Consider the following 57671-nt stretch of genomic DNA (forward strand, 5'->3'; position numbering starts at 1 on the left):
CATCCAGCGGAAGATGCGCGGCCTCCAGGCGCGGCGGATGACCTGGCCAAAGGTGACCTGGTGCTTCTCCTTTCCCTGAACGTGGGCCAGTTCCCCGGGGGCGCACAGGACCGGGGTTCCGAATGACTCCGAAAAGAAGGCGGCGGAGCCCGTGTGGTCCACGTGTCCATGCGTGATCAGCAGTGCAAGGGCGTCGCCCGGTTCCAGGCCCAGGTGGCGGATCGACGCAAGGACGTTGCTGCGGTCACCGGGGTAGCCGCTGTCAATGAGGATGAACCCGGAAGGGTCCTGCACCACGATCCAGTTGGAGGCCGGCCCTTCGGCGAAGTAGACGCCGGGCGCCTGCTCGGAAACACTGGTTGCGGGGTTCCACCCGGTTGCCTGCCGCTGCACGGATACAGCGTAGCCCCGCCGGCTTCAGTGCAGCCCGGTAGACACCGGCCGGCATCGACCCCGCACGGCGGCAAGCAGGGTACCTAATGCCCTAAAGGTTCCTGTGCAGTCGCTGTGCATCCTGTTGATCCTGGTCACCTTGGCCCTAAAGTATTCCCACAATTGCCTACGATGGGACACGGACAAGTAGATAAACGGCCGGCGGTCAGTTCCCCGGCCACCCGGAAATTCCAGGCGGGAGGAGGTGCCATGCAGGACAGTGCGCTGCTGCACGGGCATCCCGGCCGGCTGGTGACTGCCGGTGTCGCTGCCCTCCTCCTGGCCGTGACGTCGGGAAGTGCAGCCCGGACCCAGCCCCCGGCCACGGCGGCGCCCCCGGTCCGCGTTGTGGTGGTGGGGGACTCTCTGAGCACCGGTCACGGCACGTCGCCGCAGCAGGCGTGGCCGGCGTTGATGCGCACGGACCCGGAGGTGGCGGGCCTTGAGGTGGTCAACGCAGCCGAGGACGGAAGCGGTTACCTCAGCCTGGGCGACTACAACGGAACCTTCGGCACCCAGGTGGATGATTACGTCACCCCGGACACCGGGATCGTGGTCTTTTTCGGTTCGGAGAACGACCTCGGCTACGCCTCTGCCGACGTCGGCGACGCGGCCCTGGCCGCCATGGACAGGGCAGAAGCCCTTGCCCCGGACGCCAGGATCATCGTGGTGGGGCCGCCGTCGTACACAACGGACCCTGACCCCGGGCTCCTGGATATCAGCGACCAACTCAAGACTGCCACTGCGCGGGCGGGCGGTGAGTACGTGGACCCGATCGCCGAGGGCTGGATCAGCGATGACTTTGATGACCTGATTGGCCCGGACGGCGACCACCCCACAGTGCTGGGGCAGCATTACCTGCTGGACCACATCGGGGCGCACCTTGAGCAGGCTGCACCGGCGGCCGCAGCCGCACTGGAAGCGCGCCAGGACGCGCACAGGCCCGCCGCCTGAACCTGGGACCCCTGAACTCCCGCCATCCACGCCTGGGACGCCCACATCTGGGACGCCTGGACTTCGCTGCCTAGACCAGCGGCCAGGGGTAGCGCCTGCCGGTGTGGTCAACGGGCAGCACCATCTCCTGCAGCATTCGCTGGACCCGGCGTTGAAGGGCAACCACCTCGCCGGGATGGAGCAGCGCTGCCACGTCAGCCGGAACAGTGTCCGCCAGAGGACTGATGTCCGCCAGCAGGTTGTCCGGAATCGGGTCGCCGGCGAAGTCCCAGATCACCGTGCGCAATTTGAAGGCAGCGGAAAAGCACAGGCCGTGGTCAATGCCCCAGATGCGGCCGTCCGCTCCGCGCAGGACATGCCCGCTTTTGCGGTCCGTGTTGTTAGCCACGTAGTCGAACAGGGCCATCCGGGCCAGCTCGTCGTGCGTTTCCGGGGAGTCCGCATACAGGGTGAAGTAGTGCTCCTCGTGGTCGCCCTCAATGAACCATTGCAGCGACCCCACGCCAAGCGGGGCATCCGTGCGGACCACCGTGGCCGGCACCATTCCCCAGCCCAGCGCTTCGCTCAGCAGGTACGCGGCGCGCTCCCGGCGGTACAGGCCGGCGTCGAAATCCGCCAGCGGCCGCTCTCCTGCCTCCGGCTTGTAGACGGCCCAGGCGGAATCGTCACCGCAGGAAAGCTCCGCGAGGAACGTGGCATTGCTGCCGCTCATGATGCGGCCCAGCAACTCCACGCGGCCCTCGGTGAGGAGGGTCAGCTCCCGCCCGGACACCGCATGCCCCGTGCCGCCGCGTCCCGCGGCGAGTCGTTCCCTGCCGGTCCGGATGGCATCACGGCGACCTCAGCCCGCTCAGGGGCTCCGACATCGAATTCACCGTGAGCACCGCCGGCGCCTGGCCGTCGGCATAGGAGATCACCGAGACCGACGCCGGGCTGATCATGATCCGCTGGAACAGGTCCAGGTGGGTGCCCAGCGCGTGGGCCACGGCCGCCTTAATGGGATCGGCATGGGAGAAACAGACCACGACGCCACCACGGTGGGCCGCCCGAAGATCCTCCAGCGTCCCAACCATCCGCGCCTGCATTCCGGAAAAGCCCTCGCCATTGGGGAAGCGGAACGCCGACGGGTTGTGCTGGACAGTCTGCCACTCCGGCAGGCCCGCAAGCCCGGCGAGCGCGGCACCGGTCCAGTCACCGAAATCGCATTCCAAAAGCCCGGCTTCTTCCTTGACCGTCCGGCCGGTGCGGGCGGCCGTAGGCTCCGCTGTCTCCCGTGCCCGCTCCAGGGGTGACGAATACAGCCCGTCGACGGGCAGGCCCGCAAGGCGTTCGGCAACAGCTTCAGCCTGCGTGCGGCCGCGCTCGGAAAGATGCAGGCCAGGGGCCCGCCCCGGCAGGACGGTGCCAGTGGTGGGCGTCTCGCCGTGCCGCACCAGGAGGATCAATGTGTTCTGTGTCATTGGGTCTAAGCGTAGCCGCGCGGGGAGCGGCAAGCGGTACCCGCGGGCGCAGGAATCTGGAGGAATCTATCGATTAGCCGCAGGGCGGGGATTACCGTAGAGGAGTGACTGATCGCCCCGATATCTACACCGTTGGTGAACTGCGCGCGGCAGGATACGTCCACAAGGACCTGCGGCACGAAATCCGCGACAACCTCCTCGCCGCCCTGGCTGCGGGACGTGACCCCTGGCCGGGCCTGTACGGCTTCAGCCGGACGGTGATTCCGCAGCTCGAGCGCGCCCTGCTCGCCGGCCATGACGTTGTCCTGCTGGGTGAGCGCGGGCAGGGCAAGACCCGCCTGCTCCGCACCCTGGCCGGACTGCTGGACGAGTGGTCGCCGGTGATCGAGGATTCGGAGCTGAACGAGCATCCCTTTGAACCGATCACCGAACAGTCCCGTGCCCGGGCACTGACGGAGGGGGACCGGCTGCGGGTGGCCTGGCGGCACCGTTCGGAGCGCTACGTGGAGAAGCTCGCCACACCGGACACGTCGGTCGCTGACCTGATCGGTGACGTGGATCCGATGCGGGTGGCCGAGGGCCGCCGCCTGGGGGACCCGGAAACCATCCACTACGGGCTGATCCCACGCTCCAACCGCGGCATCATCGCCATCAACGAGCTCCCGGACCTGGCTGAACGCATCCAGGTGGCCATGCTCAACGTCATGGAGGAACGGGACATCCAGATCCGCGGCTACGTCCTGCGGCTCCCGCTCGACGTGCTGGTGGTGGCATCAGCAAACCCGGAGGACTACACCAACCGCGGGCGCATCATCACACCCCTGAAGGACCGCTTCGGTGCGGAGATCCGGACCCACTACCCCATCGAACTGGAAGACGAAGTAGCGGTGATCCGGCAGGAGGGCCGGCTCGTTGCGGACGTCCCGCCGTTCATCCTGGAGATCCTGGCCCGGTATACCCGGGCGCTCCGCGAGTCGCCTGCCATCAACCAGACTTCCGGCGTTTCGGCCCGCTTCGCCATTGCCGGGGCGGAGACGGTGGCCGCGGCGGCACTGCGGCGGGCCAGCCTGCGGGGGGAGGAGCAGGCGGTGGCACGCATCATCGACCTGGAGCCCGCCGTGGAGGTGCTGACGGGCAAGATCGAGTTCGAATCCGGCGAGGAAGGGCGGGAACAGGGTGTCCTGGACCACCTCCTGCGCACCGCCACTGCGGAAGCTGTCCGGGCGCACTTCCAGGGTTTGGACATGGGGCCGCTCGTGGCCGCCCTGGATGGGCACCGGACCGTCACCACGGGTGAACAGGTCACGGCGCAGGAGTTCCTGGGCAACCTTCCGTCGCTGAACGGCTCGGGCCTCTACGACGAAATCGGGCGGCGCCTGGGTGCGGCCAATGACGGACAACTCGCCGCCGCCGTCGAACTGGCCCTTGAAGGGCTGTACCTGGGCCGCCGGATCTCCAAGGAATCCGATGACGAGGAAACCATCTACGGTTAGGCACAGGAGGCACCATGGCCATCCACAAGCGGTCCGCCAAGTACGGCCGGTATACCGGCGGCCCGGACCCGCTCGCCCCACCCGTCGACCTGGCCGAGGCGCTTGACGCCGTCGCCGAAGACGTGATGGCCGGCTACTCGCCCCGCCACGCCCTGCAGGAATTCCTGCGGCGCGGGGGCCGGAACCGGGACGGGCTGGATGACCTTGCCCGGCGCGTCCAGCAGCGGCGCCGCGACCTGCTCAGCCGGCACCGGCTGGACGGCACCCTGGACGAAGTAAAGAAACTCCTTGACACCGCCGTGCTGGAGGAGCGTAAGCAACTGGCCCGGGACGCCATGATGGACAATACCGACCGCGCCTTCCGGGAAATGCAGCTGCAGAACCTCCCGCCCTCCACAGCTGCGGCGGTCAATGAGCTGGCATCCTACGACTGGCAGTCAGGCCCCGCCAGGGAAGCCTACGACCGGATCAAGGACCTCCTGGGCCGCGAAGTCCTCGAGCAGCGCTTCGCCGGCATGAAGCAGGCGCTGGAGAGCGCCACCGATGAGGACCGGCAGGCAGTGAATGACATGCTCCGGGACCTGAACGAGCTACTGGGCAACCACCGGCGCGGGGAGGATACCGACGCCGACTTCCAGGACTTCATGGCCAAACACGGCCAGTTCTTTCCGGAGAACCCGGAGTCGGTGGAAGAGCTGGTGGACGCCCTCGCCCAGCGCGCCGCCGCCGCCCAGCGGCTCCTGCAGTCGATGTCCCCGGAGCAGCGCGATGAGCTGATGCGGCTCTCCGCCCAGGCCTTCGGCTCGCCCGAACTGATGGCCCAGCTCAGCGAACTCGATGCGACCCTCCAGGCCCTCCGCCCGGGGGAGGACTGGACAGGCTCGGAACGGTTCGAAGGGCAGGAAGGCCTGGGACTGGGCGATGGCACCGGGGTGCTTCAGGACCTCGCCGAACTCGACGAACTGTCCGAACAGCTCTCCCAGTCCTACAACGGCTCCCGGCTCGATGACCTGGACCTGGACGCGCTTACCCGGCAGCTTGGCGAAAATGCCGCCGTTAGTGCCCGGACCCTCGCGGAGATCGAGCGCGCCATGCAGGACGGCGGCTTGTTGCGGCGCGGCACCGACGGTGACCTCAGGCTGTCCCCGCAGGCCATGCGGCGGCTCGGGAAGTCCCTGCTCCGTGATGCTGCCAGGCAGCTGTCCGGCAGGCAGGGAAGCAGGGACACCAGGATGGCCGGGGCCGCAGGAGAACAGACGGGTTCGAGCCGGCAGTGGGAGTTCGGGGACGCCGAGCCGTGGGATGTCACCCGTACCATGACCAATGCCATCCGGCGCACCATGGCCGACGGCGGTGACCCGGCCCGTGGACTGCGCCTCGCTGTCGGCGACATCGAGGTATCGGAGACGGAGGCCCGCACGCAGGCCGCGGTTGCCCTGCTGGTGGACGTGTCCTTCTCCATGGCTGCAGAAGGGCGGTGGGTTCCCATGAAGCGGACCGCGCTCGCACTGCACCACCTGGTGTCAACCCGCTTCCGCGGTGACCGGCTGGAGCTGATCACCTTTGGCCGTTACGCACAGTCCATGGACATCGGAGAACTTACGGCGCTGCCCGCCCTCCGCGAACAGGGAACCAACCTGCACCACGGCCTTCTGCTGGCCGGCCGGTTCTTCCGCCGGCACCCCTCCATGCAGCCCGTCCTGCTGGTGGTCACCGACGGCGAGCCCACGGCGCACCTCCTGCCGGACGGGGACTCCTGGTTCAACTGGCCGCCGGACGTAGAGACCATCCGCGCCACGGTTGCCGAACTGGACCGCCTTGGCCGCGCCGGCGTCCAGGCCACTTTCTTCCGCCTGGGCAACGACCCCGGCCTGGAGCGGTTCATCCAGCGGATGGCGCGGCGGATCGACGGCCGCGTTGTGGCGCCCGAAGTGGGCGGCCTTGGAGCTGCCGTGGTGGGGGAGTACCTGCGCGCCCACGTCCGCAGCGCCTACGCCGACGGCGACTGGGAGGTTTAGCCTTTGGCGTCCAGTCCGGCCTGCGAGATGAGCTCGGTCAGCCAGGGCCGGTGTTCGCGGTGGAACGTCAAGCCCTCCGGCAAGCCCTGCACCGCAGGTTCGCCGTCTCTGATGTCGATGGTGATGCGGCCGCCGGCCAGGGGAGCGTTGGTGATGTGCAGGTTCCCGTATGACTGGGGCAGCGCCGGATCCATCCAGAAGCCACCGCGGGAGACGTGGGCGTCGTACCGCATCAGGCAGGTGATCAGCATGATCGGCGCGGTGGCCGCCCAGGCCTGCGGGGAGCAGGCCGTGGGGTATGGCACCGGCTCGGCCACCTGCTCCCGGCTGAAGCCACAGAACAACTCCGGCAGCCGGCCGCCGGAAAAATCCGCGGCTTCGAGCAGGGCGGTGGCGATGCGCTGCGCCTCCTCGACGAATCCGTACCGCATCAGTCCGGCCGCAATAATGGCATTGTCATGCGGCCATACTGAACCGTTGTGGTAACTGGCAGGGTTGTAGGCCCCCATATCTGAGGCGAGGGTCCGGACACCCCAGCCACTGAACATCTCCGGCGACATTAGGCGTTCAGCCACCAGCGGCACCTTGTCATCGTCAACGATGCCGTGCCACAGGCACTGCCCCATATTCGAGGCGCAGGCATCAACCGGGCGTTTGCGGCCGTCCAGGGCTACGGCGAAGTAGCCACGTTCCGGCAACCAGAATTCCTCGTTGAACCTTTTCTTCAACTGCGCCGCCTCGGCGGTGAGCCGGGCAGCCAACGGCGCCTCCCCGCCGTCGTACGCCATCCATGCCCGGGACAGCAACGCTGAGTAGACCAGGGCCTGCACCTCGCAAAGCGCGATGGGCGGCTCGGCAATGGTTCCGTCCGCGAAATTGATCCCGTCCCAGGAGTCCTTCCACCCCTGGTTGATAAGGCCCTGGTCGTTGAGGCGCTGGTACTCAACGAACCCGTCGCCGTCCTTGTCGCCGTAGGTCCTGACCCAGTCCAGGGCCCGGTCGGCGTTGGGCAGGAGGGCGGCTATGGCGTCCTTTCCGAACCCCCAGCGGCTGACCGATGCCAAGGTCATCACAAACTGCGGGGTGGCGTCCACGCTGCCGTAGTAGACGGATTTGCCGCCGAGCGCCAGCCCGGAGGACACGCCCAACCGGACTTCGTGCAGGATCTTCCCGGGTTCCTCCTCGCTCATCGGGTCCACCACCTTGCCTTGCCGGTCCGCCAGCGTCTGCAGGGTGCCCAGGCCCAGGGACGGGTCCACGGGCAGCGCCATCTCCGAAGCCCACAGCGAATCACGCCCGAACAGGGTCATGAACCATGGTGCGCCGGCGGCCACCACTATCCGTTCCGGATGCTCGGGGTCCTCGATCCGGAGCGCTCCGAGGTCGTCATAGCTCCGCCGCAGCGTGCGTTCAATGGACCGGTTCGCCATCTGCAGCCTGGGGATTTTGGCGACCCATTCCTGGTGCCGCCGGTCACTCGGTGACACCCCGTGCCCGGCGGGGCGCGAAACGTTGTGCTGCCCTGCCGGTGCCACGCTCAACCGCGTGCTCCACTGGCCGTATCCGGGAACCACGGCGCGGTATGTGAGTGCCCCGGGGGAGGCGACGGCGCCGCGTCCCCTGACCAGGACAGCTTTCCGCAGGTCCTGCCAGGCCGCGCTGATAATCAGGGAATCGCCGTCGGCTCCGCGGGTGACGTCCCACCGCCGCTGGACCCTCGCCTCCTTCACCTCGAACAGATCGGCGAAGTCCGAGTCGACGGCCACGGAGATGCTGCATTCAACGGGGTTGCCGGAATAGTTGCGGATCGTAATCTCCTCAACCACTCCGGCCGCCACTTCCCGCAGCCGCTCCACGATCAAGGGGCTGTCCGCGTACCCGTCGGCCCGGGGAACGCGGCCAATGAACAGTGCCCGGTAGGGTTCCTTCGTCTCCGCCGCCAACGGCTCAAGTGGCTGGCCGTTCACCGTCATGCTCCACCCCGACAGGATGCGGGTGTCCTCATGGAAGACGCCGTGGGGCAGTTCCGGGTGGATATCACCATTGGCTGCGGAGATACAAAAACATGAGCCCTCGACCAGGGTCACGGTCCCTGCCCCCACAGGCCCTGCCGCTGTGTCTGCATTCCATCCAGCCATGTCCGCTCCTTAGACGGCTACGACGGTTCCGGCGCAATAGACGCTACGCCTGCGGCAGGGCTGATGAAAGGGCCCGACCCTTGTACCGCCGCCCTGGCGGGCATAGCATTGCCGCCAGATCAACGCCGATCAGTCCAAGGAGCCGGCCATGGGAGCCACACCTGCCGAACCGTCCCAGGCACCCCTGATGGTGGACCTGATCATTTCGCTGGACGGTTACGCCTCCGCAGAGGGCTGGCCGGGGTGGTGGGGACTGGAGGGTCCCGAATACCTTGCCTGGCTGGACCAGGAATCGGCGAAGAACTACACCTTCCTCCTGGGCTCGAATACGTACCGGTTGATGTACGGCATGTCCGCGCAGGCCGCGGCGGACCGGTCCGGTTTTTCCGAGGAGGAGGGCGCCAGCCTCACGGGGCTGTCCGCCGTACCGAAAATCGTGTTCTCTTCCTCGCTGCAGTCTCCCCTGGACTGGCCGAACTCGACCCTGGTAACCGGGGACGCGGTTGACGCGGTCCGCGAGCTGAAGCGTAGGGGAACGGAGCCCCTGAGTACCTTGGGCAGCATCAGCCTGGCCCGGTCGTTGCTGGTGGCGGGCCTCGTGGACCGGTTCCGTCTGGTGGTTTTCCCCGTCATTACCGGCGCCACCGGGCGCGAGCGGATCTTCGATGGATATCCTGACGTCCGGCTGGACATGGTGCAGAGCAGGACGTTCGACGGCAGGCTCCAGCTGCTGGAGTACGTTCCCACGGTACTCACCGGCCCGCCCGGCACCGGGCAACCGTGACCGGTGCCCTTAGCACCCCGACGTCCGGCTGAACCGTAGTCAGCATTTCCGGTTCGAGCAGGCAGGCCGGGTCCTCCTGGGACTGGGAATCACCGCGCAGTCGTTCCAGGCGCCACGGCGGAGGTCGCGGCTGCTGCCCGGCCGGCCGTTTCCATGTGAGGATCGAGGTATGCCCCAGCGCCTCATGCTGCTCGACACTGCCTCCCTGTACTTCCGCGCCTTCTACGGCCTGCCGGACACCATCCGCCGACCGGACGGCACGCCGGTCAATGCCGTCCGCGGGCTGCTGGACATGATCGCCCGGCTCAGTACCGATTACGGGGCCACCCACCTGGTGGCCTGCTGGGATGATGACTGGCGGCCGCAGTGGCGGGTTGACCTGATCCCCACCTACAAAGCCCACCGGGTGGCCCGTGCAGTCCCGGGCGGCACGGACGTGGAAGTGGTGCCTGAGGGCCTGGAGGCGCAGCTGCCCATGATCCGCCGCGTGCTGGAGTTGGCGGGCATCGCCATTGTGGGGGCAGCAGAGCATGAGGCCGACGACGTCGTGGGCACCTATGCCAGCCGTGCCGGCCTTCCTGTGGATGTCGTCACGGGCGACCGGGATCTTTTCCAGGTGTGCGACGACGACCGTGGGGTCCGGGTGATCTACACGGCCCGCGGCATGAAGAACCTCGAAGTCATCACCGAAGAAACCGTCGTGGCCAAGTACAAGGTCCTCCCGCAGCAGTACGCCGATTACGCCACGCTGCGCGGCGACGCCTCCGACGGCTTGCCCGGCGTGGGCGGGATCGGCGAGAAGACGGCGGCATCCCTGCTGCTCAAGTACGGCACCCTGGAACGGCTGCTGGCGGCGGCGGAAGACGACGACGGCGGCGTGTCCAGTCCTGTCCGGGCCAAACTCTCCGCCGCCGGCGCGTACCTCGAAGCAGCTCCCGCCGTCGTCCGCCTGGTGCGCGACCTCGAGCTGCCCACGCTTGAGCAGGCGGGTGCCCTGCTGAAGCCGGTGACGGGTGACCGGCGCGCCGAACTTGAGCGGCTGGCCATCGACTGGAACCTCGGCGGCTCTGTCCGCCGCCTGCTCGCCGCGCTGGACCAGCGGACGCAGCCGGCATAAGGGCCTGGCCCCGATGACGCCGGATGTACGGCCGTGACCTTTCGTTGCGGTACGCGTCCGCGTGTTTCGGGCGGCTTGAGCGGGCCGCTTGGCTGATGGTTTGGTGAGGTAAAGCTCCAGATGAGAGGCCACTCCATGACAGTCACTTCAGATCTTGCTCCCCGCCGGCTCCGGGATATCTTCGGAACATTCGCCAGCGGCCTGACCGTGGTCACCGGTTCCACCCCCGGCGGGCCCGTGGGTTTCACCTGCCAGTCCTTTGCCTCACTGTCGCTGGACCCGGCGCTCGTGACCTTCAGCCCGGCACGCACATCGAGCACGTGGCCCGTGCTGCGGAGGGCCGGTTCATTCACCGTCAACATCCTCCCCGCGGAACACCAGCACCTCGCCGGACAGTTTGCCCGCCCGGGAACGGACAAGTTCGCGGGCGTCGCGCACACCCCCTCGCCGCTGGGGAATCCGGTGCTGGAGAACGCGCTCGCCTGGATCGACTGCGACCTCCATGCAGAGTACGACGGCGGTGACCACACCATTGTGGTGGCTGCCGTGCGGCACCTCCACGCGCGGGGCGACGCCGAGCCCCTGCTGTTCTTCAAGGGCCGGTACGCCGGGCTCGCGCCGGCCGGGCACCTGCTCGAAGCGGCGGGCTGATTCCGGCCCCCGCCTCCGCACTCTTGATTCCGGCCCATGTGGTAGTAAGCTTACTGAGCATTACTAGTAAGCTTGCTGATTAAATGGGATGGGAGCAGGAGCCATGGGCGCAATATTCGGTACGGCCCTGTCACTTGCGCTGACCTTGGGCGGTGCTGCGGTGGCGGCGGCAGGTGGCCCCGGGGCGGCCCAGCACTACCTGGCCGGCCACGTGCTGCTCGGGGTTGGCATTGGCCTGCTGATCGCCACTGCCCTCCGAACTGCAGCCCGTATCCTCATGGCGCGGCCGGCCCCTCCGGTGCGCGTGGCTGCGGTGCCGACGCCCGCAGTTGATACCGCCACTGTCACGGTCCTGCCCGTGCGTTCCGCGTCCACCCTTCCGCTGCGGGGCAGGCATGCGGCCTGACCCGGAGAAACCGGCCGGACCCGCTCCGGCGCGGGCGTCCACTCCTGTACCCCGCCGCCGGGTCCGCGCCCTGATGATCCTGTGCTGCGCCTTGGTCGCAGCCCTTGTCGCGGGAGCGGCAGCCGCCCGCCCGGGCGGCACGGACGACGACGTACTGCGCGGTTTCCAGATCCGCGTGCTGAGCATCAGCCAGGCTGCCTCGGAGAACAGGATGGACGGGGCGCTGGCCGCCTTGCAGGCGCTCGAAAAAGACCTCGGCGAAGCCGCGGCGGCAGGCCGTGTTTCGGCTGCCCGCTACCGCGGCATCGAGGACGCGCTTTCGGCGGTCCGGGCGGACATCGCCACGCAGGTGGCAGCTGCGTCCGCCCCGGCAGCGCCGGCCCCGGAGCCGGCCGGCGGCGCCCCTGCGCCTGCCCCTGCCCTGGCAGACACCGCCGGGACCGGGCCCAGCCCGGTGGCCCCAGTTGTCGAGGCCGTCGCTCCGGCACCTGCCCCGGCCCCGGAAGCGCCCGGTTCACAACGGTCGGACACCGCAAAGGAAGCCAAAGGCAAGGGCAGGAGCCAAGGCAAACCCTGAGCGCGGCGGAGGAGTGCTTCCCCGTCAGGGCAGAATGGACGGATGATTCCTCCTGACGGCAACCCCGCCGCCGGCGCCTTCGACCTTGCTGCCATCGGTGCCGGTCTAGCCTTCCAAGGCTCCCTGCCCGCACTGCGGCAGGCGTTGAAAAGCGGCGCCGCCGTTGTCCAGGCTCCGCCGGGAACCGGCAAAACCACGCTTGTTCCGCCGCTGCTCGCCAATTTGTATGGCCAGTCCGGCCGCGTCATCGTCACCCAGCCCCGCAGGGTTGCCGCCCGGGCCGCCGCGCGCCGCCTCTCCGCCCTGGACGGCAGCGGCCTGGCCGGCCGCGTGGGCTACACGGTCCGGGGGGAACGCCAGGCGGGCCCGGCCACCCGGGTTGAGTTTGTCACCCCGGGCATCCTGCTGCGCCGCCTGCTGGCAGATCCCGCGCTTGACGGGACGGCCGCCGTCGTCCTGGACGAAGTGCACGAGCGCGGGCTGGAAACGGACCTCCTGGTCGGCATGATCGCGGAGGTCCGTGCGCTGCGCGGCGACCTCGCCGTCGTCGCCATGTCCGCCACGCTGGACGCAACCCGGTTCGCGGCACTGCTGGCCGATTCCGACGGCGGCGGCCCGGCGCCCGTGGTCGGCTGTGCTTCAGTGAATTATCCGCTGGAAGTGCACTGGCTCCCGGCACCGGCGGCGCGGCTGGACGCCAGGGGAGTGGCGCCTGCCTTCCTGGACCACGTTGCAGCGGCAGCGGCGGACGCCCACGCACGTGCGCTCACCGCTGACAACGCAGTGGATGCCCTCGTGTTCCTTCCGGGCGCCAGGGAAGTCTCGCACGTGGCCGCGGCGCTCCGCGGCCGGCTGGGCCGGAGCGTAGAGGTGCTCGAACTTCACGGCCAGGTGGCGGCATCGGAGCAGGACCGGGCCGTGTCGGGGCGGAATCCCGGAGATCCTCCGCGGATCATTGTCTCCACCGACCTTGCCGAGTCCTCCCTGACGGTGCCTGGCGTCCGGCTGGTGGTCGATTCCGGCCTGACCCGCGAACCGCGGCGCGACTCAGGCCGCGGCATGAGCGGGCTGGTCACGGTCTCCTGCTCCCGGGCGTCGGCAGACCAACGCGCCGGCCGCGCCGCACGGCAGGGCCCGGGGATGGTGGTCCGCTGCTACACCCAGCAGGCCTACGGTGCGGCTCCGGCCCACGTCACCCCGGAAATCAACGTGGCGGACCTGACCGGCGCCGCCCTCACCCTTGCCTGTTGGGGAGCGCCCGGCGGGAAGGGACTCATGCTTCCGGACGCGCCGCCGCGCCAGGCGATGGACGACGCCGTCGAGGTGCTCCGGGAACTGGGCGCGGTATCGGACGACGGGCAGGTGACGGCCGCGGGCCGGGTCCTCGCCGCCATCCCCGCCGATCCACGGCTGGCACGGGCACTGCTCGACGGCGGCGCCTCCACCGGCCGCCGGCTCGCCGCCGAAGTGGTGGCCGCGGTCTCCGGAGACCACCGCGCACCTGGCGGCGACCTGCCCAGGCTGCTGGCGCAGCTCCGAGCGGACAAGGGCCCGGCGGGAAGGCGCTGGGCGGAAGAGTCCAGGCGGCTGGCTGCCATGGCGCAGCGGACGGGCGCGGTCGCCCTGCCGGATTCCCCCAGCGCCGCGGATTCCCCCAGCGCCGCGGGGAACTCCGACGCGGTGGGCGCCGTCGTCGCCCTCGCGTTTCCCGACCGCATAGCCCGCCGCGTGCCGGGCAGCGAGGGGGCAGGACAGTACCTGCTGACATCCGGCACCCGGGCAGGACTGCCCGCGGGCAGCACGTTGTCAGGCCATGAGTGGCTGGCCGTGGCCGAAGTGTCCCGGGCCTCGGGCCGGGACGCAGGGGGCACCGGCGCCGTGATTCGGGCCGCCGCGCCCCTGGCCGCCGCCATGGCCGAAACGGCGGCGTCGCACCTGCTGGCAGACACGGTGGAAGCGGACTTCAGCGGAGGCCGGCTGAGTGCGCGCAGGACACGGCGGCTGGGTGCCATCGTGCTCTCGGCCACACCGGTGCGCCCCAGCGCCGAACAGGGACGGAGGGCTGTGGCGGTTGCGTTGCAGTCCCAGGGGCTGGCGGCCCTGCCATGGTCGACGGCGGCGGCTTCCTTCCGGCGCAGGCTCGCATTCCTGCACCGCCAGCTGGGAGAGCCCTGGCCGGATGTGTCGGACACCGCGCTGCTGGAGCGGCTGGAAGAGTGGCTGGGGCCCGAACTGGAGGACCTTGCGGCCGGGAAACCGGTGGGCTCCCTTGACCTGGCGGACCCCTTGCGCCGCCTCCTGCCCTGGCCGGAAGCTGCCCGGCTGGGTGAGCTGGCCCCCGAAAGCCTTCAAGTCCCCAGCGGCTCCCGCATCCGGATCGATTACCCGGAACCCGGCGATGATGGTGCGGCGCCCGTCGTTGCCGTGAAACTGCAGGAGTGTTTCGGACTCGCCGAATCCCCGCGGCTGGTGGACGGCCGTGTCCCGGTGCTGTTCCACCTGCTCTCCCCGGCCCGGCGGCCCCTCGCCGTGACGGATGACCTGACCTCTTTCTGGTCCGGCCCGTATACCCAGGTCCGGGGCGAAATGCGCGGCCGCTACCCCAAGCACCCCTGGCCCGAGGACCCCTGGTCAGCCCCCGCCACCGCACGCGCCAAGCAACGCAGGTAGCCGTGCTCCGGGCGCCCCTGTCATGAGGCGGACCGGCATGTGAGGGAAGGGCCGCCTCCTTGGCTGTGCGCTGCGATGAACGCGGCCACAGGAGCTGCCAGGGACGCACCCACTTCCCCGGCCGGCCGCTTCTTTCCCGCCACCGCGAAGGAGTGGTCACCGCCCTCCGCCCACTGGAGCACGGCGTTGGGCCCGATCCGGGAGACGACATCCTCAAGGATCCCCGGTGTGGCAAACGTGTCCCGGGTTCCCTGCAGGAACAGCATCGGGGTGCCCAGCCCGTACAGGTGCTCATCCCGGAGCTTCTCCGGCTTCCCGGGAGCATGCAGGGGATAACCCAGGTAGACCAGCCCCGCCACGTCCATGCCTTCGGCTGCAGCCATGGAGGCCATCCTCCCCCCGAACGACTTGCCCGCCGCCCACACGGGGCCGCGGTCACCGTGGGCGTCTGCCTGCGCCCGCGCGGCGGCCATGGCGGCCCGCCAGGCGGCGATGGCCATGGGAGGACGGTCAGGGAACTTCCGCCCTGCCTCCCGGTAGGGGAAATTGAAGCGCAGGGTGGCCACGCCCAGGCTGTTCAGGGCATCGGTGAAGCCGTGAAGGAAAGGGTGCCCCATGCCGGCACCAGCGCCGTGTGCCACCACCACGGTGGCGGTGGGCTCTGCGGGGCGGGCATAGACGGCGGAAAACGAGGCGTCCCCCACGGCGACGGTGAGCTGCTCATCGGATGCTGGCATGGCTCCATCATGCCGGAGGGTGGCGGATGTACCCATCCCCGCCGGTGGCGGGGTGTACGTTGTCCCCATGGCGAGTGAACAGACCACCATTACCGTGCAAGGCCCCAACGGACCGCGCGACATGCGCATTTCCAGTCCCAGCCGCGTTCTCTGGCCGGACCTGGGTCTCACCAAACTGGATTTGGTGAAGTACATCTGTGATGTGGGGGAGGCATTCATCGCCGCGAACGGCGACCGGCCCGTGGCGCTGCAGCGGTTCTCCGGCAACATCGACGGCGAACAGTTCTTCTCCAAGAACCCGCCCAAGGGCACGCCGGAGTTCATCCGCTCCGTCAAAGTGGTCTACCCCAGTGCGAGGTCCCACCCCCAACTGGTTTTCGACGAGCCTGCCGCAGCCGTGTGGGCCGTCCAGATGAACACCGTGGTGTTCCATCCCTGGCCCTCGCGGGCAGAAAACATTGACAACCCGGACCAGCTGCGGATCGACCTCGACCCGCAGCCCGGCACCGATTTCGACGACGCTGTCCCCGCTGCCCTGGTGCTGAAGGAAGTCCTGGCCGAGGCCGGGCTCACCTGCTTCATCAAAACCTCCGGGAACCGGGGCCTGCACGTTTACGCCCCGATCGAACCCACCCGCGAGTTCCTGGACGTCCGCCACGCCGTCATTGCTGCCGCCCGGGAAGTGGAACGGCGCATCCCGGACAAGGTGACCACCGCCTGGTGGAAGGAAGAACGCGGCCGGCGGGTATTCCTGGACTTCAACCAGGCCAACCGCGACCGCACCATCGCCGGAGCCTACAGTCCGCGGGCCCTCCCGCACGCCCCCGTGTCCTGCCCCCTGGGCTGGGATGAACTGGAATCGGCGGATCCGAAGAACTTCACCATCCTTACCGTGCCGGAGCGGCTGAAGACGGTGGGTGACCCGTGGGCGGACTTCAGTGCCGCTCCCGGCACCATCGACACCCTGCTGCAGTGGTGGGACCGTGACTGCAAGGCCGGCCTGGGAGAACTGCCCTTCCCGCCCGACTACCCCAAGATGCCGGGCGAACCGCCGCGGGTGCAGCCCAGCAGGGCACGCAAGCAGGACTGACCCGCTGCCCCGGCCGGCGGGTGGTCACTCGAAGCGGGACGGATCGCCCATTCCGCGGCGCACCACCTCGGCCACCCCGCTGGAGAAGTCGACAACGGTGGTGGGCTCGGCGCCGCAGTCGCCGGCGTCGATCACGGCATCCACCTGGTGGTCCAGGCGTTCCTTGATCTCCCAGCCCACGGTCAGCGGTTCCTCCTCGTCCGGCAGCAGCAGGGTGCTGGACAGCAGCGGCTCGCCCAGTTCGGCGAGCAGCGCCTGGACCACACGGTTGTCCGGGATGCGCACGCCCACCGTCTTCTTCTTGGGGTGGAGCAGCCGCTTGGGAACCTCCTTGGTGGCGGGCAGGATGAAGGTGTAGCTGCCCGGCGTGACGGCCTTGATGCTCCGGAAAACGTCGTTGCCGATGTTCACGAACTGTCCCAACTGCGCGAAATCCCGGCAAACCAGCGTGAAGTGGTGCTTGTCATCCAGGTGCCGGATGCTCCTGATCCGGTCCAGGGCCTCCCGGTTTCCCATCTGTGCCCCCAGCGCGTAGCAGGAGTCCGTGGGGTAGGCGATCAGGCCGCCGTCGCGGATGATCTTCACTGCCTGCGCGATGGCGCGTGGCTGGGGGTCGTGGGGATGAACGTCAAAGAATCTGGCCATCCCCCGAGCCTACGTTCCCGGGGGCCGCACCGCACCATGTTCCTACGGCGGCGGCTGGCGTTGGGTGGTGCGCGTTGGTGGGAGAATATGCGTCATGGCTAGGGAACGCATCGTCATCGGCCTCAACGGCAGCGACGACGGAGACCTCCTGGTGCACCGGGCCGCCAAGCTCCTTGAGCGGGCCGGCGGGGGCGAGATCCTGGCCATCCATGTCCGGACCCCTTCCGGTGCCGGGAGCGAATCGCCCCACGCACTCGAGTCCCAGCGGCGGCAGGTGGCGGAGCTGGGCGGGAGCTACCACGCGCTGACCGCCGGCGACGTGTCCGCGGCCCTCCTGGACTACGCCCGGGCTTCGCGCGCCACGCACATCCTTGTCGGGCAGAGCCGTCGCAGGTTCACCGTCCTGTCCGGTGGAAGCGTGGAAGCCAAGGTTGTGCGCGGGGCAGGGGACATCGACGTCCAGGTGGTGCCCCGGCCCGTGGCGGCCAGGAGCCGCAAGCGCCGCACCGGGCTGGGACGGCGCAGGGTCATTGCCGGTTTCGCGCTCGCCGCCGTCCTGCCCGCAGGCCTGCAGTTGCTGCTCGCAGTCTTTGACCACAGCGTTGCCACGGCGGCACTGCTCCAACTGGCCGGCGCGGTGGCCGTAGCCCTGGTTGGCGGCTTGTGGCCGGCGGTTGCCGGTGCGCTGTGGAGCAGCCTGCTGGTGAACTATTTCTCCACCCCGCCGCTGTATGACCTTGCCATCCGTGACCCGCAGGATGTCCTGTCCCTGGCTGTATTTGCCGGCGTGGCCGTAGCGGTGGCAGGGGTGGTGGACCGCTCCGCCCGGCGGTCCAAGGAGGCGTCAACGGCGCGGGCCGAGGCAGCCACGCTGGCCGACCTGGCCCTGGCCGCATCCCGCGAGGAGGACAACCTCAAAGGGCTGCTCGCGGAAGCAGTCAGCGTCTTCGGTGCCGACGGTGCCGCCGTCGTCACCCGCCGGGCCCCGTCCGGGGCAGAGGCGGAGGGCGTGATGGTGGACGGTGTGATGGTCGACGACGGCGGGTTGGCTGACGGCGGGTTGGGCGACGGTGGCGGGGCGGGCCCTGGGCCCGGCGCATGGCAGGTGATCGCCGCGGCGGGGGATGCGACCGGCTGGCCGGTGATGCCGGGTGGGCCAGGAACCACGGTTGAACCGGTGGACGGGGAAACGTTCCTGGTGCTGGCGGGCCGGGCGGTTCCGCCGTCCGGGCGGCGGCTCCTGGCAGCCTTCGCCGTGCACGTCAAAGCGCAGCTCGAACGCCGGCAGCTGGCCGCAACCAGGAATGAGATCCTCCGACTCGCCGAGGGCAATATCATGCGGACCGCGATTCTCCGGGCCGTCTCCCACGACCTTCGGACACCCCTGGCCGGCATCAAGCTGGCCGCCGGGGGACTGCTGCAGAACGGCGTCTCCTACACCCGCGCAGAGCAGCAGGACCTGCTGGAAACCATTGACGCCTGCACCGACCGGCTGGACCTGCTGGTGGGCAACCTCCTGGACATGTCACGCATCACCGCCCAGTCGGTGGAACCATTGCTGGGTCCGGTCCGCTGGACCGAGGTGGTGGATGCGGCCCTGCGCGGGCTGCCGGCAGGGGCGGTGACGGTGGCGCTGCCTGCGAACATGCCGCCCGTGGACGCCGATCCCGGCCTGCTGGAGCGGGTGGTCGCCAACATCCTGGAGAATGCGCTGAAATACGCGGCCGGAAGCCGTGTGGTGGTGGCGGGCGGTCCGGACGGCAGCGTCCTGGACGGCCATCCCTGCGGCGAACTGCAGATCATCGACCATGGCCCCGGGGTCCCTGCCGGCAAGGTGGTGGACATGTTCCGGCCTTTCCAGCGGCTCGACGACCGGTCGCAGTCCAGCGGGATAGGGCTGGGCCTGTCAGTGGCACAGGGCTTCATCCAGTCCATGCGGGGCACGCTTACAGCTGCCGAAACCCCAGGTGGCGGCCTGACCATGGTGATCCGGCTGCCCCTCTCCACCGGCATCCCGGCCGGTATCCCGGCGGCCGGGTACCCCGGCGGCGGCGAGCCCACCACCGCGGCGGGCCAGCCATGACCGCCAACCACGCCGGCACCAAAACCGGAAACCTGCCCCCGGCAGCGCGGGTACTGGTCATCGACGACGATCCGCACCTCCTCAAGGCCCTTCGGATCACGCTCGCAGCGCACGGCTACGCCGTGGACACGGCCGTGGACGGCGCCTCCGCCCTCGCCGCGGCCTCGCGCCAGGCACCGGATCTGCTGGTCCTCGACCTCGGGTTGCCGGACATGGACGGGACCGAAGTCCTGCGGAACCTCCGCCGCTGGAGCGCGGCGCCGGTGCTGGTCCTGTCCGCCCGCCACGGGTCCCCGGACAAGGTGGGCGCGCTGGACGCCGGCGCCGACGACTACATCACCAAACCGTTCGGGCTTGATGAACTGCTGGCACGGCTGCGTGCCCTGCTGCGCAGGGTGCCAGAGCCCGAATCCCGCCCCGTGGTCAGCTCTGCCGGGTTCACCGTTGACCTTGTGGCCCGGCAGGTCCTGCGTGCCGGGCAGCCGGTAAGGCTCACCCCCACGGAGTGGAACATCCTCGAAATCCTGGTCCGGAACCCGTCGCGTCTGATCTCGCAGCAGCAGTTGCTGTCCGAGGTCTGGGGGCCGTCCTACCGGAAGGAGGTCAACTACCTCCGCGTCTACATGGCCCAGTTGAGAAGGAAGCTGGAAGAGGACCCCGGCAACCCGCGGCACCTGCTGACCGAAGCCGGGGCAGGCTACCGTTTCGTACCCTGAAACGAGGGGTGAACAGGGGAGTCTTCCCCTACCCGCCCGCCTCCGGATGGGGCAGGATGTTGAGTGGCCGAGTCCCGGCCGAAGCAGTCCCGGCCCCTGTGAAGGAGATCCTGCCATGCCCACAATCCTCAACCCCTACATCAGCTTCCGTGACAACGCCCGCGATGCCATGAACTTCTACCAGTCCGTCTTCGGCGGCGAACTCACGCTCAGCACGTTCGCCGACTTCCAGGCCAGCGAGGACCCCACGGAAGCGCAAAAGATCATGCACGGCATGCTGACCACCACCCAGGGCCTGGTGCTCATGGGCGCTGACACCCCGAACAGCATGGAGTACCACCCGGGGTCCTCCATTTCCATCTCGCTCAGCGGCGATAACGAGGTGGAGCTCCGCGGCTACTACGAGAAGCTGAGCGGCGACGGGGGAGCGGTGACCGTCCCCATGGAGAAGGCGCCGTGGGGTGACGTTTTTGGCATGTGCACGGACCGGTTCGGCGTCGCCTGGCTGGTCAACGTCAACGCAGCGCAGCCGACGGCGGCACCCTGACCCCCGGGCGGGCTGGCCGGACGGCCGCCTGACGGCCCGCCGGGCCGTCACTTGCTTTCCCGCGCCGGTCCCCGTCCGTCAAGGCCGGGCCCACTCCTTGAGGGAGGGGCCCGCGACTGCGAGGATTAACGGGTGAGGTCCTTCATGGAGTTCCTGTCCGACAAATGGTGGATGTTTCCGCTGATGGCGTTCGCCGGCCAGTGGGCAGGCGGCTGGCGGCGCGCGGGAGAACGAACAGCCTACAAACGGGCCCGGCGTGAGCTGGACGCCCCGGAACTGGATGCGGGCCCCCGCCCGGCACAGTTCCACCAGGGCTGAAGCTGCCGCGGGGTTGCGGCGTGGGCTGCACGCTTTACCTGGACGTCGACGGCGTGGTCTGCCCCTTCGGCCCCCAGGGAACCACCGACTGGGGTTCCCCCTGGCAGCAGGCCGACGCCGGGCTGTTGCCCGTCACGTTCGCAGCTGAACTCGTTGCGGGGCTGAACACCCTGGCCCTGACCCCCGGGCTGCGTTGTGTCTGGCTCACCAGCTGGGAGGAACTGGCGCCCCAATACCTGTGTCCCGCCGTCGGGCTGAAGGGCAGCCGCTGGCCGTACCTGAGCGCGGACGGGGCGGCCGGTGGGACCGGCTGGTGGAAACTAAGGGCCATCCAGGATGACGTCGAAAGCACCGGGCCCGAAGCCGTCGCCTGGGTGGATGACCAGTTGGCGTTCGAGGCAGAAGCGCAGCGCTGGGCACGGTTCCTGGGCAGGCGGATCCTTACCGTCTCGCCCCATCCCCGGCGCGGAATCACGCCCGCCGAACTGGACCGGATCCACTCTTTCCTGGCGCAGCCCGTGTTTTGACCTCATGCCGGGGACGCGTACGATCGATAAGGTTTCCCGCCGGTTGTGCCAGCGCCGCAAGTCATTCCACGCAAACAGCTGGTGAACTATGCTGTCCAAGGCAGCCTGGTAGGAGAAACTGCTGAACGTCGACTCTGCAGATTGGGCAACAGGTGGATATCACCTTCATGGTGGCGCTGGTCATTGGACTGGCACTATTTTTCGACTTCACGAACGGCTTCCATGACACCGCGAACGCCATGGCAACGCCCATCGCAACCGGTGCCATCAAGCCCAAGACGGCGGTGGCCCTGGCGGCCGTCCTGAACCTGGTGGGCGCCTTCCTGTCCACCGAGGTGGCCAAGACAGTGTCCGGCGGCATCATCCGCGAAGGCTCCGGCGGAGTACAAATCACGCCGGAGATCATCTTTGCCGGTTTGATGGGAGCGGTTCTGTGGAACATGATCACGTGGTTGAAGGGCCTGCCGTCCAGCTCCTCCCACGCCCTCTTTGGCGGCCTGATCGGTGCCGCGGTGGTCGGGGCAGGATTCAGCTCCGTCAATTTCGAGAGCCTGCTCCAGAAAGTCATTCTTCCGGCGGTCTTCGCCCCCGTGATTGCCGGCCTCGCCGCCTACGTCTGTACCCGGCTGGCCTATGCCCTCACGGCACGCCACGATCCTGAGACCGGCACCAAGCTCACCCAGAAGCGCGGTGGCTTCCGTACCGGCCAGATCTTCACGTCCAGCCTGGTGGCCCTGGCCCACGGAACCAACGACGCGCAGAAGACCATGGGCATCATCACGCTGGTCCTGATCGCTGCCGGCAGCCAGACGCCCGGCTCCGGTCCCCAGCTCTGGGTGATCACCGCCTGCGCCCTGGCCATCGCAGTCGGAACCTACGCCGGCGGATGGCGCATCATCCGCACCATGGGTTCGGGCCTGACCGAGGTCAAGCCGGCGCAGGGTTTCGCGGCTGAGACCAGTACCGCCTCCGCCATTCTTGCTTCCTCGCACCTTGGCTTTGCCCTCTCCACCACCCAGGTGGCTTCGGGATCCGTCATCGGTTCCGGAATGGGACGGCGCGGCACCACCGTCCGCTGGAACATGGTGGGCAAAATCGCGCTGGGATGGCTCTTCACTCTTCCGGCCGCCGGCATCGTCGGCGCCCTGACCGCCCTGCTGGTGAAGACCGGCGTCGTGGGTGTCCTCATCGCGGCCATCGCCGGCACCGGGGCAGTACTGTTCATGTTCTTCTACTCACGCAAGTCCTCCGTCAGCCACCAGAACGCCGTCGAGGTCGAGGAAGCCGGACAGGCTGTCCGGTTCGCCAAGAAGAAGGCCATGGCCCGTGCCCGGGCCGAAGCAAAAGCCAAAGCGCAGGCCGACGCCAAAGCCAGGAATTCCAAGGAGAATCAGCGATGAAATGGTTGGAACTCCTGACCGTTGCAGGCACCACCCTCGTATCCGCGGCAATCGTGGTGACCCTCTACTCGCTCGGGGTCCGGTTCACCGCCATTGCCGCTGACGCCGAGCAGACGTCCCCCGGGGTCAAGCGCTCTTTTGCCTACGTATGCTTTGGGCTCTGCGTCGTGGCCGTCCTCTTCGGGCTGTACCTGATCATCCCGTACTTCTCCAAGTAGCCGCATCCAAAGGCTAGGCTGGGGCCATGCAGCGCATCCAGTACTTTGTGGCAGCGTCCCTTGACGGTTTCATTGCCACGTCCACGGACGACCTTGGCTGGCTGCTCCAGTTCGACGGCTTTGAGGGCGGAGCTGACAGCTACAACGACTTCATGGCCGCGGTGGGCTGCATCGTCATGGGCGGGGAAACCTACGCCTGGCTGATGGAGCATGAGCCCGGCGCGTGGCCGTATTCCGGCACGCCCTGCTACGTCTTCACGCACCACGAACACCGGGCGCCGGACGGGGCGGACATCACGTTTGTCCGCGGCGACGTGCGGGAGTTCATCGCAGACTTCCGGCAGGCAGCGGGAGGCCTGAACATCTGGGTGGTGGGCGGCGGCAACCTTGCGGCCCAGTTCGCCGATGAAGCCCTTTTGGACGAGATCATCCTCTCCGTCATCCCCGTGGTGCTGGGTGAGGGGAAACGGCTGCTGCCGATGAAGGGCCCCACCCCGCCGCTCGAGCTGGCTGCTTCCCGCACGCTGGGCCGGGGCATCGTCGAACTGCGCTACCTGCTGCTGCGCCCCGGGGCGGACCCGCAGTCCTGATCCGCTGCCTCAGCCGGCGTTGTCGCGGAGCATGTTGGTGATCCGGGCGGTTGACAGGCGCCGGCCCCGGGAGTCCGTCATGACGATCTCGTGGGTGGCCAGGGTCCTGCCCAGGTGGATCGCCGTGCAGGTACCCGTCACCAGGCCTTCGGCGATGGACCGGTGATGCGTGGCGTTGACCTCAATGCCGACGGCGTGGCGTCCCGGTCCTGCATGCATGCCTGCGGCGAAGGAGCCAAGGGTTTCCGCCAGCACCACGTGCGCGCCGCCATGCAGGATCCCCGCAACCTGGGTGTTGCCCTCAACCGGCATCGTGGCGACAGTGCGTTCCGGGCTCATTTCCAGGAAATGGATTCCCATCTTGACCACCAGGGCGCCGACACCGAAAGCGCCCAGCCAGTCATGCATATGGTCGGGAATCCCGGCGGCTGTCAGCTCTTCGGCGAAAGCGCCCGGCGTGAAATTGTCTGTCATGGCAACTAGGCTGGCACCTGTGAGTGAAACAACCAAACCGGCCCCTTTTCCGTCCCAGGCCATCGACGAGGGTGCTGCCGTGCAGCCTTCGTCCCCCGTCCGCAGGCCTGCTGCAAAGGCCGCTGCCCCCGCCGCCGGTGGGTCTGTTTCAGCTACCGAAGCTCCGGTCATTCCCATCACCGGCCAGCCCCGGCTGCTGGTCCTCGACGGCCACTCGATGGCATTCCGGGCCTTCTTCGCCCTGCCGGCGGACAAGTTCTCCACCTCGAACGGCCAGCACACCAACGCCATCCACGGCTTCACCTCCATGCTGATCAACCTCATCAAGGAGCAGCAGCCCACCCACATCGCCGTGGCGTTCGACGTCTCCGATGAATCCACCCACCGCAAGACCGAGTACAGCGAGTACAAGGGCGGCCGGAACGAAACCCCGCGGGAGATGAGCGGCCAGATCGACCTCATCGGCCAGGTCATGGAGGCCTGGGGCATCAAGACCATCAAGATGCCCGGCTACGAGGCCGATGACATCCTTGCCACCCTCGCCGCGATGGGTGAGAAGGCAGGCTTCGAGGTTTTGCTCGTCTCCGGCGACCGGGACGCCTTCCAGCTCATCACGGACAACGTGTTCGTGCTGTATCCGCGCAAGGGTGTCAGCGACATCCCGCGGATGGATGCCGCCGCCATCGAGGCAAAGTACTTCGTCAGCCCGTCCCGCTACTCCGATCTCGCCGCACTCGTGGGGGAGACGGCGGACAACCTTCCCGGCGTGCCCGGCGTCGGACCCAAGACGGCGGCCAAATGGATCAACCTCTACGGCGGCCTCGAAGGCGTCCTGGAGCACCTCGATTCCATCGGCGGCAAGGTGGGCGACGCCCTGCGGGAGAACGTTGACGCCGTCAAGCGCAACCGCCGGCTGAACCAGCTCCACACCGACCTCGCCCTCCCCGTCACCCTGGACGACCTCTACCAGCCGCGCCCGGACCAGGCCGCCATCGAGGACCTCTTCGACCAGCTTGAGTTCAAGGCCATCCGGGGCCGGTTGTTTGCCCTGTACGGAGACGCCGACACCCCGGCCGCCGAACGGGAAAGCATCGAAACCCCGGACTACAGCACCCCCGCCAACGCCGCTGAGCTGGCCGCCTTCCTGGCTGCCGGCGCAGGGCAGCGGTCCGCCCTCGCCGTCGACCTCGTCCCCGGCCGGATCGGTGAGGACGCCGACGCGCTGGCCATCGTCCGCGGCGACGCCGCGGTCTATGTGGAGCTCGCCGGCCAGGACGCGGAAACCGAGAACGTGCTGGCCGCGTGGCTGCGCGATCCTGAAGCACCCAAGGTGATGCACGGCTTCAAGGCCGCGCTCAAGGCGCTCACGGCCCGCGGCCTGGAACTGGAGGGCGTGGTGGATGACACTTCCATCTCCGGCTACCTCATCCAGCCGGACCGCCGCACCTACGAACTCGCCGAACTCGCCCAGCACCACCTCAACGTGGGCATACCCGCCGCCACGGCCAAGGCGGGGCAGCTTGAGCTCTCCTTCGACGGCGATGACACCGCCGCCGCCGACGCCCTGGTCCAGGCCGGCGCCGTGGTGCTGGCCCTGAGCCGCTTCTTCGAGGACGAACTCAAGGACCGCCGGGCCGAGGAACTGCTGTCCACCCTTGAGCTGCCTGTCAGCCGCGTGCTGGCGGACATGGAACTCGCCGGCATTGCGATCGACATGGACAAGATGGACGACCAGCTTGCCGATCTTGCCCGGGTCATCGACCAGGCACAGGAACAGGCGTTCGCCGCGATCGGCCACGAGGTCAACCTGGGCTCGCCCAAGCAGCTGCAGGCCGTCCTGTTCGACGAACTGCAGCTCCCCAAGACCAAGAAGATCAAGTCCGGCTACACCACCGACGCCGCGTCCCTGAAGAACCTGCTGGAAAAGACCGGGCACGAGTTCCTGGTGCAGCTCATGGCGCACCGGGAGGCCGCCAAGCTGCGGCAGATGATCGAGTCGCTGAAGAAGTCCGTGGCGGAAGACGGCCGGATCCACACCACCTATGCCCAGAACGTCGCGGCCACCGGCCGGATCTCGTCCAACAACCCCAACCTGCAGAACATCCCCATCCGCAGCGAGGAGGGCCGGCGGGTGCGCGGCATCTTCGTGGTGAGCGACGGGTACGAGTGCCTGCTCTCCGCGGACTACTCGCAGATCGAGATGCGCATCATGGCACACCTCTCCGGCGACGAAGGCCTGATCCAGGCGTACAGGGACGGCGAGGACCTGCACCGGTTCGTCGGCTCCAACATCTTCCACGTCCCCACGGACCAGGTCACCAGCGCCATGCGATCCAAGGTCAAGGCCATGTCCTACGGTCTTGCCTACGGCCTGACGTCCTTCGGCCTGTCCAAGCAGCTCGAGATTTCCGTCGATGAAGCCCGCACCCTCATGAAGGACTACTTCGACCGCTTCGGCGCCGTTCGCGACTACCTCCGGGGAGTGGTGGACCAGGCCCGGGTGGATGGCTACACGGCCACCATCGAGGGCCGCCGCCGTTACCTGCCGGACCTCACCAGCACGGACCGCCAGCTGCGCGAGAATGCCGAGCGCATCGCACTCAACAGCCCCATCCAGGGCTCCGCAGCGGACATCATCAAGCGCGCCATGCTGGGTGTCCACGCCGAACTGCAGGCCCAGGGCCTGAAATCCCGGATGCTGCTCCAGGTCCACGACGAACTGGTCCTCGAGGTCGCCGCGGGCGAACGCGCTGCCGTTGAGAAGCTGGTCACCGAGCAGATGGGTGCCGCCGCCGACCTCAGCGTGCCGCTGGAAGTCCAGATCGGCGTCGGGCCCAGCTGGTACGACGCCGGACACTAGGGCCGGGCCCGTCAACCAGCAGGAATGTTTGTGCTGGTCAGGTGCCGGATTCATAACTAGGCTCGGGTAAATGGGTGATCTGAGCGGAAACTATGAAATCCGGCGCTTCGAGCCGGCTGCCAAAGAGGATCCTGCCTACCCGCAGACCGTCGACTGGATGCGGGCCGTTGCCTTCGGGTTCCATGATGCGCGCCGCAGCGACGAACGGGTGGACCGGGGCATCGGGATGCAGCGCGCCGACGGGCGGGTGATGACCGGCGCCTACCAGGCAGGGCCAGTGGCCGACCACGCCCTGGGAGCCAACGTCCCGGTGGCAACCTTCGGTACCTTCAATAAGACAATGAACATCGGCTTCGGCCGGATGCTCGACACCCGGTTGGTCACGGCCGTGACGGTCCGGACGTCACACCGGCGTAGGGGACTGCTGCGCCGGATGATGGCAGAGGAGCTGGGCCTGGCCCGCCGGGAGGGGCTGGCGATGGCGGCATTGACCGCGTCGGAGGCCTCGATTTACAGCAGGTTCGGTTTCGGGGTGGCCACCCGGGAGCAGTCAATCAAGGTCGACACCAGCCGCCGCTTCGTCCTCAACCACCACGCCACGGGCCGGGTGGAGGTGGCCGATCCCAAGGTCCTCCTCGACCTGGCGCCGAAGGTCTTTGAGCAGCTGCACCGCCTCACGCCCGGTTCGATCGGGCGCCACGAGTTCTACCGCCAGCTCGCGTCCGGATCCATCAGCCGGGCCGAGGACGAGGACCCCAAGGTCAAAGTTGCGCTGCATTATGGACCAGACGGCGCGGTCGATGGCTACGTCTCCTACAAGTTCGCAGGCTGGGACGCCCGGCCGTACACCATGGAAGTGGTGGACCTGGTGGCAGCCACCGACCACGCCTACCTGGAGCTCTGGCAGTACCTTGGCGCCATCGACCTGGTCGAGAGCGTCACGTGGGAAGAAGCAATGGTCGATGATCCGCTGCCATGGGCGCTCGAGGACTCCCGCTGCGTTGAAGCCTCCGAGCCCCGGGACATGCTCTGGCTCCGGATTTTGGACGTCCCTGAGGCCCTGGCGGCCCGGTACTACCCCTCGGACGGAAGGCTCGTCCTGGAGGTGGGGGACCCGTTGGGCTTCACGGCAGGAACGTTCGTGCTGGAGGTCGACGGCGGCCAGGCCGCCGTCGAACGTGCCGGCGCGGGGGAGCGGCCCGACCTGGCCATGGATGTCTCCGCGCTGTCCTCGATCTACCTCGGCGGCGTCTGCCCGGTGACGCTGGCGGCAGCGGGGAAGATTTCCGAACACGTCAAAGGTGCCGCATTCAGGGCGCGGCAGATGTTCGCTGTGGAACGGGCCACGCACTGCATGACCCACTTCTGATACCGCGCGCCGGCTGCACGTTCCCTCTCCGCCGCCGCTTTGACCCCGATTGCCGGCAGCGACTAGAATAAACGGGCGTGTACCACGTGCACGCGCTTGCGGTCCTCTGAGGACTGCATTGAAAAGCAATCCACAAATCAGGATGACCCGGGGAATCCATCGGATTCACCGAGAATCGCGCCTGCGTTCCATAACGCGGGCGCGCCGGTTTGCCTGACCGACTAACTATCCACAACGGAGCCCCTACTACATGACCATCACCTCCACCGAGAAGCCCGGTACCCCCGTCGTCGCGATTAACGACATCGGTACCGCTGAGGACTTCCTCGCAGCTGTCGACGCCACCATCAAGTACTTCAACGACGGAGATCTCGTCGAGGGTACCGTCGTCAAGGTCGACCGCGATGAAGTCCTGCTCGACATCGGTTACAAGACCGAAGGTGTCATCCCCTCCCGCGAGCTGTCCATCAAGCACGACGTTGATCCCGGGGACGTTGTCTCCGTTGGTGATCAGGTCGAAGCCCTGGTGCTCACCAAGGAAGACAAAGAAGGCCGTCTGATCCTCTCCAAGAAGCGTGCTCAGTACGAGCGTGCCTGGGGCGACATCGAGAAGGTCAAGGAAGAAGACGGTGTCGTCACCGGTACCGTCATCGAGGTTGTCAAGGGTGGTCTTATCCTCGACATCGGCCTGCGCGGCTTCCTGCCCGCATCCCTCGTCGAGATGCGCCGTGTGCGCGACCTTGCTCCGTACATCGGTCAGCAGATCGAAGCCAAGATCATCGAGCTGGACAAGAACCGCAACAACGTTGTGCTGTCCCGCCGTGCATGGCTCGAGCAGACCCAGTCCGAGGTCCGCTCCACGTTCCTCAACAAGCTGGAAAAGGGCCAGGTCCGTCCCGGCGTCGTTTCCTCCATCGTCAACTTTGGTGCCTTCGTGGACCTGGGCGGCGTAGACGGCCTCGTCCACGTTTCCGAGCTCTCCTGGAAGCACATCGACCACCCGTCCGAGGTTGTCGAAGTTGGCCAGGAAGTCACCGTCGAGGTTCTCGAGGTCGACCTGGACCGCGAGCGCGTCTCCCTGTCGCTCAAGGCTACGCAGGAAGATCCGTGGCAGACCTTCGCCCGCACCCACGCCCTCGGCCAGGTTGTTCCGGGTAAGGTCACCAAGCTGGTTCCGTTCGGTGCGTTCGTCCGCGTCGAAGACGGCATCGAAGGCCTGGTCCACATCTCCGAGCTCGCCGTGCGCCACGTTGAGCTGGCCGAGCAGGTTGTCTCCGTTGGTGACGAACTGTTCGTCAAGGTCATCGACATCGACCTCGAGCGCCGCCGCATCTCGCTGTCCCTCAAGCAGGCCAACGAGGGCGTCGACGCCGACAGCACCGAATTCGATCCCGCTCTGTACGGCATGGCCGCAGAGTACGACGAAGAGGGCAACTACAAGTACCCCGAGGGCTTCGACCCCGAGTCCAACGAATGGCTCGAGGGCTACGAGAACCAGCGCGCAGCCTGGGAGCAGCAGTACGCTGACGCCCAGACCCGTTGGGAAGCCCACAAGAAGCAGGTTGCCCAGCACGCTGCCGACGACGCTGCAGCTGCAACGTCCGGCGACAGCGACTCGGGCGCAACCAGCTACTCCTCCGAGCCTGCTGCCACCGATTCCGGTGCCGGCACCCTGGCTTCGGACGAGGCACTTGCTGCCCTGCGTGAGAAGCTGACCGGCAACTAATTGCCGCCGGCCCGGACTTCCCGGGCTGACACAGTGGGCCCCCGCGAAAGCGGGGCCCACTGTGCTTTAACGCGCCTGCTGTGCTTTAGGAGCAATAGGCGCCTTACGCCCTGACCGCCGTCTGGACGGGTCCCCGCCTCCGCGCTAAAGGTCGACGACGGCGAGGACCGTCCCGTCGTCGTCGTGCGTCAGTGCCGCGCCTGCTGCCGTGAGCAGCCGCTGGGCGCCAAGGTTCCCGGACAGGGTACGCGCGGTGACGCGTTTCAGGCCCGCCCGGCGGGCCTCCGCCAGGACGAGGTCCAGGGCGGCACCGCCGATCCCCCGGGAACGGAAGCTCCGGCCAAGCCAGATGCCGGTTTCCGCAGAGGGGATTTCAGCCGCGGGGTCGCGCTTGAGCCTGATAGAGCCGGCGATGTGGGGACCCTTGAAGACAGCCCAGGACTTTTCCGCCGCAGGTCCGTCCAGTCCTGCGGCTGCAGCGCGGTGATAACCGTAGAACCAGGCCGTGCGCTCCAGGTTCCAGCCGGGGGCTCCCAGCGGGGGTGCCACTTCATCGGGGGAGGCGTCGCGCTTGGCCAATTGGAGCAGCCGGTCCGCCACGGCCTCGTCGACGTCCGCCAGGGTCACATCAGTCGAGGGGCTCATCAATCCATTCCGTTCCGCCGGGAGTGAGCCCGGCGGACCCTGCCGTCAGCTGCAGCAGGCGGTCGGACGCGGCGGCGATGGCGTCAGCATTGTCAGCCACCGCAATCCGCAGCACCGTGTGCCGGTCCTGGTAGCTGGTGTCCGCCATGACCATGCCTGCGGCGCGCAGATCGTTCTCAAGCCGCCCCGCTGCCGCGTGCGGCACCGCCGTGGAACAGATCCGCCGCCTGCTGCGCCGGACAAGGGGTGCCAGGTCAAGGGCTGCGGAGACTGATTCGGAATACGCGCGGACCAGGCCACCCGCGCCGAGCAGGACGCCGCCGAAATAGCGGACGACGACGGCACTGACGTCGCTGAGGTCGGTCACCCCCGGCGCGGTTTCCCTTTTCAGCAGGGCTTCGAGCATGGGGACACCGGCAGTCCCGGCGGGTTCGCCGTCGTCGCTGGAGCGCTGGACGGTACGGTCCGGCCCGATGACGAACGCGGAGCAGTGGTGGCGGGCGTCGTGGAATTCGCGGCGAAGGCCGGCCACCAGGTCGCGGGCCGCGTCTTCCGTGCCTGCCCTCCGGAGAACCGTGATGAACCTGGAGCGCTTGACCTCAAGTTCATGCCGGAAGTCCCCGCCCGCTGCCAGCGTGGTGTAGGAGATGGCCCGGCTTTCTTGCTCTTGCATCCGGCCCAGTCTAGTGCCGCCATGGGGGTGTGGCCCGGCGCGTTCAGGAGGCCCGGCCGGTTCAGTAGGGTGGGGGTGTGCTGAAGATCGGGTTGACGGGCGGGATCGCCTCAGGGAAGTCGGTGGTTGCCGCGCGGCTGCAGGAACGCGGCGCCGTGCTGGTGGATGCGGATGCGTTGGCCAGGGAGGTGGTGGAGCCCGGGACCGAAGGCCTGGAACGCATCGTGGGGGAGTTTGGCGAAGGAATGCTCGACGACGGCGGACGGCTTGACCGCGCGCGTCTCGGGGCGGCGGTGTTCGGCAATCCTGAGCGCCTCGCCGCCTTGAACGCCATCGTCCATCCCCTGGTGCGCGCCCGCGCCGGCGCCATCACGGCAGCAGCCCCGGCTGACGCCGTGGTGGTCCAGGACATTCCCCTCCTGGTGGAGACCGGCCAGGGGTCCGCTTTCCACTTGGTGGTGGTGGTGGATGCGCCGGACGACGTGCGGCTGCAGCGCATGCTCGAGCACCGGGGAATGACCGCGGAAGCGGCGCGTGCCCGGATGGACGCCCAGGCCTCACGACAGGACCGGCTGGCCGCGGCCGACGCGGTCCTGGACAACTCCGGTACCGTGCAGCACCTGCTGGGCCAGGTGGACCGGCTGTGGGATGAGCGCCTGGTTCCCTTCGCCCGCAACCTGGGGGCGGGGAAACGCGCACCGCGGAACGGCGGTCCGGTCCTGGAACCGCACCGGACGGAGTGGGCGCGGGAGGCGGCCAGGATAGCGGCCCGGCTGGTGGCGGCAGCACCCGACCTCATCCTGGCCGTGGACCACATTGGCTCCACAGCTGTTCCCGGCCTGCCCGCGAAGGACGTGATCGACCTGCAGGTGACGGTGCCTGACCTCGCGGTTGCGGCCACCATCGCACCTTTCCTGGCCGCAGCAGGCTTTCCGGCGGTACGCGACGTCGAATCCGACACTCCAAAGCCCAATGCTCCGGACCCGGCAGCCTGGCTGAAGCGGTTCCACGCCAACGCGGACCCGTGCCGTGCCGTCAACGTCCATGTCCGGGCGGCCGGTTCGGCCGGATGGCGCTTCGCGTTGATGTTCCGCGACTGGCTGCGGAACGATCCCTCCGCGCTCCGGCTGTACGCGGCGCACAAGGCTGACCTCGCCGCCCGGCACGCCGATTCGGGAACCACCAGCTCCTACGCGGAGGCGAAGGAGCCGTGGTTCACGGACGTCGCCTGGCCCCTCATGGCCGCATGGGCGGACGCAACCGGGTGGGAACCGCCGTCGTACGCGTCCTGAATCCGGCCCGCGCACCGGCCGGTGTTCGCCGGTAACGGACGGGGCCGTCCAGTGTCGGTGCCCGGCTGTAAATTAGATTCATGAGCCTTGCGCAGGAAATCAACCGTGTTGTAGCGCCCTTCGAAGTCATCAGCGAGTTCAAACCTGCCGGAGACCAGCCCGCCGCCATCGCTGAGCTGACGGAGCGCATCAACAACGGCGAGAAGGACGTGGTGCTGCTTGGCGCCACAGGTACCGGTAAAAGTGCCACCACCGCCTGGCTTATTGAACAGGTGCAGCGCCCCACGCTGGTGATGGTGCAGAACAAGACCCTTGCCGCCCAGCTGGCCAACGAGTTCCGCGAACTGCTGCCCAACAACGCCGTGGAATACTTCGTTTCCTACTACGACTACTACCAGCCCGAAGCGTACGTGGCCCAGACGGACACCTTCATCGAGAAGGATTCCTCCATCAACGAGGAAGTGGAACGGCTCCGCCACTCCGCCACCAACGCGCTGCTGACCCGCCGCGACGTGATTGTGGTGGCCACGGTGTCCTGCATCTACGGCCTGGGAACCCCTGAGGAATACATTTCCGGCATGGTGACCCTCCGCCGCGGCGCCGAGATGAACCGGGACGACCTCCTTCGCAAGTTCGTCTTCATGCAGTACGCCCGCAATGACATGGACTTTCACCGCGGCACCTTCCGGGTGCGCGGCGACACCGTGGAAATCATTCCCATGTACGAGGAACTGGCCATCAGGATCGAGTTCTTCGGTGATGAGATTGAGAGCATCCAAACCCTCCACCCGCTTACCGGCGAAGTCATCCGAGACGAGGAAGAGATGTACGTCTTCCCGGCCTCGCACTACGTTGCCGGGCCGGAACGGATGGCGCGGGCCATCAAGCGGATCGAGGATGAGCTGGCGGACCGGCTGAAGGTGCTGGAGGGCCAGAACAAGCTCGTCGAAGCCCAACGGCTGCGGATGCGCACCACCTACGACCTCGAGATGATGCAGCAGATGGGTTTCTGCAACGGCATCGAGAACTACTCGGCGCACATTGACGGGCGGGAGCCGGGTACTGCACCCCACTGCCTCCTGGACTACTTCCCGGACGACTTCCTGCTGGTGGTGGACGAGTCCCACGTGACCATTCCCCAGATCGGGGCCATGTACGAAGGTGACATGTCCCGCAAACGGAACCTGGTGGACTTCGGCTTCCGGTTGCCGTCCGCCATGGACAACCGGCCGCTGAAGTGGGACGAGTTCCTCGAACGCGTGGGCCAGACCGTCTACCTCTCGGCCACCCCCGGCAAGTATGAGCTGGGCAAGGCAGACGGCTACGTCCAGCAGATCATCCGTCCCACCGGCCTGGTGGATCCCGAGGTGGTGGTCAAGCCCACCAAGGGACAGATCGACGACCTCCTCGGCGAGATCAAGACCCGGGTGGAAAAGAACGAGCGCGTCCTGGTGACCACGCTGACCAAGCGGATGGCAGAGGACCTCACCGACTACCTGCTGGGCCACGGCGTCAAGGTGGAATACCTGCACTCGGACGTGGACACGCTGCGCCGGGTGGAGCTCCTGCGTGAACTGCGGTTGGGATCCTTCGACGTCCTGGTGGGCATCAACCTTCTCCGTGAGGGCCTGGACCTCCCCGAGGTGTCCCTGGTCAGCATCCTGGACGCGGACAAGGAGGGGTTCCTGCGCTCGTCCACCTCGCTGATCCAGACCATCGGACGTGCCGCCCGCAACGTCTCCGGCCAGGTGCACATGTACGCGGACCGGATCACCGACTCCATGGCCAACGCCATTGACGAAACCAACCGTCGCCGCGCCATCCAGGTGGCGTACAACAAGGAACACGGCGTCGATCCGCAGCCGCTGCGGAAGAAGATCGCCGACATCACGGACCAGTTGGCCAAGGAAGATGCCGATACCGATGCGCTGCTGGGCAGCTTCGACTACGGCAAGGGCAAGCGCGGCATCACCGGATCCAACAAGGCCGGCGCCAAGAAGGGCGCGGCCCAGGTCCGTTCGGACGGCCTGGCGGCGGCTCCGGCCGAGGACCTGGTGGGCCTGATCGCACAGCTCACGGAACAGATGCATGGCGCGGCGGCAGACCTCCAGTTCGAGGTGGCGGCGCGGATCCGCGACGAGGTCAGCGAGCTGAAGAAGGAGCTGAGGCAGATGCAGGCGGCAGGCCACGCCTGACGTCCGCGGCCGGGCATCCGGCTGGGGTACAGTTAAAGCACGTAGGGGAGTATCCCAAGCGCTACGATCGTCAACACGCAGGGCACAGCTGCCCCGCCGGGCGTAGCGGGCCGCCACATCAGCACCAAGTGCACAGGCAGGCCGGAGAGACTTACACCATTTTGTGTACCCTGCGAAAGGCTGCCCTGTGCTGGACTTGCCCGTATGGTTCGAGGTTGGCTCATTTGCCGTCCTCGGCCTGATTCTCCTGATCGATCTCCTTCTGGTGGTGCGGCGCCCGCACGAGCCGTCCATGAAGGAGGCCGGTCTGTGGGTGGCCTTCTACGTCACCCTTGCCTTGGCCTTCGCCGGCGCAATGTTCGCTTTTACCGGGCCCGAATTCGGCAGCCAGTTCGTCGCCGGCTGGGTGACCGAGTACAGCCTCAGCATCGACAACCTGTTCGTCTTCATCATCATCATGGCCAGGTTCTCCGTGCCACGGAAGTACCAGCAGGAAGTGTTGATGGTGGGCATCATCATCGCGCTCATCCTGCGCGGCATCTTCATCCTGCTGGGCGCCATCGTCATCGAACAGTTCAGCTGGGTGTTCTACATCTTCGGCGCGTTCCTGCTGTGGACGGCCTGGAAGCAGGCCCAGGACGAGGGTGAAGAGGAAGAGGACCGCGAGAACCCGCTGATTGCGAAGATCCGCAAGGTCATCCCGATGTCGGAGAAGTTCGACGGCGGCAAGCTCCGTACCGTGGTCAACGGCAAGAAGGTCTTCACCCCCATGGTGATCGTCTTCGTCACCATCGGCCTCACGGACCTGCTGTTCGCAGTTGACTCCATCCCCGCGATCTTCGGCCTGACCCAAAGCCCCTTCATTGTCTTCACCGCCAACCTGTTCGCCCTGATGGGCCTGCGGCAGCTGTACTTCCTGCTGGGTGGCCTGATGAACCGGCTCATCTACCTCAAGCACGCCCTGTCCTTCATCCTCGCGTTCATCGGCGTCAAGCTTGTCCTGCACGCCATGCACGTGAACGAGCTTCCCTTCATCAACGGCGGACAGCACATCGAGTGGGCACCTGAGATCCCCACCTTCGTCTCCCTCGCCGTGATTGTGGGCACCATCATCGTCGCCGTCGTCGCCAGCCTGCTCAGCTCCAAGGCCCAGGCTGCCACGGTGGATCCGCGGCTTGAAGAGGACGCCCGGAAGAGCCACAGCGACGCCGAGTAGGCGCGCCCCGGCGCATTCCCCTCCGGTAATCCCGGCCGCCTGAGCGGCCGGGATTACCCCTTTAAGCCTCCGCAGCACGGACGGGTTCCGCACCCCTGTGGGTCCCGCCGGCGCAGGACTATGCTCAGATCATGGCCCGCACGCTTGTGATGGATCAGGGCGCGCGCCAGGTGCAGCGACGTACCGTTTTGCTCTTGAGCGTGGCCCAGGTGTTCGGTGGACTCGGGACGGGATCGACCGTGTCCATTGGTTCCATCCTGGCCGTCGAGCTGTCCGGCTCCAGTGCCTGGGCGGGCTCCGTGGCCACGGTGATGACCCTCGGGGCGGCGGCCGCAGCCCTGCCGTTGGCATCGCTGGCGGAACGGCGTGGGCGCCGGGCGGGCCAGGTGGCCGGCCTTTCGGCGGCGCTGGCAGGGGCGGTCCTCATGGTCCTGGCCGTTGCCACCGGGCTCTTCGTCCTGCTGGTCGTGGGCTCGGCAGGCATCGGCATCGGCACGGCAGCGACCCTGCAGGCACGGTTTGCCGCAGTGGATCTCGCTGCCCCCGAGCACCGCGGGCGGGCCTTGTCCACCGTGGTCTGGGCGGTAACAGTCGGTGCCGTGGCAGGCCCCAACCTGATCCAGCCCGGAACGGCGGTGGGAACTGCGCTGGGGCTGCCGCCCATCGCGGGACCGTTCGTGATCTCCGGGGCCGGGCTCCTCATCGCCGCCGTGCTGCTGTTCGCCGGTCTTCGCCCGGACCCGCTGCTGCTGGCACGCCGCCTTGCCGCGGCCAACAACGCCGCCACCGCGGAACGGGGAAGTGGCGCGCCTTCCACCACCCCTGCCGCCGGCACGGCCCCGGAAGGTGCCGAAATGGAAGGCGCCCAACCGGAAGGCTCCCCACCGGCAAGGACCCAGCCCGCCGCAGCGGCCGCGCGGGGCTCGCTGGACCGTGGACTGCGGGCTATCCGCAGCTCCCGGATGGCACTGCTGGCCGTCGCCGGCGTTGTGGCAGCGCACGCAGTCATGGTGGGTGTCATGTCCATGACCCCGCTGCACCTGCAGCACCTGGTGGAAGGACCGGGCCCGCATGCCGGCCACATCGCCGAGGGGGACGTGCTGGTCATCATCGGCTTCACCATCTCGCTGCACATCGCAGGCATGTTCGCGCTCTCCCCGGTCATGGGTTGGCTGACTGACAGGGCGGGCCGGATAGAGACCATCATGATCGGCTTCGCGCTGCTGATCGCCGCCGTCGCCGTTGCCGGGTTCGGCCAGGCCTCGACCGGCGCAGTGGCCGCAGGACTGGTCCTGCTGGGCATGGGCTGGTCCGCGGCCACGATTTCCGGCTCCACCCTGCTCGCCGAGAGCGTTGGCCAGGACGCCCGGGTGGCTGTCCAAGGCGTCTCCGACATGCTGATGGGCGCCGCAGGTGCCCTGGGAGGCGCCGTGTCCGGACTGGTCCTGGGCTTTGCCGGCTACCTCGGCCTCAACCTGCTGGGCGGTACCATCGGGGCGGCCGTCCTGGCCGCCGCTGTCGTCACCCGCACGTCACACCGGCGGTCAGCGGCCGCCTGAGCGGGTCATGCCCAGGAGGCGGGCGAAGATCCTCTCGCCGTCGTCGGCGATCCCGTCATGGTGGAAGTCGGCCGTCTCCCAGACCTGCAGCCCGCGCACCGCAGCCGCCGTGCGCAGGGAAAGGTCCCGGTCAACGTAGATATCGTGCGAGTAGACCGCCGCTGCCACGGGAACGGTGTTGGCGGCCAGCACTTCCGGGTCGTACAGCGGCTTCCAGTCCTGCTTTGCGGCGAGCAGGTCGGCCACCTCCCGCAGCGGCTGGAGGGCCGGGTCCTGCTCGAAGTACCACGGGTACACCATTTCGCCGGTCAGCAGCAGCGGTTCGGCGTCGGGCCTGAACCAGGGGTTCTCCCGGAGCATGCGCCAGGCTGACCAGTTGGTGGCCTGCTCCTGGCCGTAAATGGATTCATGCATGAGGGCGTACAGCGGGTTTGAACGCCGCGAGACCACACCCTGGAGCTGCTCCAGGAAAGTGTCGGACAGCCTGGGGCCACCCGCGGTGTCCACGAATGCGTCCTCCAGCAGGTAATGCAGGCTGTCCACCCGGGTGTTGCCGCCCAGGAATGCGCCGGCCATCTGGAACCGCTCCACGGTGAGGGGGCTGCCGTCGGGCAGGAGTTCCGGTGTGCAGCGCAGGTGGCGGGCAATCCGCTCCACCGCATCCCGGTCCTCCGGATACCAGCCGAAGTATTCGTCGTTCCGTGCCGCTACGCGCTGGAAGGTGGCCCGGTACACGTCGTCCGCGCTGCCCGTGAGAGGTGCCAGGCCGCCAGTGATGAGGGCTTCGCGCAGTCCTTCGGGGGCGAAGGACAGGTATGTCAGGGCGCAGAAGCCGCCATAGCTTTGGCCGTAGATGGTCCAGGCGGGTGATTCCAGGGCACGGCGGATCAGCTCCGCGTCCGCCACGATCGAATCGGCCCTGAAATGCTCCAGGTAGGCAGCCTGTTCGGCAGCGGACCCGCGGGCGGGCAAGGTCCTGCGGTCGACGGGCGTCGAGAGCCCGGTGCCGCGCTGGTCCAGCATCAGGATGCGGAAGTCCTGCGCTGCGGCCTTGCTCCAGCCGCCCAGGGAGCCCCATCTGTTGCCGCGGCCGCCCGGGCCGCCCTGCAGGAAAAGGAGCCAGGGCAGCTGTGCGGCCGCCTCCGCGCTGTGCGCCGCCGAGACATACTCGCGGGCGAACACCGTGATGGTCTCTGCGGAGCCGTCGGGCGGTGCGGAATGGTCCAGGGGGACCGTGAAGTAGTGCTCCACGGTGCGCATGCCACGGAATTCGTGCGTTGCCCTGACCTCATGGCCCGCAGCGGGGACCGCTGCCCGGCGCACGTCAGCCCTGGGCATGGGCGGAAAGGGAGCCGCGGGAGGCCGCACATCCAAACTGGTCCAGCGCCTCCCCGGTGAGCCGGAAAGTGGACCACCCGTCCATGGGGCGGGCACCAAGGCGGCGGTAGAAATTGATGGAGGGCTCGTTCCAGTCCAGTACACTCCATTCCACGCGTGCGTAGCCGTTCTCCACGGCGATAGCGGCAAGGTGCTGCAGCAGGGCCTTGCCATGCCCTTCTCCCCGTGCCTCCGGGCTGACGTAAAGGTCTTCCAGGTAGATCCCGTGGACGCCTTCCCATGTGGAGTAGTTCAGGAACCACAACGCAAAGCCCTGCACGGTGCCTGCCGCGTCCTCTGCCATGGCAGCGAAGATCCGTGGGTTGTCGCCGAACAGGGCCTGCTCCAGCAATTCCGGTGTGTTCCGGACGGCGTCGGGTTCCTTCTCGTAATGCGCCAGTTCGTGGATCATGCGGAGGATGGCGGGAACATCGTGCCGGGTTGCGGGGCGGATTACACTCATTGTTCGAGCTTACCGCCGGGTCCGGCGGTACCGCCGCAGGCAGGGGAAGGGCCGGTCCGGGGCTAGAGCCGGTTCACATCCGTCACCCTCACCACGGCTGTTCCGGTCGCGTCGGAGTCCGCCAGGTCCACCTCCGCCGAGATGCCCCAGTCATGGTTGGCCGCCGGGTCGTCGAAGATCTGGCGGACCTTCCAGGTCCCCGGTTCTTCGGTGATGATGAGCAGGCCGGGACCCCGCGCATCCGGTCCCGTCCCGATGTCGTCGTGTTCGTCGAAGTAGTCGTCCAGCGCATCTTCCCAGCGCTCGGCACCCCAGCCGGAGCCGGCGTCGAGCTCTCCCAGCGCGGTGGCGTCCTCGTCGGCGAAAAGTTCCACGCGGCGGAACATCTCGTTGCGCACCATCACCCGGAACGCGCGGATGTTCGAGGTGAGCGACGGCGGCGGGGGCGGCGGCGCGTCGTGGGGCGTGGGCGCCGCACCGGACGCCAGCTCCTCCCACTCGTCCAGCAGGCTGGAGTCCACCTGCCGGACCAGCTCACCCAGCCAGGCCACAAGGTCTTCGAGGTCCTCCCGGAGCATGTCCTGGGGAACGGTTTGGCGCAGCGCTTTGAAGGCATCAGCGAGGTACCGCAGGACGATGCCTTCGGACCTGGCCAGGCCGTAGAACTGGACGAATTCGCCAAAGTTCATGGCGCGCTCGTACATGTCGCGGACCACGGACTTGGGGGCGAGCTCAAAGTCGCCCACCCACGGTGCGGCCTTCCGGTACACCTCGAACGCTTCGCCCAGGATATCGGCGAGCGGCTGGGGGTAGGTGACCTCGTCCAGCATGGCCATCCGCTGGTCATACTCGATGCCGTCGGCCTTCATGGCGGCCACGGCCTCCCCGCGGGCCTTCTTTTGCTGCGCCGACAGGATCTGCCGCGGCTTCTCCAGGGTCGCCTCTATGACGGACACCACGTCCAGGGCGTACGACGGCGACTCCGGGTCAAGGAGGTCCAGTGCGGCAAGTGCGAAGGGGGAGAGTGGCTGGTTCAGGGCGAAGTTCGGCTGCAGGTGCACCGTCAGGCGGACCGTGCGGCCATCTGGCCCCTGCTCCTCCGGCGGGATCCGTTCGATGACTTCGGCGGCGAGGAGTTCGCGGTAGATGCCCAGCGCCTTCTTCATGAGCCGCAGCTGGGAGGAGCGCGGCTCGTGGTTTTCCGTGAGCAGCCGCCTGGCCGCGGCGAAGGGGTCGCCGGGCCGTTCCATCAGGTTCATCAGCATGGCGTGCGTTACCGTGAAGCTTGACGTCAGGGGGTCGGGGACAGATTCCACCAGCCGCTTGAAGGTGGGCTCACCCCAGGAAACAAAACCCTCGGGCGGCTTTTTCTTGACCACCTGGCGGAGTTTCTTCTGGTCGTCACCGAACTTGGCCGTGGCCTTCGCCATGGCCTTGACGTTCTCGACCACGTGCTCGGGTGCCTGCACCACCACCGTCCCGGCGGTGTCATAGCCCGCCCTGCCGGCCCGGCCCGCAATCTGGTGGAACTCACGTGAGTTGAGCAGGCGGGTGCGGACGCCGTCGTACTTGCTCAGGGCGGTGAGCAGCACGGTACGTATGGGGACGTTGATACCCACGCCCAGCGTGTCCGTCCCGCAGATCACCTTCAATAGTCCTGCCTGGGCCAGCTGCTCCACCAGCCGTCGGTACTTGGGCAGCATGCCGGCGTGGTGTACGCCGATTCCGTGCCGCACCAGCCGGTTCAGCGTCTTGCCAAACCCGGCGGCGAACCGGAAATTGGCAATGAGCTCTGCGATCCGGTCCTTTTCCTCCCGGGTGCACACGTTGATGCTCATCAGGTTCTGGGCACGGTCAATCGCCTCAAGCTGGCTGAAGTGCACCACATAGACCGGCACCTGCTTCGTGGAGAGCAGTTCCTCCAGCGTCTCGTGGACCGGGGTCTGGTGGTAGTAGTAGTGCAGCGGAATGGGCCGCTCGGCAGAACTCACCGTGGTGGTGGCCCGGCCCGTCAGCGACGTCAGCCCCTCCTCGAAGCGGCTGACGTCACCCAGGGTGGCGGACATCAGCAGGAACTGTGCCTGCGGAAGCTCCAGGAGCGGGACCTGCCAGGCCCAGCCGCGCTGCGGGTCGGAGTAGAAATGGAACTCGTCCATGATCACTGCGCCGAGTTCGGCTGCAGCGCCCTCCCGCAATGCGATGTTGGCCAGGATTTCCGCGGTGCAGCAGATGATGGGTGCATCCTGGTTGACCCCGGAGTCACCGGTGATCATGCCCACGTTCTCCGCGCCGAAAATGTCGCAGAGCGCAAAGAACTTTTCGGACACCAGCGCCTTGATCGGGGCGGTGTAGTAGCTCCGCCGTCCCTGGGCCATGGCCTGGAAGTGCGCGGCGATCGCCACCAGCGACTTCCCGGACCCCGTGGGCGTGGCCAGGATGACGTTCGCGCCCGTTGCCAGCTCCATGATGGCTTCGTCCTGGGCCGGGTACAGCGACAGGCCGCGGGTTTCCGTCCACTCCACGAACCGGGTGTAAAGGGCGTCGGGGTCGACGGCGGCGGTGTTGGGGACGGACAGATCGCTCAGCTGGTCAACGAGTTTCATTGACTTAAACCTTAGTGCCACGTTGCGGGCGAATCAGGCGGTCCGGCCGGGTTAGGCTACGCCTGGCCGCCGTGCATGCCAGAACCTGGAGAAAATCATGAAATGGGACCCCGCAAAGTACGTCAAATTCGATGACCACCGGAACAGGCCGTTCTTCGACCTGACTGGCCGGATCCATGCTGACCGCCCCGTGCGGGTGGTCGACCTTGGCTGCGGGCCGGGGAACCTGACAGCTGCCCTGGCCGAACGCTGGCCCGGCGCCCAGGTGGTTGGCCTGGATTCCTCCGCGGAGATGTTGGCAAAGGCCGCCCCGCTGGCGCAGGCATTCCCCGCCCTGAGGTTCGAACATGCCGACATCGCCGAATGGATGCCCACTGGGGAGACAGACGTCGTGGTGAGCAACGCAGCCCTGCAGTGGGTGCCGGACCACCAGGACCTGATGCGCAGGTGGCTGAAGGCCCTCCGCCCGGGAGCCTGGTTCGCCATGCAGGTGCCGGGCAACTTCAACGCCCCCTCGCATTCCCTGATGCGGGAACTCGCGGCGTCCGACCGTTGGGCGGCCAAGCTGGGCGGCGTGCTGCGCGGCGGGGAGTCGGTGGGGGAGCCCGCGGACTACCTGGGCATCCTGCTCGACGCCGGCTGTGCGGCGGATGCCTGGGAAACGAGCTACCAGCAGGTCCTGCAGGGGCCCGACCCCGTGCTGGAGTGGGTCCGCGGCACGGCACTGCGGCCGGTTATGGCCGTCCTTCGCGACGACGACGCCAGGCATTTCGAAGCGGAGTACGCAGCCGCCCTCCGGGAGGCCTACCCCCAGGGGGCGCACGGCACCGTATTTCCATTCCGGCGGATCTTTGCCGTGGGCCGCAAGGAGGAGTAGGGGCCCGGACGCCGTGTTTTCCAGCACGTCACAGGACATGACAGCGCCTGAAAGTGATCTGGCTTACAATGGCCACTGTGCTTTGGGGTCAAGCCGCTGGCCCCCTCTTCGGCCGTAGGCATCTGCAGGGGGTATTTTGCTGGTCGGACTCTTAAAGCGGCAGCTTGCCGGCAAACACGCGCAGTTGTGGGCGATCGTTGTGCTCCAGCTTGTCCAGGCAGGCGCGAACTTGTTGCTGCCTACCGTGAACGCGGCCATCATCGATGACGGGATCGTGGCGGGCAAGCCCGACGTGATCTCACGGCTCGGCATGCTCATGGCCGCCATCGCCGTGGTCCAGGCAGCCTCCGCCATCGCGGCGGGCTACCTCGGAGCCGTCGTTGCCATGAGTATCGGGCACCGGCTGCGGGCAGAGGTGTTCAGCCGGATCCAGACGCTGTCCTCCCAGGACGTGGCCCTGTTCGGAACCCAAAGCCTGACCACCCGCGCCACGAACGATGTCCAGCAGATCCAGGCGTTCGCCCTGCTTGTCTTCACCATGCTCTTCGCGGGGCCGGCCATGGGCATCGGCGGGATAGTGCTGGCCGTCCAGCAGGACGTGGTGCTGTCCGTCGTCGTCATCGTCATCGTGCCCCTGCTGCTGCTGATCATGTATCTGATCGTCCGCCGGCTCATTCCGCTCTACCGGGAGGGCCAGGAACTGCTGGACCGGTCCGGCGGCATCCTGCGCGAACAGATCATCGGTGTGGATGTGATCCGCGCCTTCGTCCGCCAGGGCCATGAAGGGCGGCGTTTCGCGGCGGTCAACGCACGGTTGACCGCCAACAACCTCCGATCGGCGCTCCTGGTGGCCGGGATGCTGCCGATGATCATGCTGGTGGTCAACACCAGTTCGGTTGCCGTGGTGTGGTTCGGGGGCCACCGTATCCAGTCAGGACTCATGAACCTCGGAGCGCTCACGGCGTTCATCGCCTACATCATGCAGATCCTGCTGGCAATCATGATGTCCATGTATGTGCTGATGACGGCGCCGCGGGCAGCCGTCTGCGCCGAACGTATCCAGGCGGTGCTGGACACCGAGCCCTCCGTCACCAGTCCGGCCGGGCCGCAGCAGCTCCGGCCCGACCTGTCACAGCCGGCAACCCTGGCCTTCCACGGCGTTGGCTTCTCCTACCCGGGAGCAGAAGCTCCCGTGCTTGCGGACATCAGCTTTACCGCGGCTCCCGGTACCACCACCGCAATCGTGGGCGCAACCGGGAGCGGCAAGACCACGCTGCTGAACCTGATTCCACGGTTCCTCGACCCCACCCAGGGCCGCATCTTGCTGGCCGGCCACGACATCTGGGACCTGCCCCTGGACCAGCTGCGCGCAGCGATGGCCATCGTGCCCCAGCATTCCCACCTGTTCACCGGCACTATCGCCGACAACCTGCGGATGGCCGCGCCTGGGGCCACGGACGGGGAACTGTGGACGGCCCTGGAAACGGCGCAGACCATGCGGTTCATGGATGACCTCCCGCTGGGTCTTGCCACTCCCGTGGGCCAGGGAGGCGCCAGCCTGTCCGGCGGGCAGCGGCAAAGGCTGTGCATCGCCCGGGCGTTGTTGCGAAAGGCGCCCCTCTACCTGTTTGACGACAGCTTCTCCGCCCTCGACTACGACACGGACACCAGGCTGCGGCAGGCCCTGGAACAGGCGCTCGCCGCCGCGACGGTGGTCATCGTGGCCGAGCGCATTTCAGCCGTGGAGGACGCGGACCTCATCCTGGTGCTCGACGACGGCCGCCTCGTTGCGCAGGGAACGCACCGGGAGTTGCTGGAAACGTCCGCCACCTACCGCGAGATTGCCGAATCCCAGCTCGCGCTGGACGGCACGCTGTGACGGCTGGGGAAGAAGCCGGGGAAACGGCGTACAGGTTCTGGCCAACGGCCGGCAGGCTCCTCGGCCTCCTGCGCCCCTTCCGGCTCCAGATGCTCGGAGCGGTGGGATCCACCTGTGCCTTTGCCGTCCTCAACGTCGCGGCACCCAAGTACCTCGGTGATGCCACCGACGAGGTGGTGGAGGGCGTCCTCCAGGGCAGCCTGGACCAACGCCTCGGAGCCCTCCTGGCAGCCGTGGCGACGATGTACGTCTTTGCTTCCCTGTTCAACTGGGTCCAGGGCGCGTTGACCGCCCGGGCCGTGCAGGGGCTCATGTACCGCCTGCGCGCGTCGGTGGAGGACAAGCTGCACCGGCTGCCCTCCACCTACTTCCGCGAACGCTCCCGCGGTGACGTGCTGAGCCGTGCCACCAACGACATCGACAACATCGCCCAGGCCCTGAACCAGGTCCTGACCCAGCTCATCGTGTCGGTCCTGATGCTGTGCGGCTCGCTGGCCATGATGCTGTGGATCTCACCGCTGCTCGCGGCCATCGCCATTGCCACCGTCCCCGTCTCCACATTGATCACGGTCCTGGTGGCCAGGCGGTCCCAGGAGCATTTTGCCCGGCAGTGGAAGGAGACCGGGGAACTGAACAGCCACGTGGAGGAATTCATCAGTGGCCACGAAGTCATCAAGGCTTTCGGCCGGCAGGAACAGGCGGCGGACGTCTTCACCCGCAGCAATGGACGCCTGGCGCGGGCGGCAGCCAAGGCGCAGTACTCAGCCGGGGTGGTCCAGCCACTGATGGTGCTGATGTCCAACCTCAACTACATCGCGGTTGCCGTGGTGGGGGCCCTGCAGGTCATCGCAGGCGCCATGACCATCGGGGGAGTCCAGGCCTTCATCCAGTTCAGCCGGCTGTTCACCCAGCCGGTGGGCCAGATCGGCGGGCTGTTGAACGTCATGCAGTCGTGCGCGGCGTCGGCCGCCAGGGTATTCGTCCTCCTGGACGCCGGCGAAGACCCGCCGGAGCCGGGCGGGCAGGGTGCCGCCACCCCGGCCGGCGGCCGCATAACCTTCCATGACGTCACCTTCGGCTACCCCGGATCCGTGCCCGCCGTCCGCAACCTCACCTTCACCGTGGAGCCGGGGCAGGCAGTAGCCATCGTGGGACACACCGGCGCAGGCAAGAGCACCGTGGTGAATCTCCTCATGCGGTTCCTGGAACCCTCATCCGGCGTGATCACCATGGGCGGGCAGGACATTGCCGCAATTCCCCGGGACCAGTTGCGGGCGCAGTTCGGTGTGGTCCTCCAGGATTCCTGGCTCTTCGACGGCAGCATCCGCGAAAATATCGCCTACGGCCTGCCTGGCGCGCCGGATGCTGCCATCGTCGCTGCCGCTGAGGCCACCCACGCGGACCGCTTCATCAGGTCGCTGCCCCACGAATACGGAACGGTGCTGGAAAACGGCGGGGAGCCGCTCAGCCAGGGCCAGCGGCAACTGCTCACCATCGCCCGGGCGCAGCTTGCGGGGCGGGCCGTCCTGGTCCTGGACGAAGCAACCAGTTCCGTGGATTCCAGGACGGAATTGCTCATCCGCCAGGCGATGCAGAGGCTCCGCCACGGACGGACGAGCTTCATGATCGCCCACCGTTTGTCCACTATCCGCAACGCTGATCTAATTCTCGTCATGGACCACGGACGCATCGTTGAGCAGGGTACGCATGCAAGCCTGCTTGCCGCCAACAGTTACTACGCCAAGCTGTACAACGCCCAGTTTGCCGAACGGGACGGCAGGGCAGAGGTCCTGGAGAACGGCCTGTGAGCGCCGCCGGAGAGTTTCCCGGTTCCTGGCGGCCCAATCCGGCCAGCAGCGTGGCGCTGTTCGAACAGCTGCGGCTCCAGGTCATCCATCTGGCGGACAACGGCGCCCTGGCGCCGGGTACCAGGCTCCCTGCGGTGCGGGCCCTTGCAGAGAAACTCGACGTCGCCCCGCACACCGTGGCAAGGGCGTACAAGGAACTGGAGGCGGCCGGCATCGTTGCCACCCGGGGACGCAACGGGACCGTGGTCTCGGCACGTGACGAGAGGCTGGGTGGCCTGTCCGAGGCCGCTGCCGCCTATGCCGCCGTCGCCAAATCCCAGGGCGCCAGCTTCGCCGAGGCCGTGAAACTCCTGGCCGCCGCCTACGATGTTCCCTGAGGGCGGAACCGTCGATGTTCGAAAAAGTTTTCGATTAGCATTATGGGGTGCCTAAAGCCTTAGCTGAAGAAACCCCTGCCCCCGCCACCTCCCTCGCCGTCCCCCCTGCTGCCTCCCTGCAGCGTCCGGACCTCTCCCGCCTCGTGGTGAAGGGCGCGCGGGAGCACAACCTGCGCAACGTGGACCTCGACCTGCCGCGTGATGCCATGATCGTCTTCACCGGCCTCTCGGGCTCCGGGAAGTCCTCGCTGGCATTCGACACCATTTTCGCCGAAGGCCAGCGGCGCTACGTTGAATCCCTCTCCGCTTACGCACGCCAGTTCCTGGGCCAGGTGGACAAGCCTGACGTCGATTTCATCGAAGGCCTCTCCCCGGCGGTCTCCATCGACCAGAAATCCACCAGCAAGAACCCCCGGTCAACGGTGGGCACCATCACCGAAATCTACGACTACATGCGACTGTTGTGGGCGCGTGTTGGCAGGCCGCACTGCCCGGTCTGCGGCGAGCCGGTGTCCAAGCAGACCCCGCAGCAGATCGTGGACCAGCTCCTTGAACTCGACGAGGGCACACGCTTCCAGGTCCTGGCACCGGTGGTGCGCGGACGCAAGGGCGAGTTCGTGGACCTCTTCAAGGAACTGACGGCAAAGGGATATTCGCGGGCACGGGTGGACGGCAACCTGGTCCAGCTGAGCGATCCTCCCAAGCTCGGCAAGCAGTTCAAGCACACCATCGAAGTAGTAGTGGACCGCCTGGTGGTCAAGGAAGGCATCAGCCAACGGCTCACGGACTCCATCGAAACAGCCCTTGGGCTGTCCGAGGGCCGCGTCCTGGCCGAATTCGTGGACCTCGAAGCCGATGCGCCGGGACGGATCCGGGCGTTCTCCGAAAACCTTGCATGCCCCAACGAGCACCCGCTCGCCATCGATGAGATCGAGCCCCGCTCGTTCTCATTCAACAACCCGTTCGGCGCCTGCGCCGCCTGCAGTGGAATCGGCACCCGGCTTGAGGTTGATGAGGAACTCATCGTGCCCAACCCGGAGCTGTCCCTGTCGGAGGGCGCCATCGCACCATGGTCGCTGGGCACGGCCACCACCGAATACTGGAACCGGCTCCTGGAAGGCCTGGCCAAGGAAGTGGGCTTCTCCATGGCCACGCCGTGGGAGAAGCTGGGCAAGGATGTACGCCAGACCATCCTGCATGGCAAGGACCACAAGGTGGTGGTGCAGTACCGCAACCGCTTTGGCCGCGAACGCAAGTACAGCACCGGGTTCGAAGGCGCCATCCAGTACGTCCACCGCAAGCACGGCGAGACCGATTCGGACTGGGCCCGCGACCGCTACGAGGAATACATGCGGCAGGTTCCCTGCCCCGCCTGCAACGGCGCACGCCTCAACCCGGCATCCTTGTCGGTGCTGATCAACGGCAAGTCCATCGCCGAGGTGGCCGCGCTGCCCATGCGGGATTGCGCGGAGTTCCTGAACAACCTGGTGTTGACCGGGCGCGAAGCCCAGATCGCCCACCAGGTCCTCAAGGAGATCCAGGCCCGCCTGACGTTCCTCCTGGACGTTGGACTGGAGTACCTCAACCTCGAGCGTCCGTCCGCCACCCTCTCCGGCGGCGAAGCGCAGCGCATCAGGCTCGCCACCCAGATCGGGTCCGGCCTGGTGGGCGTCCTCTACGTCCTGGACGAACCCTCCATCGGCCTGCACCAGCGGGACAACCGCCGGCTGATCGAAACCCTCACCCGGCTCCGCGACATGGGAAACACCCTCATCGTCGTGGAGCACGACGAAGACACCATCCACGTTGCTGACTGGATCGTGGACATCGGACCCGGCGCCGGCGAGCACGGCGGCCAGGTTGTCCACTCCGGGACCTACAAGGAGCTGCTGGACAACAAGGAATCGCTGACCGGCGACTACCTGTCCGGCCGCAAGGCCATCGAGGTACCGAAGAAACGCCGTAAATACGACAAAAAGCGTGAGATCAAAGTGGTGGGCGCGCGGGAGAACAACCTCCTGAACGTCGACGCAGCCTTCCCGCTGGGACTCTTCACCGCGGTGACCGGCGTGAGTGGTTCGGGCAAATCCACGCTCGTCAACGAGATCCTCTACAAGGTGCTGGCGAACAAACTCAACGGGGCCAAGCAGGTGGCGGGCCGGCACAAGACCGTGCAGGGCCTGGAACACCTGGACAAGGTGGTCCACGTGGACCAGAGCCCCATCGGCCGTACCCCGCGGTCCAACCCGGCCACGTACACGGGCGTGTTCGACAACATCCGCAAGCTCTTCGCCGAGACCACCGAAGCAAAGGTGCGTGGCTACCTTCCCGGGCGGTTCTCCTTCAACGTCAAGGGCGGACGCTGCGAGGCATGCTCCGGTGACGGCACGCTGAAGATCGAGATGAACTTCCTGCCGGACGTCTACGTGCCGTGCGAGGTGTGCCACGGTGCCCGCTACAACCGGGAAACCCTGGAGGTGCATTACAAGGGCAAGACCATCGCCGACGTCCTCAACATGCCCATCGAGGAGGGCGCGGAGTTCTTTGCGGCGTTCTCACCCATCGCACGCCACCTGAACACCCTGGTGGACGTGGGACTGGGCTACGTCCGCCTGGGCCAGCCGGCCACCACCCTCTCCGGCGGTGAGGCGCAACGGGTCAAGCTTGCGGCAGAACTGCAGAAGCGGTCCAACGGCCGCAGCATCTACGTCCTGGACGAGCCAACAACAGGCCTGCACTTCGAGGACATCCGGAAGCTGCTCATGGTCCTGCAGGGGCTGGTGGACAAGGGCAACACGGTGATCACCATCGAACACAACCTGGACGTCATCAAGAGCGCCGACTGGCTGGTGGACCTCGGGCCGGACGGCGGCTCCGGCGGCGGCCAGATCGTCGCGGCGGGAACGCCGGAGCAGGTGGCCAAGTCCTCCACCAGCCACACCGGAAAGTTCCTGGCCGAAATACTCGGCTGACCGACGGAAACCGCATGGAAGTATTCCTGGACGGGAATGCGAGTTTCAGGCATTCCTGCTGTCGTGAGAAACTAACCCGGTGACTTCAACAACAGTGCCCGTGATCTTTGACCTGGACGGCACTCTTGTCGATCCGGCCGGTGGAATAACTGAAGGGATTGCCTCAGCCCTCCGCGGGCTGGGGCTCCCGGTTCCCGGCCAGGACCTGCTCGATTCGATGATTGGCCCCAAGCTGAGCGATTCCCTGCTCAACGTGGCAAACGTGCCCGCGGAGCGCCTGGAAGAGGTGGTCCACCGGTACCGCGAACACTACGTCGCCAGGGGAATTGCCCAGAGCCGGCTCTACCCCGGTATCCGGGAAATCCTGGAATCCTTCGCGGCGGCGGGACGCCCCGTTGCTGTGGCAACGCAAAAACCCCAGCGGCTGGCGCATAAAGTCCTGGCACACCACGGCATCGACGGCCTCTTCCACGGCATCCACGGCTCTGCCGACGACGAAACGCTGGTGGAAGGCGTCCCCCTGGGCAAGACCCAGATCATCGCCGCCGCCCTGAGGGACCTGGACACCCAGCACGCCATTATGGTGGGCGACCGCGCCCAGGACGTGTCCGGTGCCATCGCCAACGGGCTGGACTGCATTGGAGTTGTCTGGGGATTCGCGCCCGACGGGGAGCTGGAGGAAGCCGGATCCGTGGCGGTCGTCAGCACGGGCGAGGAACTGGTAGCGGTCATCGAGCGGCTGCAGGCGGTCCACACCGCGGCCATGAGCGGGGTGGTCAACGATGGAAATGTTTGATGCCGTCCGCTGGACCACGCGCAACCTGATCGCCGGCACCTGCCGGCCCACCGTCGTCGGACTCGAAAACGTCCCTTCCGATGGCCCCTTTATCGTGGCACCCAACCACCTGTCCTTCTTCGACAGCGTGATCGTCCAGGCCCTGATGCCGCGGCCGGTTGCCTTCTTTGCCAAGGCCGAGTACTTCACCACGGGCGGCGTCAAGGGCAAGGTCATGAAAGCCTTTTTCGAATCCGTCGGCTCCATCCCCGTGGAGCGGGGTGAGCAGGCAGCCAGCGTCCAGGCACTGAAAACCCTGCTGGACATCCTGGAGTCCGGCCGCGGCATCGGCATCTACCCCGAGGGCACGCGCTCCCGCGACGGCATCCTCTACCGGGGACGCACCGGCGTCGGCTGGCTGGCCCTCACCACCGGGGCGCCCGTGATCCCCGTCGGGCTGATCGGGACCGAAAAGCTTCAGCGTGCCGGCGAAAAAGGGGTCAAGCCGCAGCACTTCACCATGAAGGTGGGGGAGCCGCTGTACTTCGACAAGACGGGACCGGACCACTCACTGCCGGCCCGCCGCGAGGTCACGGACAGGATCATGGACGCAATCGCCGGCCTCAGCGGCCAGGAGCGCTCCGCCAGTTACAACCAGAGCAAGTCCGCCGAGTAACCGGAAACCGCCGCACGCAGGCCCGGACCGGGTCTGGATGCTCCGGTTGGCATGGAGAGCCGGCGCGACTCAGTAGACTTGATAGGTGGCAAATCCAGCAAGTTACCGGCCCAAAACCGGTGAAATCCCCACCAACCCGGGCGTCTACCGGTTCCGTGATCCGCACGGCCGGGTCATCTACGTGGGCAAAGCCAAAAGCCTCCGGTCCCGGCTGAACTCCTACTTCGCCAACCCGGCGGGGCTGCTGCCCAAGACCTATGCGATGGTCCACGCGGCCAGCAGCGTCGAGTGGACCGTGGTGGGCAGCGAACTCGAATCGCTGCAGTTGGAATACACCTGGATCAAGGAATTCAAGCCGCGCTTCAACGTGGTGTTCCGGGATGACAAGACGTATCCCTACCTGGCCGTGACCATGAGCGAAAAGTACCCGCGGGTGCAGGTCATGCGCGGCGACAAACGGAAAGGGACCCGCTATTTCGGCCCCTACACCGCCGGCGCCATCCGGGAGACCATGGACACCCTGCTCCGGGTCTTCCCCGTCCGGAGCTGCAGCGCCGGCGTCTTCAAGCGGGCCGAGGCAAGCGGCCGGCCCTGCCTGCTGGGCTACATCGACAAGTGCTCCGCGCCGTGCGTCGGACGGATTTCGCCGGAGGACCACCGGGCACTGGCCGACGATTTCTGTGCCTTCATGGGCGGCGAAGCCAAACGCTTCATCAATAAGCTGGAAAAGCAGATGGGCGACGCCGTGGCGAAGCTCGACTACGAGCACGCAGCCCGGCTGCGTGACGACATCACCGCGCTGCGGAAGGTATTCGAACGCAACGCCGTGGTGCTCTCCGAGGACACCGATGCCGACGTCTTCGCCCTGCACGAAGACGAGCTCGAAGCCGCCGTCCAGGTGTTCCACGTCCGCGGCGGCAGGATCCGAGGCCAGCGCGGCTGGGTAGTCGAAAAAGTGGAGGACTTCACCACCCCGGACCTGGTGGAGCACCTGCTGCAGCAGGTCTACGGGGAGGACGGCGACACGCACGGCCGGCTGCCCCGTGAAGTCCTGGTGCCGGTGGCCCCCAGCAACCAGGAAGACCTGGCCAATTGGCTGGGCGGGATCCGCGGCGCCAAAGTGGACATCCGGGTGCCGCAGCGCGGTGACAAGGCGGCACTGATGTCCACTGTGCGCGAGAATGCCGAACACGCATTGAAGCTTCACAAGACACGGCGGGCAGGTGACATCACTGTCAGGTCGCAGGCCCTCCAGGAGCTGCAGGAAGCCCTGGACCTTCCGGTTCCCCTGCTCCGGATCGAATGCTTCGACGTCTCCCACGTCCAGGGCACCAACGTCGTGGCTTCCATGGTGGTGGTGGAGGACGGGCTGCCCAAGAAGTCCGACTACCGCAAGTTCTCCATCACCGGCCCCGCGGCCGCTGATGACACCGCCGCCATGCACGACGTCCTGACGCGCAGGTTCCGCCACTACCTCCAGGACAAGTCGGCGCAGGTGGACGAATCCGTGCTGGAAGCTGACGGCCCGGAGGCGGCACCGGGCGCGGAGGTGCTGGACAGCACCACGCCGGCGCCAAAGGCCAAGTTCGCCTACCCGCCCAACCTGGTGGTGGTGGACGGCGGCCAGCCGCAGGTGAACGCGGCCGCCCGTGCACTCAAGGACCTCGGGATCGACGACGTCTACGTCGTGGGGCTCGCCAAACGCCTGGAGGAAGTCTGGCTTCCGGACAGCGACTTCCCGGTGATCCTTCCCCGGACCTCGCAGGGACTCTACCTGCTCCAGCGGATCCGCGACGAGGCCCACCGCTTTGCCATCACTTTCCACCGGCAGAAGCGCGGCAAGGCCATGACGGTGTCGGCACTGGACGCCGTCCCGGGCCTGGGCGCCTCCAAGCGGAAAGCCCTGCTGGCGCACTTCGGATCCGTCAAGGGCGTGAAGGCCGCCACGGTGGAGGAGCTCGCAGAGGCGAAGGGCATTGGCCCTGCCCTGGCCGGGGCCATCGTCAACCACTTCGCGGCGGAGGGGGCCGAGGCCGTGACCGTGCCCGCGATCAACATGACCACCGGCGAAATCATTGAAACTTAGCTAGGGTAAAGGACGGGGCAGTGCCACAGCGGCGGCCCCGGGAACAACGAGGAAACGGGGCAGGCTTCATGGCAGACACGACCGCGGGATCCGGAGCGGGCCACGACGGGCTGGAGCCCGTCAAGCCGCTCGAAGCGGAACTGCTGGTGGTCACCGGGATGTCCGGCGCCGGACGGAGCACCGCCGCGGACGCGCTGGAGGACCACGGCTGGTACGTCGTGGAGAACCTGCCGCCGCAGATGCTGGGCACGCTCGCGGAGCTGGTCTCCCACGCCCCGCAGTCGATTCCACGGCTGGCCGTGGTGATCGATGTCCGCAGCAAGGGACTCTTTGCGGATATCCGTGCAGCCCTGGGGGCCCTGGCGGCCAGCGGTGTGACCTTCCGCGTCCTGTTCCTCGACGCCAGCGACAACGTCCTGGTCCGGAGGTTCGAACAGGGCCGGCGCCCGCACCCGCTGCAGGGAGGCGGACGCATCCTTGACGGCATCGCCGCCGAACGTGAGCTGCTGCAGGAACTGCGCGACAGCTCCGACGTCGTCCTCGACACCTCCAACTACAACGTCCACGGGCTGGCCACGGCCATCACCGAACTGTTCAGTGAAACCGGCCCGGTGGCCCTGCGGCTCAACGTCATGAGCTTCGGCTTCAAGTACGGCCTCCCGGTCGATGCCAACTATGTGGCCGACGTCCGGTTCATCCCCAACCCCCACTGGGTGCCCCAGCTGCGCCCGCAGACCGGCCTGGACAAGGACGTCAGCGACTACGTCCTGGAGGCCGAGGGCGTGAAGAACTTCGTGGACCGCTACGTCCTGGCCCTGGAACCGGTCCTGGAGGGATACCGCAGGGAGAACAAGCACTACGCCACCATCGCCGTCGGCTGCACGGGCGGCAAGCACCGCTCCGTCGCCGTCGCGGTTGAACTCTCGAAGAAACTCGCGCAGTATCCGCGGGTCACGGTGACCACCGCGCACCGGGATCTGGGCCGCGAGTAATGGCGCTGTTCACCGGAGCCCTGCCCCTGGTGCCGCCGGCCGCTGGTAAGGGCTCGGGCCAGCAGGACAAGGGCCCCAACGTCGTGGCCCTGGGTGGCGGGCACGGCCTGGCGGCCTCGCTGTCGGCTTTGCGCCTGCTCACCTCCGAGCTCACCGCAGTGGTGACGGTGGCGGACGACGGCGGCTCGTCCGGGCGCCTGCGCGAAGAGTACGGCGTCCTCCCGCCGGGAGACCTCCGCATGGCGCTGTCCGCGCTGTGCGACGACACCGACTGGGGACGCACCTGGCGTGACGTCATGCAGCACCGGTTCCGGGCCGGGAAAGGCCCCGGGGGTTCGCTGGATGAGCACGCCATGGGCAACCTCCTGATCGTCACCCTGTGGGAGTTGCTGGGCGACGCCGTCGCAGGACTCAAATGGGCCGGTGCGCTGCTGGGCGCCCGCGGCCAGGTGCTGCCCATGTCCACGGTCCCGCTCACCATCGAAGGCGACGTCCGCGTCACCGCACCCGACGGCGGAACTGCCCTGCACACCATCCACGGCCAGGCACGCTGTGCCGTGGCCGGCTCGCTGGAGGAGGTCCGGCTCCTGCCCGAGGCCGCGCCTGCCTGCACCGACGCACTGACGGCCATCGAACTGGCGGACTGGGTGGTCCTGGGTCCCGGCTCCTGGTACACGTCAGTCCTCCCGCACCTGCTCCTGCCGGAGATGCGGCAGGCACTGTGCAGCACCCCTGCCAAACGCTGCCTCACCATGAACCTCGCCACGGACACCAAGGAAACCAGCGGCATGACGGCGGCCGACCACCTCCACGTCCTCCGGCGCTACGCCCCCGAGTTCAGTGTGGACGTGGTCCTGGCCGATCCCGCGTCGGTACCGGACCGGCAGGAGTTCGAGAAGGCCGCCGGCATGATCGGCGCGGAGGTGGTCTTGGGTAAAGTAGGGGCGTCGGGACGCCGCCCCGTCCATGAGCCGCTCCGGCTGGCCACGGCGTACCAGGACATTTTTGGGAACAGTTAGGAAGGTGCCATGGCACTGACAGCATCGGTCAAGGAAGAACTGTCCCGTCTGGACATCAAGAAGTCATCAGTGCGCAAGGCTGAAGTCTCCGCAATGCTCCGGTTCGCCGGGGGACTGCACATCATTTCGGGCAGGATCGTCATCGAGGCGGAAGTTGACCTCGCGTCCACTGCACGCCGGCTCCGCGCCGCCATCGCCGAGGTCTACGGACACCAGAGTGAAATCATCGTGGTCTCCGCCGGCGGACTCCGCCGCGCCAGCCGCTACGTGGTCCGCGTGGTCCGCGACGGCGAGGCGCTGGCCCGCCAGACGGGCCTGCTGGATGGCCGCGGCCGCCCCGTGCGCGGCCTGCCGTCCGCCGTCGTCAACGGCTCGGCCGCAGACGCCGAAGCCGTGTGGCGCGGGGCGTTCCTGGCGCATGGTTCGCTCACCGAACCCGGCCGGTCGTCATCGCTGGAAGTCACCTGCCCGGGTCCGGAATCGGCCCTGGCCCTGGTGGGCGCCGCCCGCCGCCTGGACATCCAGGCCAAGGCCCGCGAGGTCAGGGGAGTGGACCGCGTGGTCATCCGCGACGGCGACACCATCGCCGCGCTCCTGACGCGCATGGGCGCCCACGACGCACTGATGGTGTGGGAGGAACGCCGGATGCGCAAGGAAGTCAGGGCCACAGCCAACCGGCTCGCGAACTTCGATGACGCCAACCTGCGCCGCTCCGCCCAGGCAGCCGTGGCTGCCGGCGCACGCGTGGACCGGGCCCTGGAAATCCTGGGCGACGACGTCCCGGACCACCTGAAGTACGCCGGCGAGCTGCGGGTGGCGCACAAACAGGCCAGCCTTGACGAGCTGGGCCGGCTCGCCGACCCCGTGATGACCAAGGACGCGATCGCCGGCCGGATCCGCCGCCTGCTGGCCATGGCGGACAAGCGTGCGCTTGACCTGGGCATTCCCGGAACGGACGCCAATGTGACGCCTGAAATGCTGGACGAGTAGGCGCCCCATAGAATCAGAAATAATTCCGGGCACCAGATGCCCGGATGCACAATCCAAGAGTTACCAACCGGGCCTTCCTGGTCCACGATATTGGAGGATTTTGTGACCGAGTACGTATTGCCGGAACTCAGCTACGATTACGCCGCCCTCGAACCGCACATCTCTGCGCGGATCATGGAGCTGCACCACAGCAAGCACCACGCCACCTACGTGGCAGGCGCCAACAACGCCCTGGCCCAGCTGGCCGAGGCCCGCGAAAAGGGCGACTTCGCCAACATCAACCGGCTCTCCAAGGACCTCGCGTTCCACACCGGCGGCCACATCAACCACTCCGTGTTCTGGAAGAACCTCTCCCCGGACGGCGGCGACAAGCCCGAGGGCGAACTGGCTGCAGCGATCGATGACGCCTTCGGCTCCTTCGACGCGTTCCGCGCCCAGTTCTCCGCCGCGGCCCTCGGCCTGCAGGGTTCGGGCTGGGGCTTCCTGGCCTACGAGCCCATCGGCGGGAACCTGGTCATCGAGCAGCTCTACGACCAGCAGGGCAACGTTGCGCTGGGCACCACCCCGCTGCTGATGCTGGATATGTGGGAGCACGCCTTCTACCTGGACTACGTCAACGTCAAGGCCGACTACGTTAAGGCGTTCTGGAACATCGTCAACTGGGCCGACGTCGCCCAGCGCTTCGAAGCAGCACGCACCAACGCCACGGGACTCATCACCCTTCCGTAGTGACGTGCGATATACATCGCTGTAACAAACTTCACATTCTGACTTAAACAGGCCGGGATGTGGACCGTCCGCCCCCGCACTTGCGGGGGCGGACCCAGTTAAACGTAAGATAGGTCACGGAAGGCGGTTAGCCTTCAGCAATGAGGCTGGTCGCCCTCCGTGTAAATCATCTCTGCCCAATGGCGTGCGGGATCTGTTAGTTGGCTTCAACGCCCGCTCAACTAGTAGTGCTTTTCAAAGCACCAAGGAGACTGTAAAAGTGACGACCCGTATTGGTATCAACGGCTTTGGCCGCATTGGCCGCAACTACTTCCGCGCAGCGCTTGCCCAAGGCGCAGACCTCGAGATCGTTGCCGTCAACGACCTCACCAGTCCCGAAGCCCTGGCCCACCTGTTCAAGTACGACTCTGTCGGCGGCCGGCTGAAGGAAACCATCGAGGTCAAGGACGGCAACATCGTCGTCAACGG

The 57671-nt window shown here is 67.2% G+C and carries 50 protein-coding genes (2 of these 50 cut by a window edge); 38 read left to right on the forward strand and 12 right to left on the reverse strand.

What is annotated here, in order from left to right:
* Window positions 1-393 carry the 5' portion of an MBL fold metallo-hydrolase gene (locus tag VIK36_RS10635; protein ID WP_324645161.1) on the reverse strand. The gene continues 471 nt to the left of window position 1, outside the view, so the window shows 393 of its 864 coding nt (coding positions 1-393); it begins with the start codon at window positions 391-393; the stop codon falls past the left edge of the window.
* 249 nt (window positions 394-642) lie between these two features.
* Between VIK36_RS10635 and VIK36_RS10640 the strand changes: the two genes are divergently transcribed.
* On the forward strand, window positions 643-1386 hold the full coding sequence (locus VIK36_RS10640) for an SGNH/GDSL hydrolase family protein (RefSeq protein WP_324645163.1): 744 nt from the start codon (window positions 643-645) through the stop codon (window positions 1384-1386).
* A gap of 70 nt (window positions 1387-1456) precedes the next feature.
* On the opposite strand, the gene VIK36_RS10645 is transcribed toward VIK36_RS10640, so the two are convergent.
* Window positions 1457-2158: an SCO1664 family protein gene (locus VIK36_RS10645; RefSeq protein WP_324645165.1), complete on the reverse strand. Its 702-nt coding sequence runs from the start codon at window positions 2156-2158 to the stop codon at window positions 1457-1459.
* A gap of 58 nt (window positions 2159-2216) precedes the next feature.
* A complete protein-coding gene (locus VIK36_RS10650; protein ID WP_255175491.1) occupies window positions 2217-2846 on the reverse strand; it encodes an MSMEG_4193 family putative phosphomutase in 630 nt (209 codons plus the stop codon).
* A gap of 104 nt (window positions 2847-2950) precedes the next feature.
* On the opposite strand from VIK36_RS10650, the gene VIK36_RS10655 reads away from it, so the two are divergent.
* Both VIK36_RS10655 and VIK36_RS10660 read left to right on the forward strand, forming a co-directional pair.
* Complete coding sequence (locus tag VIK36_RS10655; RefSeq protein ID WP_255175492.1) at window positions 2951-4339, forward strand: sigma 54-interacting transcriptional regulator; 1389 nt, start codon at window positions 2951-2953, stop codon at window positions 4337-4339.
* A gap of 14 nt (window positions 4340-4353) precedes the next feature.
* Window positions 4354-6357, forward strand: coding sequence for a VWA domain-containing protein (locus VIK36_RS10660; RefSeq protein WP_324645168.1), 2004 nt, complete (start codon window positions 4354-4356; stop codon window positions 6355-6357).
* Here VIK36_RS10660 and VIK36_RS10665 read toward each other — a convergent pair.
* A complete protein-coding gene (locus VIK36_RS10665; protein ID WP_324645169.1) occupies window positions 6354-8495 on the reverse strand; it encodes a glycogen debranching N-terminal domain-containing protein in 2142 nt (713 codons plus the stop codon). The genes VIK36_RS10660 and VIK36_RS10665 overlap by 4 nt on opposite strands.
* A 148-nt stretch (window positions 8496-8643) precedes the next feature.
* Between VIK36_RS10665 and VIK36_RS10670 the strand changes: the two genes are divergently transcribed.
* The 6 genes from VIK36_RS10670 (at window position 8644) to hrpB (ending at window position 14700) form a co-directional block, all read left to right on the forward strand.
* Complete coding sequence (locus VIK36_RS10670) at window positions 8644-9279, forward strand: dihydrofolate reductase family protein (protein WP_324645170.1); 636 nt, start codon at window positions 8644-8646, stop codon at window positions 9277-9279.
* 169 nt (window positions 9280-9448) lie between these two features.
* Window positions 9449-10396 carry a 5'-3' exonuclease gene (locus VIK36_RS10675; RefSeq protein ID WP_324645171.1) on the forward strand — a complete coding sequence of 316 codons (948 nt, stop codon included), beginning with the start codon at window positions 9449-9451 and terminating at the stop codon, window positions 10394-10396.
* A 135-nt stretch (window positions 10397-10531) separates the two neighbouring features.
* Window positions 10532-11047, forward strand: a complete 516-nt coding sequence (locus tag VIK36_RS10680; RefSeq protein ID WP_324645173.1) for a flavin reductase family protein — start codon at window positions 10532-10534, stop codon at window positions 11045-11047.
* Window positions 11048-11150: 103 nt separating this feature from the next.
* Window positions 11151-11453: a hypothetical protein gene (locus VIK36_RS10685; protein ID WP_324645175.1), complete on the forward strand. Its 303-nt coding sequence runs from the start codon at window positions 11151-11153 to the stop codon at window positions 11451-11453.
* Entirely contained in the window at window positions 11443-12030 is a 588-nt protein-coding gene (locus tag VIK36_RS10690) for a hypothetical protein (protein ID WP_324645177.1), read from the forward strand. The genes VIK36_RS10685 and VIK36_RS10690 overlap by 11 nt, the downstream gene beginning before the upstream one ends.
* A 42-nt stretch (window positions 12031-12072) precedes the next feature.
* A complete protein-coding gene (gene hrpB, locus VIK36_RS10695; protein WP_324645178.1) occupies window positions 12073-14700 on the forward strand; it encodes an ATP-dependent helicase HrpB in 2628 nt (875 codons plus the stop codon).
* A 20-nt stretch (window positions 14701-14720) separates the two neighbouring features.
* On the opposite strand, the gene VIK36_RS10700 is transcribed toward hrpB, so the two are convergent.
* A complete protein-coding gene (locus tag VIK36_RS10700; RefSeq protein ID WP_324645179.1) occupies window positions 14721-15437 on the reverse strand; it encodes an alpha/beta family hydrolase in 717 nt (238 codons plus the stop codon).
* 67 nt (window positions 15438-15504) lie between these two features.
* Here VIK36_RS10700 and ligD point away from each other — a divergent pair, with 67 nt between their 5' ends.
* Window positions 15505-16527, forward strand: a complete 1023-nt coding sequence (ligD, locus tag VIK36_RS10705) for a non-homologous end-joining DNA ligase (RefSeq protein WP_324645181.1) — start codon at window positions 15505-15507, stop codon at window positions 16525-16527.
* A 24-nt stretch (window positions 16528-16551) separates the two neighbouring features.
* On the opposite strand, the gene VIK36_RS10710 is transcribed toward ligD, so the two are convergent.
* A complete protein-coding gene (locus VIK36_RS10710) occupies window positions 16552-17172 on the reverse strand; it encodes an L-threonylcarbamoyladenylate synthase (RefSeq protein ID WP_141160539.1) in 621 nt (206 codons plus the stop codon).
* A 94-nt stretch (window positions 17173-17266) separates the two neighbouring features.
* Between VIK36_RS10710 and VIK36_RS10715 the strand changes: the two genes are divergently transcribed.
* The 8 genes from VIK36_RS10715 (at window position 17267) to VIK36_RS10750 (ending at window position 23571) form a co-directional block, all read left to right on the forward strand.
* A complete protein-coding gene (locus VIK36_RS10715) occupies window positions 17267-19255 on the forward strand; it encodes a DUF4118 domain-containing protein (RefSeq protein WP_324645182.1) in 1989 nt (662 codons plus the stop codon).
* Complete coding sequence (locus VIK36_RS10720) at window positions 19252-19971, forward strand: response regulator (protein WP_159632088.1); 720 nt, start codon at window positions 19252-19254, stop codon at window positions 19969-19971. The genes VIK36_RS10715 and VIK36_RS10720 overlap by 4 nt, the downstream gene beginning before the upstream one ends.
* A gap of 115 nt (window positions 19972-20086) precedes the next feature.
* Window positions 20087-20518, forward strand: coding sequence for a VOC family protein (locus VIK36_RS10725; protein WP_159632087.1), 432 nt, complete (start codon window positions 20087-20089; stop codon window positions 20516-20518).
* Between the two features lie 132 nt (window positions 20519-20650).
* Window positions 20651-20836 carry a hypothetical protein gene (locus tag VIK36_RS10730; protein WP_275180056.1) on the forward strand — a complete coding sequence of 62 codons (186 nt, stop codon included), beginning with the start codon at window positions 20651-20653 and terminating at the stop codon, window positions 20834-20836.
* 20 nt (window positions 20837-20856) lie between these two features.
* Window positions 20857-21363, forward strand: coding sequence for an HAD domain-containing protein (locus VIK36_RS10735; RefSeq protein WP_324645184.1), 507 nt, complete (start codon window positions 20857-20859; stop codon window positions 21361-21363).
* A 152-nt stretch (window positions 21364-21515) separates the two neighbouring features.
* A complete protein-coding gene (locus VIK36_RS10740; protein WP_303695341.1) occupies window positions 21516-22763 on the forward strand; it encodes an inorganic phosphate transporter in 1248 nt (415 codons plus the stop codon).
* Window positions 22760-22981 (forward strand): hypothetical protein, encoded by a 222-nt coding sequence (locus VIK36_RS10745; RefSeq protein WP_255175504.1) that lies wholly within the window; start codon window positions 22760-22762, stop codon window positions 22979-22981. Before VIK36_RS10740 ends, VIK36_RS10745 begins: the two co-directional genes overlap by 4 nt.
* Window positions 22982-23007: 26 nt before the next feature.
* A complete protein-coding gene (locus VIK36_RS10750) occupies window positions 23008-23571 on the forward strand; it encodes a dihydrofolate reductase family protein (RefSeq protein WP_255175505.1) in 564 nt (187 codons plus the stop codon).
* Window positions 23572-23580: 9 nt separating this feature from the next.
* Here VIK36_RS10750 and VIK36_RS10755 read toward each other — a convergent pair whose 3' ends face one another.
* Window positions 23581-24045, reverse strand: a complete 465-nt coding sequence (locus VIK36_RS10755) for a hotdog fold thioesterase (protein ID WP_255175506.1) — start codon at window positions 24043-24045, stop codon at window positions 23581-23583.
* A gap of 217 nt (window positions 24046-24262) precedes the next feature.
* Between VIK36_RS10755 and polA the strand changes: the two genes are divergently transcribed.
* The 3 genes from polA to rpsA all read left to right on the forward strand — a co-directional run bounded on the left by polA (window position 24263) and on the right by rpsA (window position 30000).
* On the forward strand, window positions 24263-26905 hold the full coding sequence (gene polA / locus VIK36_RS10760; protein ID WP_420716274.1) for a DNA polymerase I: 2643 nt from the start codon (window positions 24263-24265) through the stop codon (window positions 26903-26905).
* A gap of 70 nt (window positions 26906-26975) precedes the next feature.
* Window positions 26976-28274: a GNAT family N-acetyltransferase gene (locus VIK36_RS10765; RefSeq protein ID WP_324645188.1), complete on the forward strand. Its 1299-nt coding sequence runs from the start codon at window positions 26976-26978 to the stop codon at window positions 28272-28274.
* Between the two features lie 250 nt (window positions 28275-28524).
* Window positions 28525-30000, forward strand: a complete 1476-nt coding sequence (gene rpsA, locus VIK36_RS10770; RefSeq protein WP_255175508.1) for a 30S ribosomal protein S1 — start codon at window positions 28525-28527, stop codon at window positions 29998-30000.
* A 144-nt stretch (window positions 30001-30144) separates the two neighbouring features.
* On the opposite strand, the gene VIK36_RS10775 is transcribed toward rpsA, so the two are convergent.
* Both VIK36_RS10775 and VIK36_RS10780 read right to left on the reverse strand, forming a co-directional pair.
* Window positions 30145-30645: a GNAT family N-acetyltransferase gene (locus tag VIK36_RS10775; RefSeq protein ID WP_324645190.1), complete on the reverse strand. Its 501-nt coding sequence runs from the start codon at window positions 30643-30645 to the stop codon at window positions 30145-30147.
* Window positions 30629-31318 carry an IMPACT family protein gene (locus VIK36_RS10780; protein WP_324645191.1) on the reverse strand — a complete coding sequence of 230 codons (690 nt, stop codon included), beginning with the start codon at window positions 31316-31318 and terminating at the stop codon, window positions 30629-30631. The genes VIK36_RS10775 and VIK36_RS10780 overlap by 17 nt, the downstream gene beginning before the upstream one ends.
* Window positions 31319-31395: 77 nt before the next feature.
* On the opposite strand from VIK36_RS10780, the gene coaE reads away from it, so the two are divergent.
* From coaE to VIK36_RS10800, 4 genes are all read left to right on the forward strand, one after another.
* The gene (coaE, locus tag VIK36_RS10785) at window positions 31396-32610 is read left to right on the forward strand and encodes a dephospho-CoA kinase (RefSeq protein ID WP_324645192.1); all 1215 of its coding nucleotides are present in this window, start codon (window positions 31396-31398) and stop codon (window positions 32608-32610) included.
* 80 nt (window positions 32611-32690) lie between these two features.
* Window positions 32691-34805: an excinuclease ABC subunit UvrB gene (uvrB, locus tag VIK36_RS10790; RefSeq protein WP_159632076.1), complete on the forward strand. Its 2115-nt coding sequence runs from the start codon at window positions 32691-32693 to the stop codon at window positions 34803-34805.
* 187 nt (window positions 34806-34992) lie between these two features.
* Window positions 34993-36021 carry a TerC family protein gene (locus VIK36_RS10795; protein WP_159632075.1) on the forward strand — a complete coding sequence of 343 codons (1029 nt, stop codon included), beginning with the start codon at window positions 34993-34995 and terminating at the stop codon, window positions 36019-36021.
* A gap of 131 nt (window positions 36022-36152) precedes the next feature.
* Window positions 36153-37580 carry an MFS transporter gene (locus VIK36_RS10800; protein WP_324645194.1) on the forward strand — a complete coding sequence of 476 codons (1428 nt, stop codon included), beginning with the start codon at window positions 36153-36155 and terminating at the stop codon, window positions 37578-37580.
* Here VIK36_RS10800 and VIK36_RS10805 read toward each other — a convergent pair.
* The 3 genes from VIK36_RS10805 to VIK36_RS10815 all read right to left on the reverse strand — a co-directional run bounded on the left by VIK36_RS10805 (window position 37566) and on the right by VIK36_RS10815 (window position 42023).
* Window positions 37566-38918, reverse strand: coding sequence for an alpha/beta fold hydrolase (locus VIK36_RS10805; RefSeq protein WP_324645195.1), 1353 nt, complete (start codon window positions 38916-38918; stop codon window positions 37566-37568). The two genes, VIK36_RS10800 and VIK36_RS10805, sit on opposite strands and share 15 nt — an antisense overlap.
* Window positions 38905-39420, reverse strand: coding sequence for a GNAT family N-acetyltransferase (locus VIK36_RS10810; RefSeq protein ID WP_255172152.1), 516 nt, complete (start codon window positions 39418-39420; stop codon window positions 38905-38907). The genes VIK36_RS10805 and VIK36_RS10810 overlap by 14 nt, the downstream gene beginning before the upstream one ends.
* A gap of 62 nt (window positions 39421-39482) precedes the next feature.
* Window positions 39483-42023, reverse strand: a complete 2541-nt coding sequence (locus tag VIK36_RS10815) for a DEAD/DEAH box helicase (protein WP_255172153.1) — start codon at window positions 42021-42023, stop codon at window positions 39483-39485.
* A 97-nt stretch (window positions 42024-42120) separates the two neighbouring features.
* On the opposite strand from VIK36_RS10815, the gene VIK36_RS10820 reads away from it, so the two are divergent.
* The 13 genes from VIK36_RS10820 to gap all read left to right on the forward strand — a co-directional run.
* On the forward strand, window positions 42121-42900 hold the full coding sequence (locus VIK36_RS10820) for a trans-aconitate 2-methyltransferase (RefSeq protein WP_255172154.1): 780 nt from the start codon (window positions 42121-42123) through the stop codon (window positions 42898-42900).
* A gap of 136 nt (window positions 42901-43036) precedes the next feature.
* The gene (locus tag VIK36_RS10825) at window positions 43037-44779 is read left to right on the forward strand and encodes an ABC transporter ATP-binding protein (protein ID WP_255172155.1); all 1743 of its coding nucleotides are present in this window, start codon (window positions 43037-43039) and stop codon (window positions 44777-44779) included.
* A complete protein-coding gene (locus VIK36_RS10830; protein ID WP_324645197.1) occupies window positions 44776-46587 on the forward strand; it encodes an ABC transporter ATP-binding protein in 1812 nt (603 codons plus the stop codon). The genes VIK36_RS10825 and VIK36_RS10830 overlap by 4 nt, the downstream gene beginning before the upstream one ends.
* Window positions 46584-46964 (forward strand): GntR family transcriptional regulator, encoded by a 381-nt coding sequence (locus tag VIK36_RS10835; protein ID WP_255172157.1) that lies wholly within the window; start codon window positions 46584-46586, stop codon window positions 46962-46964. Before VIK36_RS10830 ends, VIK36_RS10835 begins: the two co-directional genes overlap by 4 nt.
* A 47-nt stretch (window positions 46965-47011) precedes the next feature.
* Window positions 47012-49936 carry an excinuclease ABC subunit UvrA gene (uvrA, locus tag VIK36_RS10840; protein ID WP_324645199.1) on the forward strand — a complete coding sequence of 975 codons (2925 nt, stop codon included), beginning with the start codon at window positions 47012-47014 and terminating at the stop codon, window positions 49934-49936.
* A 79-nt stretch (window positions 49937-50015) separates the two neighbouring features.
* Complete coding sequence (locus VIK36_RS10845) at window positions 50016-50732, forward strand: HAD hydrolase-like protein (protein ID WP_224026035.1); 717 nt, start codon at window positions 50016-50018, stop codon at window positions 50730-50732.
* Entirely contained in the window at window positions 50719-51387 is a 669-nt protein-coding gene (locus tag VIK36_RS10850; protein ID WP_159632066.1) for a lysophospholipid acyltransferase family protein, read from the forward strand. Before VIK36_RS10845 ends, VIK36_RS10850 begins: the two co-directional genes overlap by 14 nt.
* A gap of 85 nt (window positions 51388-51472) precedes the next feature.
* The gene (uvrC, locus tag VIK36_RS10855; RefSeq protein WP_324645200.1) at window positions 51473-53473 is read left to right on the forward strand and encodes an excinuclease ABC subunit UvrC; all 2001 of its coding nucleotides are present in this window, start codon (window positions 51473-51475) and stop codon (window positions 53471-53473) included.
* Between the two features lie 68 nt (window positions 53474-53541).
* A complete protein-coding gene (gene rapZ / locus VIK36_RS10860) occupies window positions 53542-54465 on the forward strand; it encodes an RNase adapter RapZ (protein ID WP_159632064.1) in 924 nt (307 codons plus the stop codon).
* Window positions 54465-55484, forward strand: a complete 1020-nt coding sequence (locus VIK36_RS10865; RefSeq protein ID WP_324645201.1) for a gluconeogenesis factor YvcK family protein — start codon at window positions 54465-54467, stop codon at window positions 55482-55484. Before rapZ ends, VIK36_RS10865 begins: the two co-directional genes overlap by 1 nt.
* 9 nt (window positions 55485-55493) lie before the next feature.
* Window positions 55494-56474 carry a DNA-binding protein WhiA gene (whiA, locus tag VIK36_RS10870; protein ID WP_015937022.1) on the forward strand — a complete coding sequence of 327 codons (981 nt, stop codon included), beginning with the start codon at window positions 55494-55496 and terminating at the stop codon, window positions 56472-56474.
* A gap of 102 nt (window positions 56475-56576) precedes the next feature.
* Window positions 56577-57203: a superoxide dismutase gene (locus VIK36_RS10875; RefSeq protein ID WP_159632062.1), complete on the forward strand. Its 627-nt coding sequence runs from the start codon at window positions 56577-56579 to the stop codon at window positions 57201-57203.
* 259 nt (window positions 57204-57462) lie between these two features.
* On the forward strand, window positions 57463-57671 hold the 5' end (the start) of the coding sequence (gap, locus tag VIK36_RS10880) for a type I glyceraldehyde-3-phosphate dehydrogenase (protein WP_159632061.1). It continues 802 nt past the right edge of the window; only the first 209 of its 1011 coding nucleotides appear in the window; the start codon lies at window positions 57463-57465; the stop codon falls past the right edge of the window.

The organism is Pseudarthrobacter sp. LT1, assembly GCF_035621795.1.
Taxonomy (GTDB): domain Bacteria; phylum Actinomycetota; class Actinomycetes; order Actinomycetales; family Micrococcaceae; genus Arthrobacter.

Excerpts from the sequence above, each read along its gene's own strand:
- VIK36_RS10675 (WP_324645171.1), top strand. The coding sequence starts at position 9,449 with ATGCCCCAGCGCCTCATGCTGCTCGACACTGCCTCCCTGTACTTCCGC.
- polA (WP_420716274.1), top strand. The coding sequence starts at position 24,263 with ATGGCATTCCGGGCCTTCTTCGCCCTGCCGGCGGACAAGTTCTCCACC.
- whiA (WP_015937022.1), top strand. The coding sequence starts at position 55,494 with ATGGCACTGACAGCATCGGTCAAGGAAGAACTGTCCCGTCTGGACATC.
- VIK36_RS10750 (WP_255175505.1), top strand. The coding sequence starts at position 23,008 with ATGCAGCGCATCCAGTACTTTGTGGCAGCGTCCCTTGACGGTTTCATT.
- VIK36_RS10850 (WP_159632066.1), top strand. The coding sequence starts at position 50,719 with ATGGAAATGTTTGATGCCGTCCGCTGGACCACGCGCAACCTGATCGCC.
- VIK36_RS10775 (WP_324645190.1), bottom strand. The coding sequence starts at position 30,645 with ATGAGCCCCTCGACTGATGTGACCCTGGCGGACGTCGACGAGGCCGTG.
- VIK36_RS10660 (WP_324645168.1), top strand. The coding sequence starts at position 4,354 with ATGGCCATCCACAAGCGGTCCGCCAAGTACGGCCGGTATACCGGCGGC.
- VIK36_RS10745 (WP_255175504.1), top strand. The coding sequence starts at position 22,760 with ATGAAATGGTTGGAACTCCTGACCGTTGCAGGCACCACCCTCGTATCC.
- VIK36_RS10815 (WP_255172153.1), bottom strand. The coding sequence starts at position 42,023 with ATGAAACTCGTTGACCAGCTGAGCGATCTGTCCGTCCCCAACACCGCC.
- VIK36_RS10670 (WP_324645170.1), top strand. The coding sequence starts at position 8,644 with ATGGGAGCCACACCTGCCGAACCGTCCCAGGCACCCCTGATGGTGGAC.
- VIK36_RS10765 (WP_324645188.1), top strand. The coding sequence starts at position 26,976 with ATGGGTGATCTGAGCGGAAACTATGAAATCCGGCGCTTCGAGCCGGCT.
- VIK36_RS10640 (WP_324645163.1), top strand. The coding sequence starts at position 643 with ATGCAGGACAGTGCGCTGCTGCACGGGCATCCCGGCCGGCTGGTGACT.
- rapZ (WP_159632064.1), top strand. The coding sequence starts at position 53,542 with ATGGCAGACACGACCGCGGGATCCGGAGCGGGCCACGACGGGCTGGAG.
- VIK36_RS10820 (WP_255172154.1), top strand. The coding sequence starts at position 42,121 with ATGAAATGGGACCCCGCAAAGTACGTCAAATTCGATGACCACCGGAAC.
- VIK36_RS10780 (WP_324645191.1), bottom strand. The coding sequence starts at position 31,318 with ATGCAAGAGCAAGAAAGCCGGGCCATCTCCTACACCACGCTGGCAGCG.
- VIK36_RS10865 (WP_324645201.1), top strand. The coding sequence starts at position 54,465 with ATGGCGCTGTTCACCGGAGCCCTGCCCCTGGTGCCGCCGGCCGCTGGT.
- VIK36_RS10755 (WP_255175506.1), bottom strand. The coding sequence starts at position 24,045 with ATGACAGACAATTTCACGCCGGGCGCTTTCGCCGAAGAGCTGACAGCC.
- VIK36_RS10800 (WP_324645194.1), top strand. The coding sequence starts at position 36,153 with ATGGCCCGCACGCTTGTGATGGATCAGGGCGCGCGCCAGGTGCAGCGA.
- VIK36_RS10665 (WP_324645169.1), bottom strand. The coding sequence starts at position 8,495 with ATGGCTGGATGGAATGCAGACACAGCGGCAGGGCCTGTGGGGGCAGGG.
- uvrB (WP_159632076.1), top strand. The coding sequence starts at position 32,691 with ATGAGCCTTGCGCAGGAAATCAACCGTGTTGTAGCGCCCTTCGAAGTC.
- hrpB (WP_324645178.1), top strand. The coding sequence starts at position 12,073 with ATGATTCCTCCTGACGGCAACCCCGCCGCCGGCGCCTTCGACCTTGCT.
- VIK36_RS10725 (WP_159632087.1), top strand. The coding sequence starts at position 20,087 with ATGCCCACAATCCTCAACCCCTACATCAGCTTCCGTGACAACGCCCGC.
- VIK36_RS10700 (WP_324645179.1), bottom strand. The coding sequence starts at position 15,437 with ATGCCAGCATCCGATGAGCAGCTCACCGTCGCCGTGGGGGACGCCTCG.
- VIK36_RS10690 (WP_324645177.1), top strand. The coding sequence starts at position 11,443 with ATGCGGCCTGACCCGGAGAAACCGGCCGGACCCGCTCCGGCGCGGGCG.
- VIK36_RS10805 (WP_324645195.1), bottom strand. The coding sequence starts at position 38,918 with ATGCCCAGGGCTGACGTGCGCCGGGCAGCGGTCCCCGCTGCGGGCCAT.
- VIK36_RS10650 (WP_255175491.1), bottom strand. The coding sequence starts at position 2,846 with ATGACACAGAACACATTGATCCTCCTGGTGCGGCACGGCGAGACGCCC.
- VIK36_RS10715 (WP_324645182.1), top strand. The coding sequence starts at position 17,267 with ATGGCTAGGGAACGCATCGTCATCGGCCTCAACGGCAGCGACGACGGA.
- ligD (WP_324645181.1), top strand. The coding sequence starts at position 15,505 with ATGGCGAGTGAACAGACCACCATTACCGTGCAAGGCCCCAACGGACCG.
- VIK36_RS10810 (WP_255172152.1), bottom strand. The coding sequence starts at position 39,420 with ATGAGTGTAATCCGCCCCGCAACCCGGCACGATGTTCCCGCCATCCTC.
- rpsA (WP_255175508.1), top strand. The coding sequence starts at position 28,525 with ATGACCATCACCTCCACCGAGAAGCCCGGTACCCCCGTCGTCGCGATT.
- VIK36_RS10710 (WP_141160539.1), bottom strand. The coding sequence starts at position 17,172 with ATGGCCAGATTCTTTGACGTTCATCCCCACGACCCCCAGCCACGCGCC.
- VIK36_RS10685 (WP_324645175.1), top strand. The coding sequence starts at position 11,151 with ATGGGCGCAATATTCGGTACGGCCCTGTCACTTGCGCTGACCTTGGGC.
- VIK36_RS10680 (WP_324645173.1), top strand. The coding sequence starts at position 10,532 with ATGACAGTCACTTCAGATCTTGCTCCCCGCCGGCTCCGGGATATCTTC.
- VIK36_RS10720 (WP_159632088.1), top strand. The coding sequence starts at position 19,252 with ATGACCGCCAACCACGCCGGCACCAAAACCGGAAACCTGCCCCCGGCA.